This is a genomic window from Staphylococcus sp. LKG4-2 (genome assembly GCF_050955665.1).
Lineage (GTDB): Bacteria > Bacillota > Bacilli > Staphylococcales > Staphylococcaceae > Staphylococcus > Staphylococcus saprophyticus.
In genome coordinates this window covers 1,326,447-1,384,117 of the sequence record NZ_CP194532.1, presented here as the reverse complement: position 1 = coordinate 1,384,117, position 57,671 = coordinate 1,326,447, and the positions used below count along the sequence as shown (strand labels likewise).

Below are 57,671 nucleotides of genomic sequence, written 5' to 3'. Positions count from 1 at the left end.
CTATTATATGTCAAAGTAACCTTCTTCAACCATACTTAAATATGTATGATCACCAATAATGACATGATCTAATAATTGTATGCCTAATATATCTCCACATTCTCGTAATCTATCTGTAGTTTTAATATCCTCTAGTGATGGTGTAGTATCGCCTGAAGGATGGTTATGAAGGACAATAATTGCATTACTTGCACATTTAACTGCTTCACTGTAGATTTCTCGAGGATGCACAATAGCACTATTCAATGTCCCCATAAAAATTGTTTTTTGCTTGATAATGATATTCTTAGAATTTAAAAATAACGCTATAAATTTTTCTTGAGTTAAATGTTCCATTTTCCCCATCATAAAGTCTGCTGCATCTTTAGGGTTATTGATTTGAATTTTATCATCAACACTTCCAGAATGCATTCGTTCACCTAATTCAAAAGCAGCTTTTAAAGTGAGTGCTTTGTATAGTCCAACACCTTTGATTTTATTTAAATCATTAATTGATAGATGCTTTAATTCTTTTAAATTCACAATAGATTTAAGTAATTCATTCGCAATATCTAAACTAGAATATCCTTTTCTACCAGTATTAATTAAAATTGCTAGTAATTCAGCATGTGATAGATGAGAGGCACCATAATTTAACATACGCTCCCTGGGTTTTTGATGATTTGCGAGATCATTTATTTTCATAAGAACTTCACTCCGTAGCTTATACTTTGTTGGAATATGATTGTGAGATTAAATGCAAAAAAGATAAAAGGAATCAGTGGTACACACTGTTTGGTATTTCTAAAAAATATGAAATGAAATAACGCAAATACGCCACCGATAATAAAAGTAAATAAAAAAAGGTATCTAAATAAAGAAAACGGCAGTGCTAATGCTAATACAGAGAAGACAAGAATGTCTCCGTATCCAATTGATTTATTACAAAAGAAATATATTAAATGAAGTAAACTACTTACGAGTAAAAAAGAAATGAAGTGTATCGGTACTATAACACAAATACAAAATGTAAAAATAAACAGCATATGTAAGGGGATTGAAAAGGTAGCAATATCATAAAGTGCAAGCACAAGTAAGAATAAATAAATGAGTAAAAAAGTGGAATAATCTATGTTTAATAAAGTGTTATATTGTAGTACAAAAAATACTGGTAATAAAGCAAGACTTTCACCAACGAAATAACAACGATTGAGTTGTTTATTACAACATGTCGTTTTACCTCTTTGAAATAAAAAGCTAAATATCGGGATCATTTCATAAATTCGAAGTTGTCGATAACAATAATCGCAATGCGAACGTAATTTAAAGTAAGTCAAATCAAGCTTCTCTACAAAACTTAACTGATATAAATAACTAAATAAAATAGGGCAAATTAAAAACAATAGAAACACTTAAGCACCTCCTATCACCCATTATAACATGATTTATTTATTAAATAACAAAATTAACAAAAACAGATAATATTAATATAATCTTAAATTTAAATTTATTTTTTGTTCTGAAATGAAAGTTATAATTAGCAATAGTTTGTATATACTCACTAAAATAAAGAAACAGCAATCAAATATAAATTTGATTGCTGTTTCTTTATTAATTCTAACTGAGACATTTTTAATGCATCATTAATCTTTTTGTATTTCTTCAACTGTTTCTTCTACTTCAGAACGTGATATTTTTTCACGTCCATTTTGCATCGCTTTAAGCGATTTATGTGCAAGTGCCAATGGTAAGCGACAAAATAATAATATTGTCTTTTTATTAATGTCTTTCATATAAGCATCAGCTTTAGCTAAATTATCTTCAGCATATTCGAACAAGTCATCTCTGTCCCAATCATCTGGAACAAAACTTACGCCTCGTTCTTCATAATCTTCATGTTGATTTCTCAGAATATTTACAGCTTGTAAACCTCGACCATATCCTATAGCTAAATCTCGGTCTGTTTTAACGCCAGCGCAAAGATCCCAAAGTTGTGAAAGCATCACACCAACAAGTCCTGCAACATAATATGTATAGTCATCTAAATCCGCTTTAGTATGGATATCCCAATTGGCTTTCGCCCATTTTGCCATACCATACGCCATCTCACTTGAAGCCTCTAATACAACAGCTCTCGTATGTTCTGGACAAGCATCTATCCATTCGCCTAATCGTATTGTAACTTCAGGCATGTCATTTTTAACAGGCGCTAAAATTTGTAAATATTTATCCTCGTCGAATGTTTCCTTAAATAATTCACTTATTTGCATGAGCGTATTGTATTTCATATCGTTACTTAATGCTTCATGGTCTTCAATTTCATCTATTGCTCGTAATACGAGATACGCAGAAGCTACCGTATGCTTTAATTCTTTTTCTAAAAAAGTAATCGGTATATAAAAAGTTCGGCTTGTCTCTTTTAAAACTCGCATTGCATCTTTTGGGAATTTCTTGTCTGCCATTTTATTCTCATACCTCCCCTTCGTAAATACTATCATATAACACCAAATTTAAATAGGAAATATATGTTTCATTTTTAGACGAAATTCAATACGCTTAGCGCCCGTTTACTACGTTGAATTTCTATCATAAATACATATTTTCTTCATAATAATATATTACCTCACACGTATATCATTGAAACTAAAACAACAACAGGCTGAAACATCAATGATGTCTCAGCCTGTTAATCTTAAAGTTACGCTTCACTAAAGAACTTTAACATTAGTAAACCATATAGAATTTTAGTAGCACTTACGAATAAGTTTCAGTTTAGGTAGTATTAAACTCAAGCTCATATAACTAGACATATTGCTATACTTTAAAATATGCATCATTTATGTCCTAATTGCTCTCATTAAAATTCACTTTAGATTTTACTTCGCTAATAAAGTATAAACTGCCAGTAATGATTAAACCTTCACCCTCATAAGTTTCTATAAACTTAACATAATCATCAACAAGTGCTTTTTGATCGTATCTGACGTCTTCAAAAATCTCTTCTTTTGTTAAGGCTTTCGGGAAATCAAAATCAGTAATATAGAATGTCGATGCAATCGTTTTAAGTTGATCTACCATGGCATTGATGGGCTTTCCTTTAATTGCTGAAAACAAGATATCTATATTTTCTATGTTGTAATATTGCTTAATTGTGCTAATTAACGCTTCTACGCTTTCTACATTATGCGCTCCATCCATAATCATTAAAGGCTGATCTTTTACTTGTTCAATTCTACCAGTCCAACTTACGGATTCTATACCATCTATCATTTTATTGAAATCTAAATCAACGATACCATCTTCATTTAATTCAATTAATGCCGTAATCGCTAGAGCTGCATTTTCTTTTTGATGTTCACCGACCATATTCAGAAGTAGTGTTTCTAATTCATAATCTTTATAGCGATAAGTAAATTCTTCATCTTCTGAAATAATACTAATATCGCGATCTAATTCGATGCCTTCAGCCTCTTGTTGCTCAACATAATCTCTAATCACTTTAAGTGCTTCATCGTTTTTCACGGCATAAATAACAGGTGTATTAGGTTTAATGATAGCGCCTTTGTCTTTCGCGATATCTACATAAGTATCACCTAAAAGGTCTGTATGATCTAACCCAATACTTGTAAGGATTGATAATATTGGTTTAAATACATTAGTCGAATCATTTTTAATACCTAATCCTGCTTCGACTATAACAAAATCTACTGGATGAATTTCTCCAAAATATAAAAACATCATTGTTGTTATAATTTCAAATTCGGTAGCAGTGCCAAGTTCTGTTTCTATTTCTAATGCTTCACTGACGGGTTTGACGTGTTGAACGAGTGCAACAATCTCATCATCACTTATTGGATTCCCATTTAAACTAATGCGTTCATTGAAGGTCTCGATAAATGGTGAAGTGAATGTGCCCACTTCATATCCGTTATCAACAAGTGCTGATCTCAAATATGAAACGGTCGATCCTTTACCATTTGTACCACCTACATGAATACCATTTATATTAAATTGTGGATTATTCAAGCGCTCTAGCATCCATTCCATGCGTTTGACGCCTGGCTTTATACCAAACTTAGTTCGCTCGTGTATCCAATATAAGCTATCTAGGTAATTCATCTTAAGGACTCCTATGCTTTTAATTGATTAATTCGTAATTTAACACCATCATATTTCTCTTGATAGGTTTGCTTTTTCTCACGTTCTTCATTAATCACTTTTTCAGGTGCTTTATTGACGAAGTTTTCATTTGCTAATTTTTTATTTACTCGATCTAGCTCTTTTTCCCATTTTAAAAGTTCATTTTCTAAACGTGCAATCTCTTTATCCATATCAATCAAACCTTCTAATGGAAGTACAACTTCACCGGCTGTCGTTACAGATGTCATTGCTTTTTCAGGAATTTCAATTGTTGTATCAATCGTTAATACACTTGGATGACAAAATCTATCTATATAATTTGAATTATTCAACAATGTTTCTTTAATATTTTCATCTTTTGCTTTAATGAAAATTGGAATCGCCTTAGATAAAGGTGTATCCACTTCTAAGCGTGACTGTCTCACAGATTTTATAATTTCAACGAGTTGCTGCATTGTTTCTTTACTGTCATCAAAAACAAGCGCTTCGTTTACTTTTGGCCAAGCAGCTTTAACAATTGTTTCACCTTCGTGAGGTAAATTTTGCCAAATTTGTTCAGTCACAAATGGCATGAATGGGTGTAGCATTCTCATCGTATTATCTAGTACATAAGTAAGTACAGAGCGCGTGATTTGTTTCTGTGCTTCGTCTTCACCATTCATTGGTATCTTACTCATTTCAATATACCAATCACAGAATTCATCCCATATGAAATTATATAACGTTCTGCCTACTTCACCAAACTCATATTTATCACTTAATTCCGTTACATTCTCAATTGTTTCGTTTAAGCGAGTTAAAATCCACTTGTCAGCAAGTGATAAATCACCTGATAAGTCAACTTGTTCTACCGTAAAGTCTTCACCAATATTCATAATACTGAATCTCGCAGCATTCCAAATTTTGTTAATAAAATTCCATATAGACTCCACTTTTTCAGTAGAATAACGTAAATCATGACCTGGTGACGATCCTGTGGCTAAGAAATAGCGTAAACTATCAGCGCCATATTCATCAATAACATCCATTGGGTCAACACCATTACCGAGCGATTTACTCATCTTACGGCCATCTTCCGCACGAACCAATCCATGTAATAATACATCATTGAACGGACGTTTTCCAGTAAATTCTAATCCTTGGAAAATCATTCTAGCTACCCAGAAAAAGATAATATCATAACCAGTCACTAAAGCATTTGTTGGGAAATAACGTTGGAAGTCATCTGCTTCGACATCAGGCCAGCCTAGTGTAGAAAACGGCCATAAAGCACTGGAGAACCAAGTATCCAAGACATCTTCATCTTGTACCCAGTTTTCAATATCTTCTGGTTCATGCTCACCTACAAATATTTCACCAGTTTCCTTATGGTACCATGCTGGAATTTGATGCCCCCACCAAAGTTGTCTAGATATTGTCCAATCTCGAATTTCTTCCATCCATCGATTAAATGTTTTTTCAAAACGGGCTGGAACAAAATCGATTCTGTCGTCTGTTTTTTGGTTATTTAATGCTTGTTCAGCAAGTGGTTTCATCTTAACGAACCATTGTGTAGATAAATAAGGTTCTACGACTGCACCAGAACGTTCAGAATGACCAACTGAATGTTCATGCTCTTCAATTTTAATGACTAGGTTTTCCGCTTCTAAATCTTTTACTAATTGTTCACGACAATCAAAACGATCCATGCCTTGGTATTTATCAGCTTTGTCATTCATCTTACCTGATTCATCCATGACAATAATACGCTCTAAATCATGTCGATTACCTATTTCAAAATCATTTGGGTCATGCGCAGGTGTAACTTTCATCGCACCACTACCAAATTCAATATCTACATATTCATCAGCCAATATTGGTAATTCTCTACCTACAATAGGTAAAATAACTGTTTTACCTATTACGTCTTTATAACGTTCATCATTCGGGTTAACCACAATTGCAGTGTCACCTAACATCGTTTCTGGACGCGTCGTTGCAATTTCAATATAACCATTACCATCTGCATAAGGATATTTAAAATGGTAAAATTTGCCTTGCACATCTTCATGTATAACTTCAATATCAGATAAAGCCGTGCGCGCAATAGGATCCCAATTAATAATATATTCGCCACGATAAATCAAACCTTTATTGTACATATCAACGAATACTTTTTTAACTGCTTTACTTAAACCTTCATCCAATGTGAATCTTTCTCTACTATAATCTAGACCAAGACCAAGTTTAGCCCATTGTTGTCTGATAAAGTTTGCATATTCCTCTTTCCAGTCCCATGCTTGCTCCAAGAATTTTTCTCTTCCTAAATCATGTCGAGATAAACCTTGTTCATTTAATTTTGCTTCTACTTTAGCTTGTGTCGCAATGCCTGCATGATCCATGCCTGGCAGATATAAGGTATCGTAACCCTGCATGCGTTTCATACGTGTCAATATATCTTGTAATGTTGTATCCCAAGCATGACCAAGATGTAATTTACCAGTTACATTTGGAGGCGGAATAACGATTGTATATGTTTCTTTAGATTGATCATCTTTTGTTTTAAAATATCCACTGTTTACCCATTGGTCATAACGTCCAGACTCAACTTCCCTTGGATTATATTTTGGTTTCATTTCCATGTGTTAAAATCCTCCTTAAAAATAAAAATATCCGCCCTATCAAAATAGGACGGATATTCCGTGGTACCACCTAAATTCAAGAAATTACAAACTAATTTCAAGCACTTAATTACATGATTAACGCTCAAGCACGCTTTAACCTATTAAACAGATATCTTCATATGATTAGTGTTCAGTTAAAGTTCAATGTGGGCTACCTTCAATAAGTTAAATTGTACATTTTCAGCATTCTTGTACTCTCTGTTAAATTCAAGCCTATTTACTCTTCCCAGTAGACAATATTTATTTACTTAATTATAGTATAATGGATGTTAAAATAAGTCAATAAAATGGAGTGAAATTTATGAACGACTGTGCATTTGGTACCAAAAATCCGATCTATTTAAAATATCATGACGAAGTATGGGGGCAACCACTATATGATAGTCTCAAATTGTTTAAACTCTTAGCACTAGAATCTCAACATGCTGGTCTTTCATGGTTAACAATATTAAAGAAAAAAGAATCCTATGAACAAGCATTTTATGATTTCGATCCTCATCAAATTGTAAAAATGACAGATAAGGATATTGATCAATTAATGACTTTCCCTAATATCGTACATAACAGAAAAAAATTAGAAGCAATTGTAAGTCAAGCAAAAGGTTACTTTGAAATTGAAAAAGACTACGGTAGTTTCAGTGATTATTTATGGTCAACTGTTGATTATGAACCCATTAATTGTGGTTACAAACAACCTAGTGACCGAATTACTGTAGATGAACGTGCAACAAAACTTTCAAAATCTTTAAAAAGTTATGGGTTCAAATTTTTAGGTCCAGTAACAGTTTTTTCATTTTTAGAGGCTGCTGGATTGTATAATGCGCATTTGCAGTCTTGTCCAAACAATCCGATTTATAACCATAACTAAATAATTAGATGATTAAAATTTGTTAAACTAAATTACTTGTAAAAGTGACTCGTATATATTCATAACCTATATGCTTATTTTTAAATAAAAAAATACTTTTCAATGATTTCATTTGTTATAAGTAAAATGAAATCATTAAAAAGTACATCGCTGTTTCATAATGTAATTAATAGATTATTTATTTTGTTGGCTTTCTGAATGCTACCATAATGAATCTTTAGGGTTTTCAACAGCTATTTTAAATTCTTTTTCATTAGAAACAGTTGGATAAGAGCCTTTTAAAGATTGTTTTGAAGTGTCTTTAAATAAAAACACGACAACTATAAGGCAAATAATACTCACTATTAACCAATAAAAGCCTGGGGCAAGGTTGTTTCCAGTTTCATGTACCAACCATGTCGCTACTAAAGGTGTCGTACCACCAAACACAGACACTGAAATGTTAAATGTCCAAGACAGTGTTCTATAACGAACATTTGAAAAGAATAGTGTCGGTAGTGTGCCTGGCATTGTGCCTTCGTAGACTGATAATACGATACCGATCATTAGTAGACCTATAAATAAGAATATTAAGTTACCCATATTTAAAAATTGGAATGAAATTAATGATAATCCCCTTAAAATGTCTGATTATTATTTTATGCATTTTGTTTTCATTAAAAAATAACCTTCTATTCATAGAAGGTTATTTGTGAACAATATTTCATTTTAAAATACCTAATCAAACTCAATAGTAAATCAATAAATTCTAATAGCTCTAAGAATGTGATCTATCTATATATTTGAGTAAATGACCTAATAAAGGTGCAATTAAGAATAAAATAAAGAATATCCTAAAAATATGATAACTCGATATCAGCGCCACATCGGCACCTGTTTCAATTGCTACTAATACGATTTGGCTCATGCCACCAGGTGCAGCACCAAGGAACAATTCATTTACAGAATGATTAGACACCATCGAAATTAGCAACACCATGATAAAGGCAAGTAATATCAAAAGTACATTTTGAAATGCAATCGCAACTGCAATTCTCCCTTTCATTTGATCTAGCAACTTAGCTATTTGTAGACCAATGCGAATCATATAGATCACCTGGGCCGACGCAATAATATAATTATCTAGAGTAAATGTTACACCTGTAATTAAATTCCAACTAATAAGTACTATAATCGGTGCTAGTAACTGTTTCGTTGGAAAATTAATCTTACTCATTATGATATAAACAATAAAAACTGCTAATGCTAAAAGTAATATTTGGGGAATTGATACTGCATCTGTCAGTACCTTCGTTGTCGCCTTTTCAAGGCTACCATTACTACCATTATCTCTGAAAAAGTAAGAAATAAATGGTACTAGAATAACTACAAAAATAATCCTTGAAGTTTGTGTCAAACTGACTACCATAATATTTGCTCTTTTATTTTCTTCCGCCATGATTAACATTTGACTTAAAGCCCCTGGAATCACACTAAGAATAGCAGTTTCCGTATTAACTTTGGCAATTTTTTTGAAAAAGAATGCTATCACTAATGCTAGGGCTAACAACATGACAGTAATCAAAATAATCGTTAACCAATCATCTTTAATATCTAATATTACATTTTTAGTGAAAGTTGAACCAATTTGAACACCTAGCAAAACCAAACCTATCTGACTAAGCCAAAATGGCCATTCAATCTCTAGACGAAAGACCCTCACACAAATCACACTTGCAATAATAGGACCAAACATGAATGGCAACAATATATGCGCTGCGTTTAATATCAAACTTAATATCACGGCGAACAGTAATACGATCATATTATTTCTTAATTGCTTATTCATGTTCTCACAACTTTCATCATTATCGTCAATCACAGTCCATCCAAATAAAATGCCCGCTCAACACATTGGTTGCTCGGGCATCATTTAAACTTTATACAATTCGACTTAATGCTGTATCAAATGCTTGTATGGTTTTGTTAATATCTTCTTCAGTATGTGAAGTAGAAAGGAACGTTCCTTCAAATTGTGAAGGTGGTAAAAATACGCCCTCTTTTGCCATTTCTCTATACATTTGGCTAAACATTTCTAAATCGCTATTGTTAGCTTGTTCAAAATTCGTTACTGGCCCTGCATTTAAGAAATATCCTATCATAGAACCAGCACGATTTACAGTGATTGGCACATTATGTTTGGCAAAAACATCTTTTAAGCCTTGCTCTAGTAAATCACCTAATTTATTGAAATAGTCATACGTTTCAGGTGTTAATTGACTTAATGTTTCGTAGCCGCTCGTCATGGCTAATGGATTACCGGATAATGTACCAGCTTGATAAATATCACCTGTTGGGGCAATTTGATCCATAATTTCTTTTTTACCTCCGAATGCACCTACTGGCAATCCACCACCGATTACTTTACCTAAGCAAGTTAAATCAGGAGTGACATCGAAGTATCCTTGTGCACAGTTATATCCTACACGGAATCCAGTCATTACCTCATCGAAAATCAATAACGAACCATACGCTGTTGTGATATCTCTTAAGCCTTGTAAAAAACCTTCAACTGGAGGTACCACACCCATGTTACCAGCTACAGGCTCAACAATTACGCCTGCGATATCGTCACCGAATTCTTCAAACGCAACTTTGATTGCATCTAAATCATTATAAGGTACTGTAATTGTGTTTTTTGCAATACCTTCTGGCACACCCGGTGAATCAGGTAATCCAAGTGTTGCTACACCAGAACCAGCTTTTATTAAAAGTGAGTCACTATGACCATGGTAACAACCTACAAATTTCACAATTTTATTTCTACCTGTATAACCACGAGCCAAGCGTAATGTATCTAACGTCGCCTCAGTACCTGAAGATACCATACGCACTTTTTCTATAGATGGTACACGTTCGATAACAAGTTCAGCTAATTTATTCTCCTGTAATGTTGAAGCACCAAAACTTGTTCCTTTGTCCACCGCTTCATGTATCTTTTCAATGACTTGTTTATTTTTGTGTCCTAAAATTAAAGGACCCCAACTTAATACATAATCGATGTATTCATTACCATCAATATCATAAATTCTTGAACCTTCACCATGATCCATAAATATGGCTGGTGTATCAACAGATTTAAATGCTCTTACTGGACTGTTTACACCACCAGGCATTAATTCTTCGGCTTTAGCCATTGCTTTTTCTGAGTTACTGTAACGCATTCACATAACCTCCTAATCACTATTGTTCGTCTAAATAACGACAAATATCTTTTGAAAAATACGTAATAATCATATCCGCACCAGCACGTTTCATGGAAGTCATTTGTTCCATAACAACTGCTTTTTCGTCTATCCAACCATTCAATGATGCGGCTTTAGTCATACTGTACTCACCACTTACATTATATGCAACAACTGGAACGTTCGTAGTATTTCTAACATCTCTAATAATATCTAAGAAGCTAAGGGCTGGTTTAACAATCATCATATCTGCGCCCTCACGTAAATCACTATCTAGTTCTCTCAATGCTTCTCTACGATTAGCTGGATCCATTTGATAAGTCTTACGATCTCCAAACTGTGGTGTTGATTCTGCAGCATCACGGAAAGGACCAAAGAAACTTGATGCATATTTAATTCCGTAACTCATAATTGGGACATTATAATATCCAGCGTCATCTAGACCTGCTCTGATTTCAGCAACAAAGCCGTCCATCATATTACTAGGTGCAATGATATCCGCACCAGCTTCAACTTGTGATATAGCTGTTTTCACTAATAATGGTAGTGATTTATCGTTATCTACATCTTTCGTTTGTTCATTAATGACACCACAATGACCGTGGTCTGTATATTCACATAAGCATGTATCTGCAACAACTAATAAGTCATCATACATAGCCTTTGCTTTTCTTGTAGCTTCTTGAACAATCCCATTATGATCATATGCACCTGTTCCTATAGCATCTTTTTCATTTGGAACACCGAAAAACATAACACCTCTAATGCCTAAATCATATGCTTCTTTAATTTCTTCGTCTAATACATTTAAGCTTAATTGGTAAACGCCAGGCAATGATTTAATTTCTTCTTTAACATTATCACGTTCTACTACAAAGATTGGATAAATTAAATCTTCTTTGTTCACATGTGTTTCTCTAACTAAATTTCTCATTGATTTACTACTACGTAAACGTCTATGTCTATCAAATTGCATTTTCTTCCCAACTTTCTAAAATTTTATTAACTAAAGCATCTAATGTCTGTATATCAGCAACGATACCTTGTTTTTGATAATGATTCAATGTATCTAGCGTTTGTTGCCCTATCACAAAATAATTATTAAATGATACGTTTTGATTATCTTCAAAAAAATAACGCACTGCGGATGAACTTGCGAATGTAATTGCATCCACTTTGCCTTGCTCAATCAACATTTTAACATGCTTAATATGCTTTGTATGTGGCACAGGCTCATATAAATCAATCTTTTGAACATTATAATTTTGTTGTTTCAATCCTTCTTCAAGCGTGGACCTAGCAGCTGCACTAGAAGGTAATAAAATATTGCTTTGTTCATGTGTTTTAAATGCTTTCAGAAATCCTTCTTGCGAATAGTCTTTAGGACAAAATGATACTTTCAATCCAATTGAAGTACAATAATCTGCAGTTTTTTCACCAATCACAGCAATTTTTTTGTAATTCAGTTTAGATAAGTAGGGTTTGAAGTATTCCACAGCTTTTTTGGACGAAAAAATAAGCCAGTCATAATTAACATCGAGTAAATTCAGATTAAATGATAATGGTTCTACATTTATGAAAGGTTTATGTAGTATACATACATCTGATTTATAAAATTCACTCGTTTGAGTCATTACTATAACTGGTCTCATTTATTTTCACCTCGAAGTATTATTGTTCTTCGTTTAGTGCTTTAATTATTTCATACGCGCCTTGTTCATTTAATACTTTAGTCACTTCTTCACCTAATGCAACAGGATCTGTGCCGCGTACAGTGTGCTGATATCGTTCTTTACCATCTGGAGACATGATTAACCCTGTAAATTCGATTGTGCCATCAGCTTCTTTTGTTGCATAGCCACCGATTGGCAACTGACAACTACCATTCATTCGAGTTAAGAACGTACGTTCAGCAGTGACACAATCAGCAACATCTTGATTATGAACTTTGCTCAATAGTGATAAAAGGGTCTCATCATCTGAACGACATTCAATGCCTAATGCACCTTGACCTATTGCTGGAATTAATGTTTCTTTGTCTAAATAGCTCGTGACGATATCATCAGACCAACCCATACGTTTTAATCCGGCAGCAGCTAGAATGATTGCATCATAATCTTCTGTTTCAAGTTTATTTAAACGAGTATCAATATTTCCTCGTATCCATTTAATTTGTAACTTAGGATATTTTGCAAGAATTTGTGCACCTCTGCGTAACGAACTTGTTCCCACAATGCTATTATCAGGAAGTTCATTTAAAGGAACATGATTTTTTGCAATATATGCATCGTATGGATTTTCACGGTCAGGGATACACCCTAAAGTTAACCCATCAGGAATGACGCTAGGTACATCTTTCAAAGAATGTATCGCCATATCGATGCCATGATTAAATAATTCATTTTGAATTTCTTTCACAAAAAGGCCTTTTCCGCCTACTTTCGATAATTGTTTATCTACGATGAGGTCACCCTTTGTCACTATTTCTTTAATTTCTATTTCTAAACTTGGGTCAATAGCTTTTAATTTATCTATAAATTGTCGACTTTGTGTTAAAGCCAATTTACTTCTTCTTGAACCAACGACTAACTTACGCATTTTGCGTAACCTCCTAGCAATTTAGCGTTTTATCATTTATATTTAGTATCTCTTTAAATCCCAGTCCATTGATGAAAATCAGAAACATGGGAAGTGAATAATAAATTAATCATGTTTAAACAAAATAGAATGATATTAATATAAATCAACTTATGTTTTGATATCGACTGCCTTACTCTTAATAATAAGTATAAACCATACAATATCGTAATAATTACAGACATAATTACTTTCGGATCTACAAAAATATCCATCCCAATCGTATTGATGCCCCATTGAGCACCTAAAATAATGCTTAATATGATAAATAAAAAACCCACTAAACTATTATAAAATACAACTTTTTCAAGTGTAGCTACACTACTAATTCTAAAGTATTTTTGAGTAAATCGCTTTTGTTTCAAATTTTTAAATTGAATTAAGTATAAAATGCTATTCACAAATGCAAAGGCAAAAACAGCATAACTTATTATCGCAAACGTTACGTGTACAATAAGTAATTCATTGATTACATTCAATTTTTCACCAGCACCTTGATAGTGCATAGGTTGAAATGTACTAATTGCGATAAAAACGAAGCCAATTATATTAAATAAGAAAATGGATATATTGACTTGTTTAATCACACTAATCACGATTGATATCGAAATAATCAACCACGCAAGTGCAAATAATACATCAAAAACATTGCCCAATGGCACTTGATTTGTTGCGGTTACATAAAAAGATAAGGAGATTGTTTGTAACACCCAAACAATCCCCAATGTAACAAATCCAATGTTTCTAATCTTATAAAACCTTTTAATAAAATCAAAAAAATAACAAGCAATACTAAATAGATAAATTAATAATATTAGTTCATTTAACCTTATGAATAATAGTTCTTGCATATTATCACCATTTGCTAATGCTTATTCAAAACTTAAGATTTGACCTGTTTTCATATTGTTCTTTTGCTTTTTAGCTTCATATGCATTTTCAGCTTCAATATCAAATATGCTTTGAAATAGCTCTAATTTTTCGTTACTTTTCTTATCACTACTCAATTCTTTAGCTTGTTTTATAGGATCTTTCAACATTTGGTTTATAATGCTTTTTGTATGTTTTGAAATGATTTTGCGTTCTCTTTCAGATAATCCAGGTAATTTTCTGTCTATACTATCCATTGTATCCTCTTGAATTGACATGGCCTTTTCTCTAAGTGCGCGAATAACTGGCACAACACCTAACATATTAACCCATTCATTATGTGCTTCAATTTCATTTGGAATGTTTTGTATAATTTGTTCTGCTGCTAGTTGGCGTTCTCTCAGATTAGCATCTACTAAACCTTTCAAATCATCAACATCATAGCTAAACATATCATGGATTGTATCTATATTCGGTTCAATGTCCCTAGGAACCGCAATATCAATCATTACTAATGAATCGTGTTTACGTTCAGTGCTAATAGATTGCAACATTTCATTTGTCACAATATAATTTTCTGAACTTGTTGAACTTATTACTATATCTACGTCTGCTAAAAGTCTTGGTAATGATTCCATTGGTTCAAATTTAACATGATGTTTCATTGCTAAATCTTGAGCTTTACTCAATGTTCTATTTACAATTGTGATATCAGTTACACCTGAACCAATTAAATTTAAGAGTGATAATTCACTCATATCCCCTGCACCTATAATTAAAGCTTGCTTATTATTGACTTTGCCAAACACTTTTTTACTCAGTTCAACAGCCGCATACGAAACACTTACTGCATTATCAGCAATATCAGTCTCATTATGTGCTTTCTTCGCAAAAGTAATTGCTTGTTTAAATAGATGATTAAAGATAGTGCCTGTTGTATCTTCTTCTTGAGCTAAAAAGAATGCGTTTCTAATTTGCCCTAGAATTTGTGTCTCACCTAGTACAACAGAATCTAAACCTGAAGTGACTTGCAATAAATGTTTTACTGCTTCGTCCCCCACTTTTACTTCAGTCATATTTTTAATATCCTCAACATCTAATCCAAATGATCTCGCTAAGAATCTCTGTATATAATAGCGACCCGTATGAATTTGATCTGCAACAGCATATACTTCTGTTCGGTTACAAGTTGATAGTATAACGTTTTCTAAAATAGATTTCGTTTCATATAAATCAACATTGGCTGAACGTATGGCATCATCTTTGAAAGCAACTTTTTCTCTAAGTGCTACATCTGCAGTACGATGATTAATGCTTACCGCAATTAAATGCATTTATAACGCCCTCCATACATATTACAATAAGTTTATTATAACACAATTATGACATGCGTTAAGTAACTCGTCCTGTAAATTAGAAGAATTATAATCTGTAGTCATATTGTTGTCATAATTATACTTAATTTTCTATTATATGTAATGATAAAAAGCCTGTTCTTTATAATAATTACAAATACTTTTCTATAACATTCCAAATTTGTTGTTGTTTATTATTTTTCACAGATGAATAACTTATAATTTCATCTTCAGGTTCCATTTCTAATTTTTGTTGAATATTTGCTAAGTGTTTTTGTACTTTGCCTTTTGCAATTTTGTCTTCTTTAGTTGCTACTACAAATGTAGGAATTTCATAATATTTTAAGTAGTTATACATTAAAATGTCATCCTCTGTTGGGTTATGTCTTAAATCTACAAGTTGAATGACTAATTTTAATTCTTCTCGCTGTGAAATATATTTTTCAATCATTTTGCCAAAAGCTTCACGTTGTTTTTTGCTCACTTTAGCGTATCCGTATCCTGGTACATCGACAAATACAAGTTGATTATCTATGTTATAAAAATTAAGTGTTTGTGTTTTCCCAGGTTGTTGTGACGTACGTGCCATATTTTTTCTACCAATCATGCTATTAATAAATGTAGATTTTCCTACATTAGATCTTCCGCTTAAACCAACTTCACTTAGACCTGTTTCAGGATATTGTTCTGGTTTCACCGCACTTATCAATAATTCAATCTCGTTAGGATTAACTTTCATTTTCGTCCCTCTTTTCTGTTAAACTCTCTGATTCATTATATTACACAAATTATTAAATGAATATGTATTCTCACTATAAAGTGGTTATTTTGAAAAAAATAAAAATAGGAGTGGGTTAGCAATCTCAATTAACTTTGATTGCTTAGTCCCACTCCCAGTTTACTACTTAAAATATATTAAGCAGATGTTTGTTCTTTATTTACAAGATTTCCATCTTTATCGTAAAGTTCAGGTTCATTTTCATCATTAATCGTTTCTGCAGTAATTACTACTTTAACAACGCCATCAGAAGATGGTACATCGTACATAATATCAATTAATGCTTCTTCGATAATTGAGCGTAATCCACGCGCACCTGTTTTACGTTCTATTGCCTTATTACTAATTGCTGACAATGCTTCATCTGTAAATTCTAATGTGACATCATCTAGTTCAAGCATTTTAGTATATTGTTTAACTAAGGCATTTTTCGGTTGCGTTAAGATGTTTTTTAATGCGTCTACATCTAATGTCTCAAGGTTCGCTACAATTGGCACACGTCCAATAAATTCTGGAATTAAACCATATGATTGTAAATCTTCTGGTCTAATTTGTTCAAGAATCGCATCTTCATCATACTTAGATGCTTCGCTACTAGAGAAACCAATTACTTTTTCACCTAATCTACGTTTGATTACTTCGTCAATACCATCAAAGGCACCACCAAGTACAAATAAGATGTTAGTCGTATCAATTTGAATTAACTCTTGGTTTGGATGCTTACGTCCGCCTTGTGGTGGAACACTTGCTGTTGTGCCCTCTAAAATCTTAAGCAATGCTTGTTGGACACCTTCCCCAGATACATCACGTGTAATCGACGTGTTTTCTGATTTTCTGGCAATTTTATCAATTTCATCGACATAAATAATACCTTTTTCAGCTTTATCTATATCAAAATCAGCAGCTTGGATTAAACGTAGTAATATATTTTCAACATCATCACCGACATAACCAGCTTCTGTTAAACTTGTAGCATCAGCAATTGCAAATGGTACATTTAATGTTTTAGCTAATGTTTGTGCGAGAAGTGTTTTACCACTACCAGTTGGACCGATTAAAGCAACATTACTTTTTTGTAATTCCACTTCGTCTTCGTTAGGTCCTAATTGTTGAACACGTTTATAATGATTATAAACAGCAACAGCTAATGATTTTTTAGCTTTTTCTTGTCCAATAACATAATCATTTAATTTGTCCATAATTTCTTTAGGTGTTGGTAATTCAGTTAGCCCTTCAGGCTCTGATTGAGCTAATTCTTCTTCAACTATTTCTGAACATAGCTCGATACACTCATTACAAATATACACGCCACTTCCTGCTACTAGTTTTTTAACTTGGTCTTGATCTTTACCACAGAAAGAGCATTTTAAATTTTCTTCATCTTCATTGAATTTGAACATTCTATTTACACCCCTATTCCCTAAAGACTATACTAGATAGTATTTTAATATGCAACTTACACCTTTCACAAGTTATTTGCATAAAATAGTGTAGCAGACACATTATTTGAATGCATCTGCTACTAGTTTACTATATTAAACGACTAACATATAATTCACAAAACAATTTGCTCTATTTATATTTAGTTACGCTTCTGAGTCATCTTTAGATGGTTCTACTAATTTAGCTTCATCAACTAATAAGTCGATAACTTTTTGAATACGTACATCATTTTTAACGATATCCGTATTACCTAGTGTTTGTTTAATATCTTCTACTGAAATATTAAATTGTTCACTCATTTTTTCTAATTCTTTATCGATATCATCATCTGAAACTTCAATATCTTCTGCATCAGCGATAGCAGTTAATGTTAAGTTTGTTTTAACACGTTCTTCTGCATCGTCTTTCATTTGTTCTCTTAATTGTGATTCATCTTGACCAGAAATTTGGAAATAAGTTTCTAAATTAAGACCTTGTTGTTGCATACGTTGTCCAAATTCTTGAACCATGCGATCTAACTCAGTATTAATCATTGCATCTGGAACATCAATTGAAGCATTGTTTGCTGCTTTGTTAATTGCTTCTTCTTTTTGATTGTTTTCAGCATCTGTTTCTTTTTGTTCAGTTAGACGTTTACGTAAGTTTTCTTTATATTCATCAACAGTGTTTGCTTCTGAATCTAATTCGTTAGCAATTTCATCTGTTAATTCTGGAACATCTTTATATTTAATTTCATTAACTTTTGTTTTGAATGTAGCTTCTTTACCAGCTAATTCTTCAGCATGGTATTCTTCTGGGAATGTAACGTTAACATCTTTTTCTTCACCAGTTTTAACACCTACTAATTGTTCTTCGAATCCTGGAATAAATGAACCTGAACCAATTTCAAGATCGTAGCCTTCAGCTTGTCCACCTTCAAATTGTTCTCCATCAACATAGCCATCAAAGTCAATGTTAACTGTGTCGCCATTTTCAATAGCGCCATCTTCTTTAACAACCATTTCTGCTAAATGACCTAATTGATGATCAATTGATTCTTGTAATTCTTCATCAGTTAATTCAACATCTTGTTTTTCAACTTCTAAACCTTTGTAGTCACCTAATTGAACTTCTGGTTCTACAACAACATTAGCTTCAAATGTCATTTCTTTACCTTTTTCAATTGATGTTACATTGATTTCTGGTTGGTCAACTGGTTTAATTCCAGTTTCGTCAATAGCTTCACCATAAGCTTCTGGTAATAAGATATCAACTGCATCTTGATATAAAGCTTCTACACCAAAGCGTTGTTCAAAAATTGGACGTGGAACTTTCCCTTTACGAAAGCCAGGTACATTGATTTGTTTAACTACTTTTTTGAAAGCTTGATCAATTGCTTTGTCTACTTTTTCTGCTGGAACTGTAACGCTTAATACACCTTCGTTACCTTCCTTTTTTTCCCAAGTTGCTGTCATGTATAAAAACCTCCATGATTATCCTATTTTATTTTTTCAACTTCACTATTATAGCATAGGACTATTCACTACACAAACCCTGTGCTTATAACATTTTATTTTCCTGTGAAATTGAAATTATTTGCTTTATTATAACACTATTTTTTACAATTACCCGAAATACAAATGATTAATTATTCAATTTATCTATTTCAGTAATAAATTGAATGGCCGCATTAGACTCATCTAATGATTCTAAACCTATCATCGCTTTAAAGTAATTTGTATATGCCTCAACCCAAACATCTATATGAGCGATTCGCTCGATATCCAATGGATAAAATAAAATGGCATGATTATTCATTAAATGAAGCGCTTCTTCTATCAATTGCGCAGCATCTTCTTCAATGTGCTGAATCACATTTGGAATGATGTTAAGTTTAAATTCAGTATGTTCTAATCCTGGTAATTTGCTAGGTATAACAGACATGTCAAAATTGTATTTTATTATATCTATCTCTTGATCATATTCTGCAAAACGTAAATATTCAAGCATGATACTTAACACATTAGGTGTGAGAGTAACATGCTCAATAATATTCACAACCGTATTTTTATAGCTGAACTGACTATAATCAATTAATGTAAGTATCGTATTAATTTGATCACGAAGTGAAATTGAGTCGAAATCTTGAAGCATTTTGGTAGCATGTTCATTATGGCTATCTATTTGACTCATTGCATATTCTTTAATCGGGAACAATTCCATTCTAGTTCTATGGTCATTAACTTCATCTATAATTTGATTGATGACTTCTACTACTTGAAAATACTGTCCCAAGCCGTTTAAACTTTTCACATAATAAACCATTAAATCATCATACTTTGTCGTTCCTTGCTTAAGTAAAATAATGGCCTCTTCACGTAATTCTAGAAAATGCTGCATATTATATAACATTGAACATTTTAATAAAGCCATTTGTTCATCTAATTCGAAGTGTTCTTCAAAGTCTTCAAACAATTGATACATTTGCTCTAAATCATTGCTATTAAACGATTGCTTAATTTCTCTAATCAGTTTTTCTTTTGATCGAGGAAAAGGAATGACATCGGACATCTTTATACACCCCTACTGTTTAGCTTGTAATATTAAAGCGCTCCATGATTCAAATTCATCATAGTTATCAATTTTACTTTGATCTACCCATTTTATTCTCAATGTGTCGGTTTCTTTTGATTCTACATCATTACTATTTACATTGATTTTAAAGACGACACCTAGATGTACTTCGCCTACTTCATTCGTGTCATCATTGATGAAACCGATGTAAGCTAAATTCTGAGATTTGCTATCAGATAAACCAACTTCTTCTTCTAATTCTCTTTGAGCGTTAACTCTCAACACTTCATTTATAGATTCAGCACCCTTAACATCATTCATATGACCACCAACACCGATTGACGACTGACCATGTAAACGTGCCTCTCCACCACCAGACAAACGTTCATAAACTAAAATTTCATCATGTTCATTTTCTAATATGCAATATGAAATTAATTGTTTGTATGATGGGTCTTCTTCCATATCACCGCGTCGTTTTATCTCATATTTTGAAAGTGTGTCAAAAATATCTTGACCTTTTGTAGTATTTTTATCTAAGAAACCATTAAATTTATTTTTTTCATTATCAAATAAAATTGTTCTTGGAACTACTGTTATCATTTCATCAAATTTAGACATTAGTTTCTCCTTCATATATGACTTCTTCATTATTTTATCAAACCGTAGTTATTTATCAAAATGATTATTCAAAATCATATTGTAGATTGTTAATATAACTTTAGAAATTACAAAAATTAATTTGCTATGTATTTTAATCTCATTCATTAAATTTAAGACAACAAGAGAAAAGTTGAATTTTCATTGTTTAACTTTTCTAGAATTAAATTGAAACGAATCGATAAACATAAATGATCTCCAATATAGAGATTGCATTTCAACCATCTTTTGTCCTATATGACAAAGAGTCTGAGACAATAATTCATGTCCCAGACTCTACTTGATTATTATTTTAAAGCATCTTTTGCTTTAGCTACTAATTCACCAAAAGCTTTTTCATCTGAAATTGCAATTTCAGAAAGCATTTTACGGTTGATATCAATTTCAGCTTTTTTCAAACCATTCATTAATCTTGAATAGCTCATGTCATGTTGACGAGCTGCTGCATTGATACGTGTAATCCATAATTTACGGAAATCACGTTTTCTTTGACGACGGTCACGGAATGCATATTGACCTGATTTCATAACTTGTTGTTTTGCTACTTTATATAATGTACGTTTTGAACCGAAGTAACCTTTAGCTAATTTAATCGTCTTTTTACGACGCGCTCTTGTTACTGTTCCACCTTTAACTCGTGGCATAATAAATTCCTCCTCTAAATATGTTCGATCTTATCTTTTTTATATCGTTAATTATTTTTTATAAGCTAATAATTGTTTTACACGTTTCATATCTGATTTGCTTACTAATGAAGCTTTACGTAATTTACGTTTTTGTTTAGTACTCTTGTTTGCAAATAAGTGAGATGTGAAAGCTCTAGAACGTTTTAATTTACCTGAACCAGTTCTTTTAACACGTTTAGCTGCTCCACGGTGTGTTTTCATTTTAGGCATGATTCATTTCCTCCTGTAATATCGATTATTATTTTTCGTTAATTGGACTTAACATGATGAACATTTGACGTCCATCCATTTTAGGTCTTTGTTCAACTGTAGCGATGTCTTTGCATTGTTCTGCAAATTTTTCTAATACACGTTGACCAATTTCTTTATGCGTAATTGCACGACCTCTGAAACGAATTGAAACTTTACATTTATCGCCTTTTTCTAAGAACTTACGTCCATTTTTCAATTTTGTTTGGAAATCGTGTTCCTCAATTGTTGGACTTAAACGAATTTCTTTAAGGTTGATTGTTTTTTGTTTCTTTTTCATTTCTTTTTCTTTTTTCTGTTGTTCAAATTTGTATTTACCGTAATCCATAATTCTAGCAACAGGTGGTTTAGCGTTTGGAGCCATAATGACTACATCTAAACCAACGCGTTCCGCCATTTCTAGAGCTTCATTTTTAGTTTTAACACCAATTTGTTCTCCGTCTTGACCGATTAAGCGTAATTCTTTTGCACGAATCTTTTCGTTAACTTGAGTTTGATCTTTTGCTATGGTTGACACCTCCAAGATTTTTACGAAATTATCCCAAGCAAAAAGAGCGAGTATATAATATACCCGCTCTTCTCTACACATGAAATTAACATGTATATATAAGACCTGCCAACTGCCTATAGCGTCGCAACAGGTGAGAAGCGGGAGCTTCTACTTGGTTCGTTTCGTATTCAACGTTACCTATCTTATCAATAATACATATACAAGTCAATAGCTTTTTATTATTTATTAATTTCTTCCATATCAACATCTTGTCGTAAGTTCACTTTTTCCAATGGAACCATTTTCGTTTTATATCTCACTTTATGATAAATGAAGAACGCCAAGAATACTGGAATTCCCATATAAGTGATAACAAACCTGTTAAGGTCAAAGTCACCTGTTTTAATAAAATCTACATCTTGTCCAATAATAACTAATACACACAAGATACCAGCAAATATAGGTCCAAATGGGAATAATTTCGCTTTATATTTCAATTTAGACTTATCATAATCTTGTTTATCAAATGCTTTTCTAAATCTATAATGACTCACAGCTATACCTACCCATGCGATGAAACCAGTCATACCACTCGCAGCTACGATATATTCATATGCATCACCACTCAAGTGTTGCAATATAAATATGCCTATAACTATGATTGCTGTAACGATTAAAGATACATAAGGAACACCGCTTTTATTTGTTTTACCAAATATAGGGTATGCCAGTTTATCTTTACTCATTGAATAAAGCATTCTAGTTGAAGCATACATACCTGAGTTACCTGCAGAAAGCACTGAAGTTAAAATGACTGCATTCATGAATGACGCAGCAAATGCTAAGCCTGCATTTTGGAATACTAATGTAAATGGTGAAGTAGAAATATCATCTCCGCCGCCCATTAACGCTGAACTATCGTAAGGTATTAGCATACCGATTACAAATATAGCAAGTATATAAAAGATTAATATTCTCCAAAATACTTGTTTAATTGCTTTTGGAACTGCGCGTTCTGGATTTTCAGATTCACCAGCAGTAATACCAATCAATTCTGTACCTTGGAATGAGAAACCTGCCACTAAGAACACACCTAAAATAGTAAGTAAACTACCTCCAAGACCGTCACCTAAAATAGGTCCACCGCCTTTAGTAAATGTATCAAAGCCTACAAATTCGCCTCCCATAATACCTAGAATCGTTAATAGACCAATTGCAATGAAAATAATTACAGTAACTACTTTAATTAACGCGAACCAATATTCACTTTCGCCATAAACTCGTACAGATAATGCATTAAGTCCAAAAATAATAATTAAAAAGAGACAACTCCAACTCCAAGCCGGAATACCAGATAACGGCGTCCAATATTGAATAACTTGCGCAGCTATTGTAACATCGGCAGCAACAGTAATTACCCAGTTAAACCAGTAGTTCCATCCCAATGCAAATCCTAATGAAGGATCTACAAAGCGTGTAGCATATGTACTAAACGATCCAGATACAGGTAAATACGTCGCCATCTCTCCTAATGAAGTCATAAGAAAGAAGACCATTGCTCCAATGATTGCATATGCTAAAAGCGCACCAAGTGCACCAGCATCGTGGATCGCACCACCGGAAGTCATGAATAGTCCTGTTCCAATACAACCCCCAATAGCAATCATGGAAATATGACGGTCTTTCAACCCTCTTTTAATCCCAGTGTTTTGATTTTCTTGATTTGCCATAGAAGCTCCCTTTCTTTAAATTTAGAGGCTAACTTTCTATATGATTAATCCAATACGTTTATAGTAAAACATTGTCATCTGTATTCAGTATATCCATTACACATGACTTCATATTTTCGCTCTATCCCGTTAATGTATTTTCAATAATCATTAAACCAAAACAAAATGGTTGCATACCCATTAGATATGCAACCATTTTAATAATAGCATTTATATAGGTAGCACATCACATATGTGACAGTCCAGTTTCTTTCGATAACTGTCCCAACCTGTATTGTAAATGGTCAATACAGGTTTCGGCATTTTCACCTTTCATGCATTCAACATATGCCCCATCTGGCTTCTGAATCATTACTCTTTAAAAACGCAACCTCTAACTCAAATTTAATTTTTTTATTACTCACTAAACTGTAATATACATGATTTTAACAATAGTTTCAAGACTATCTTTGTTTTTTCAATCTGATTTCATCAACTAAGTTCCAAATGAATTCATCTTTTTCAAGCGTTTCTTGATCTTGGGAACCATATTTTCTAACATTTACTTCTTTGTTTTCAACTTCTTTGTCACCAACGACTAGTTGATATGGGATTTTTTGCATTTGTGCTTCTCTAATTTTATAACCCATCTTTTCATTACGATCATCAATCTCTACACGTACACCTTGAGATTTTAGTTCATCTTGAATAAGTCTTGCATAATCATAATGTAAGTCAACATTAACTGGAATAATTTCTACTTGTTTTGGTGCTAACCAAGTTGGAAAGGCACCTTTAGTTTCTTCCGTTAAGAACGCTACGAAACGTTCCATAGTTGATACAACACCACGGTGAATAACTACGGGTCTATGCTGTTCGCCGTCATTACCTATATAAGTCAATTCAAATTTTTGTGGTAATAAGAAATCAAGTTGCGCTGTAGATAAAGTTTCTTCTTTTCCCATCGCTGTTTGAACTTGTACATCTAGTTTAGGACCGTAGAATGCCGCTTCACCGATGGCTTCTTCATAGTCTAATCCTAGTTCATCAACCGCTTCTTTTAACATACTTTCAGCTTTAATCCACATCTCATCGTCATCAAAGTATTTCTCTTTATCTTCTGGATCTCTATAACTTAAACGGAAGCTATAATTCTCAAAATTAAAGTCATTATAAACATCTATAATTAAATTAACTACGCGTTTAAACTCTTCTTTGATTTGATCTGGACGAACAAAAATATGCGCATCATTTAAAGTCATACCACGAACACGTTGCAATCCTGAAACCGCACCACTTGCTTCATAACGGTGCATTGTACCAAGTTCAGCAATTCTAATTGGTAGTTCACGATATGAATGCGGTTTATTAGCATAAATCATCATATGATGTGGACAGTTCATCGGTCTTAATACCATTTCTTCATATTCATCTAATTTCATTGTCGGGAACATATCTTCTTGATAATGATCCCAGTGTCCAGATGTTTTATATAAATCAACGTTTGCCATTACTGGTGTATAAACGTGATCGTAACCCATACTCACTTCTTTATCTACGATATAACGTTCAATTTCACGACGGATTGTTGCACCATTAGGCAACCATAGTGGTAAACCTGCGCCTACTAACGGATTATTAGAAAAGAGTTCTAACTCTTTACCAATTTTACGATGGTCACGTTCTTTTCTTTCTTCAAGCATTTGCAAATGGGCTTTTAAATCTTTTTTATCAAAGAAAGCTGTACCATAGATACGTTGCAACATTTTATTATTGCTATCGCCACGCCAATAAGCACCCGCAGTTGATAACAATTTGAATTCTTTAATTTTTGAAGTTGATGGTACATGGACCCCACGACATAAATCAGTAAATTCTCCTTGTGTATACAATGTCACATTTTCATCTTCTGGAATCGCATCAATTAATTCTTGTTTATACGGATCATCTGAGAAAAAAGCTTTTGCTTCATTACGTGACACAACTTTGCGCTCAATTGGATAATTTTCGTTCGCAATTTGTTTCATTGTTTTTTCAATTTTTTCAAAATCATCCGATGAGATACTTTCTTCCATATCAAAGTCATAGTAGAAACCACCTTCAATAACAGGTCCAACACCAAAATGAACCTCACCATACAAACGTTTTAATGCTTGCGCCATTAAATGTGCTGTAGAATGACGTAAAACTTCCAACGCTTCATCTGAACCAGGTGTCACGATTTCAATATCTCCATCACTTTCAATAGGTCTAGTTAAATCAATTAATTGTCCATTCAACTTGCCTGCCACAGCTTTTTTTCTTAATCCTGGGCTGATGGATTGTGCGATATCTTCAGTTGTTGTTCCTTTGTCAAATTCCTTTGTATTACCGTCTGGAAATTTAATTTTAATTTGATCCATGTCACATTCCTCCTATTTTTTTCAAGCTCTTAAATCTTTACGAATCACCTTATGTTACTACTCAATAACACAAAAAGACCTCATCCCAAAAAAGGGACGAGGTCTTCGTGGTACCACCCTAAATTAAAGTTATTCAACAAAAATATTGCATAATAACTTTACTCTACATAAGATAACGGTCTTGAGCCGGATGTTTATTACAACATCATTGACGAAGTAGTAATCAATAAATATACCTACCAATTCTCAACAAACATTGGTTCTCTGTGAGGTATCCATTTATTCATCTTGTCTCCGTATTATTTCGTAAGATTTAGATTTAATTATATTATACAACATTTATTTCAAATTTCAATCATTCCGGTAATTTTTTCCTTCTAGATAATACGGTATAGAAAGTGTTTTAATTCGCTCCATAATTCTGGCAGCTTTTGTCTTTTCAGTGCCGTCTCTCGTAACTGAAAGATGATATTCTAATTCTTCGAAACTTAAATTTGAACTGAAGAAAGTTGGCAGTTCTTGAACCATTCTATAATGTAAGAGCGGGCCAATGACTTCGTCTCTTGCCCATGGTGTAATTTCTTCAGCACCAATATCATCCAACATGAGTATATTCGCTTCTCTGACTCTTTGAAGTTTAGACTCAAAACTACCGTCTTTAAATCCGCCTTTTAACGAACGAATAAACTCTGGTAAATAAACGATGGTCGATGATATTTTTTCAGTTTTCAATTGATTCGCTATAGCACCTAATATAAAAGATTTCCCCGTTCCAAATGGCCCGTGTAGATATAAACCTTTCACTTGCGATTCGTGATTTGTAATTTTGTCGCAGATTTGGTTTGCAGCCATAGCAACATCTAATCTATCTCTTCTGTCCATATAAATATCTTCCAACTTAGCATCTAGTGTGTCGCGTTGCATGTGATGGGATGTAATCAAATGTGCATTAAACTTTTCTTCATCATGTTTGATTTTGCAAGGACAAGGTAAATAGCGAATCTTTATATGATTATTTTCAATGTACAATTCAGGTATGTGTCCTTTAACAAAATTGGGACAATCTTTATAAGCATGACCATCATAATGCTTTTCTTGGTCTTTATATTCTTGCAAAATATTTAAATCTTCATCAATCATTGCATTGGTCAATTCGGACTTATGTGTCTCTAAAAATTGTTTGACGTCTGGATCTTTGACGACATCTTTTTTGATTTTTTCGATGCGTTTTGATAAATCATTTGATTCACCCATAATATGGTTGAAAGATTTCATTTATTGTCCTCCTTCCATCTATTTTTTAATTGATTAAGAAATTGTTCTCTATCTTTTTTTAATTTCTCATCATCTTCATCTTTGGATGGTTCATTCGATTGCTTATTATCGCGTTCTTCTAACCATTTTGGTGTCATTTCTCTGGAAGCTAATTGTTTCTGTTTATAATTACGTTTATTAGATTGGTTTTCTTTCTTAGGCTGATTTACTTTCACGGCGTATTGATATGCTTGTTCTGCTGTTTTAATGCCTTTTTTCTTCCAATTAGATGCAATCTCAAATATATAGGATTTAGGCAGCTTCATATCTTCTTTTAACATTACAAACTGCAATAGAATATTAATAACGCCAAATGATAAATGTTCACGTTCAATCAGTTCTTCAATCATATATTTTTGTTGGGTAGTTGGTTCAGACTCTGACCATGATGCAAGCATATCAATAGGACTTGTTTCCTCCAATTGTTTAAGCCAACTATCATTTTCACTTTCAGTTTCCACTGGTTGATTCTCTAGTTTAGTTTCACTATCCGCTTCTGTTTTAACATTTAGTGTAGGCAATTGTTGTTCATGCTCCATTAAATAATACGTTCTTGCATGTTTACGCAATTCTTCAAATGACAATTCTTGTGCACTTGTGATGGATTTTAATATGATGCGTTTCATTGCTTCAGGTGTCAATCCATATAATGTAGCAATTTGTGTGATTAATATTTTAGCATCTTTATCAATTATTTTTGCACTTATAAAATGGCTTTGTAATAAATCGTAAAGTGTCTCAAAATCAAACTGAACTTGACTTAAGTTTAAACCAGTATATGCTGTTTCTTTTTTTTCTATACCATCATTTTCCACCGTTTTATTTGGCACTTTAAATACATCAGTGAACGTACGAGTCACATCTTGATATTGACTATAATCAATACGCTGATCACTCTCGAAATGCCGTTTGAGTTGTTGATAACGTTGTTTACTTACCTCACTATATAAATAAACAGATAACATAGGGTCGTTAAAAAATTGTTTCGCAGAAGGTGGTTGAATCAAATCATAAATAAACGATGAATGTTGTGCACTGTGATTAACATATGATTTAACAAGGCCTGTACCTTCTAACAAATCCATTTCTTTTCTGAATTCCAACAAATTTATTTTTAATTCACTCATTATAATATAGTGAGTTAAAACAGTATCAGAACCAACTTCCGCAAATTGATTCAAGTAATGATATAAACCAATCGCATTCATACCAATCATGGGCGTAAACAATCTATTTAATATTTCTAAATGGTTATTATTTAAATTAAAATCACGAACAACATTGAAATTATCATGTGGTCTCAAACCATAATCGTAGGATTGTAACCCCATTAAGAATCACTCCGTTTATTTTCAGCTAAAATACCTTGCATAGATTGTAGTAACTGGTCTACATCCTTAAATTCCTTGTATACAGATGCAAATCTTACATACGATACTTGATCTACATGCATCAATAAATTCATAACATGTTCACCAATTTCTCTTGATGAAATTTCAGCACGACCCTCATCACGTAATTTCCATTCGACATTATTTGTAATGTCTTCTAATTGCTCATATCGTACTGGTCTTTTCTCACATGAACGAACTAAACCATTTAATATTTTTTCTCGTAAAAATTGCTCACGTGTACCGTCTTTTTTAACTACGATGAGTGGTCTTTTTTCTATATGTTCAAAAGTAGTGAACCTTGTTTCACACTCTTCACATTCTCTTCTACGTCGAATCGCATTAACTTCATCTGCATGTCTAGAGTCCACAACACGAGAATGAGTCGAATTACATTTCGGGCATTTCATCGAATTATCACCCTCTCTTTTTGATTACCTTACATTATACTATAAATATGCAAGTCACAAAAGATTCGCTATTACACTATATCTATATCGTATAGCATAATTCAAAAGAAACGCCGTATAATTAAGATTTATTAACTTTAAAGCTAATATTAACGAAGAAATAATAATAAAATTAAAAACGCCTCGTAATATAGTTTATAAATTAACAACTATGTTACGAAACGTTTTAGATAATTATTTTTAAAATTTGTAATCGCTATTTTTGAAAATTAATTTGCTACAGCTGCAACATCGTTTTTAAGTAATTGTCCAATTTGTGTGGCAACATCAACTACTCTATTAGAATAGCCCCATTCATTGTCATACCATGCAATCACTTTAACTTTATTATCTCCCATTACCATTGTACTTTGTGTATCGATAATGGCCGAATGTGGATTCGTGTTAAAGTCCATTGAAACGAGTGGTGCATCTTCGGTAGAAATGACACCTTGTAAATCATTCGCTTCAAAAGCTTCGTTCACTTGTGCTGCTGTTACATTTTCATTTAAATCAACCACTAAATCAACGAGTGATACATTTTTTGTAGGTACGCGTAAAGCCATTCCATGTAATTTCCCTTCTAATTCTGGCAATACTTCTTTCAATGCTTTAGCAGCACCAGTTGAAGTTGGAATAATACTTTCATTACATGAACGTGCACGTCTTAAATCTTTATGTGGATTATCAATATTATTTTGGTCATTGGTAATGGCATGTACAGTTGTCATCAAGCCATTTTGGATACCAAATTGATCATTTAATACCTTTGCAACCGGACCGATACAGTTTGTAGTACATGAAGCGTTGCTAAAAATATCATATTTCTCAATATCTAATTGGTCATTATTAACGCCTTTGACAATCATTTGTACATCTCCACCCTTAGATGGACCTGTTAACAATACTTTTTTAGCACCAGCTTTAATATGTGCTATCGCTTTATCTCCGTGGTTAAATTTACCTGTTGCTTCTATTGCAACATCTATATCTAATTGCTTCCATGGTAAATTTTCAGGATTTCTATCAGAAACTAATTGAATTTCGTGATCATCAACTTTAATTCCCGATTCTATTGGCTCTACTTTAAAATCATAAACGCCATGTGTTGTATCATAATTTATTAGATGTGCAATTGTTTCCGGTGGGTAACTCGCATTTATCGCCACTACATTTAAATCTTTATTTTTTAGTGCGATTCTCAACACCATTCTACCTATTCTACCCATTCCGTTAATTGCTATATTTGTCGTCATTCGAAGCACCCCTCGTCTTAGTGTTATACTTTATGGAAATAGTATAACATAAATATTTATTTAGGAAAGCGTTTTCTATAATAAATTTAAAAACTTTAGCATTAAGGCTTTTATGTTTTCTAATATTAATCAGTAAGATTTTCGTATATATCCTATTCTCACTTATGCATTTCCTTAAATATTAATAATAAAAACACTTAAGTTATTAGAACGTCTCTTATATAAAAACCACCCAATTATCAAAGATAATTGGGTGGTTGTAATCACTTTTATTAAAGTACATCTTCAGAATGACTCTCTATATAGCCTTCTTCTAATAATAAATTTTCTAAATTTTGTTTTAGTTCTAATTTTGTATCACGATTATCTATTTCATGGTCTGCCATTCTACGTTTTTTATCTATAGAAATTTGACTATAAACACGTGCTTTCGCTTCTTCCATTGAAATATTATTTCGTTCCATCAATCTATCGATTTGTATACTTTCTGAAGTATATACTAACCAGACTTCATCGACAGTATCTTGTAAATTATTCTCAAATAATAATGGAATATCCATAATGACATGATAACCTTCGCTTAAGTATTGTGCTTTTTCTTTTTCCATAATTTCTCGCACAATAGGATGTACGATTTCATTTAATTCTAATCTCTTTTCAGGTTGATTAAATACTACTTCGCCTACATAAGCTCTATTCATTTCACCATTTTCATCAATAGCTTGCTCACCAAAGGCTTCTTTCACACGTTCTAGGCCTTTTGTACCTTTTTCTACTGCTTGACGTGATGCAATATCTGCATCTACGATTTTAAAACCATGTGCACTTAATAGTTCTGATACCGTAGATTTACCTGATGCGATACCACCAGTTAGTCCTATAACTTTCGGCATATTCTCACTCTTCCTTTATTGTTGACAAGTTGGACAAAAATGACTATTTCTCGTTGCAATTACTTGTGTTGCAATGTCATCGCCACAAACTTTACAAACTTTTTGTTTATATACGTTTAGGTGTTGCTGCATTGTACCTGTACTACCATCAGCATGACGGTAATCTGAAATGCTTGTTCCACCATATTTTATACCCGCTTCCAGTACTTCTCGAACATAATAGAATAACATTTCTCGTTCCTGATGATTTAAATCTTTTGGTAATCTAGCTGGATGAATACCTGATCTAAATAATGCCTCGCAAGCATATATATTTCCACATCCTGATATGACACGGTGGTCTAGAATCATTTGTTTGATTGGTTTATTTTGATATAACTTTTTATCAAACCAAGCCAAATAATGTGCCATAGCTTCTTTTTCAAAAGGTTCTGGGGCAATTTCTAAAAATGATGGGTAAGCTTCAAATGAAGCAACGTTTCTAATTTCACCAAAGCGTCTAATATCTGAATACACAAGTAATTTGTCATTATCTAATTTAAATATGACATGCCAGTGTTTGCGATAATTTGGCACACTAATATCTTCAAGCTTATCTACGACAAAAAATCCACCAGCCATACCTAAATGACTTATTAGAATTCGCTTATCTCCATCTTTTTCTAAATAGAAGACAATATACTTACTTCTTCGCTCAATATCAACAATCGTATAAAGCCTAGTGAATCGTTTAAAAGTATCAAGCTCCATACCTTTAACAATGGTTTCTCTATGATTCGCTTTTCCTTCTTGTACTTTATCAGAAAAGAGAATAGATTCTATTTTTTGCCCTTTTACAAATGGCTTAATGCCTCTTGTTACATGTTCTACTTCAGGTAATTCAGGCACTTGTTCACCTACTTTCTATTTTGCGTCATACCATGTCTTACCATAACTTGTTTCAACTTTGAGTGGTACGTCTAATGCCAATGCATTATCCATTATTTCTTCTATAAATTCACTAAAAGCCTCTACTTCATCTTTAGGTAATTCAAAAATTAATTCATCGTGTACTTGTAATAATAATTGCGCATGAAAATCAGTATGTTTAACTTCATTTACAAAATTAACCATTGCCAATTTGATAATATCTGCGGCACTGCCTTGTATCGGTGTATTCATAGCCGTTCTTTCCGCAAAACCACGTAAATTAAAGTTTCTACTAGTGATGTCCGGAATATAACGACGGCGATGTAATAGTGTCTCAACATAACCTTGCGCTTTACAATCTTTAACAATATCTTCCATATATTGTTTCACACCAGGGAAACTATCGAGATAATCATCAATAAACTGCTTTGCTTGTTTACGTGTAATACCTAAACTTTGACTTAACCCATAGTCGCTTATGCCATATACGATACCGAAATTTACTGCTTTCGCTTGTCTACGCATTAGACTATCAACTTCATCTGGCTGTACATTAAATACTTTCATAGCAGTTGCTGTATGAATATCTTCATCATTGATGAATGCTTGTTTCATGCTCTCATCTTGAGTAATATGTGCAAGTACACGTAATTCAATTTGCGAATAGTCAGCTGAGAAGATGACATTGTTATCGTCACTAGATTTAAATGCCTTTCTAATTCTTCGACCTTCTTCTAAGCGAATTGGAATATTTTGCAAGTTAGGATCTACAGATGACAATCTACCCGTTTGTGCAAGTGTTTGATTAAAACGCGTATGAATGCGATTATCTTCACTAATCACTTTTTGCAGTCCTTCTACATAAGTAGATTGTAGTTTTGATAATGTTCTGTACTCTAAAATATAGTCGATAATAGGATGTTGTCCTTGTAGTTGCTCCAGTACATCTACGGCCGTAGAATAACCTGTTTTAGTTTTTTTAATAACAGGTAATTCTAATGTTTCAAATAGTACCACGCCTAATTGTTTTGGTGAGTTAATATTAAATGATTCGCCAGCCGCGTTATAAATATTATTAATTAGTACATCAAGTTTCGCTTGAATTTCTTTTTCCATTTCTTGCAAATCGGTTGCTACTGTGTAAATGCCAGTTTCTTCCATTTCACTTAAAATACGTGCTAACGGTAATTCTAAATCATCTAATAAGTTAGTTTGATTATATTCTTCTAACTGCGCTTCCATTTTTGGTTTAGTTTTGTTAATTGCTTCGATAATCGTTCCAACGTGATGATCTAAAATATCATCCTCAGGTACATGTCTTTTTTTACCTTTACCAAAAACTTCTATATTTTCTTTCACATAATGTTGATCAAAATACGAAACCACAGAATTCACATCATCAATTGTGCGAGATGGATCGATAATATAACTCGCGAGCATAACATCAAAAACGATATGTTTAATAGCTATGTCTAAGCGATGTGCAACAATATATGATTTTTTAGCATCATAGACGATTTTTTCTGTCTTATCATTTTCTAACCAAGCTATCAATTCCGGATAGTCATGAACCTTATCCGCATCAATGACAACATGATTTGATCCATCATATAAAGCAAATTTCAAAATATCATCTTTCAAATAATTCGATCCATCTAATTCAAAATGAATAGTGGCTTCTGATAATTCATTAAAATCTACATTACTAAAATCCGATGTAATTTCAAGTTCTAATTCTTCAGCAGAAGTATGCGTGCCCTCTACATCGACTTGATCTAAAAGCTGCTTAAATTCAAGTTTTTTAAAGATATCAATTTTTGCTGTTGAATCAGGACTTTCAGGTAACTTCGTATCTGCTAAAGTGACTTCTATAGGGCTATCGCAGTTGATTGTAGCAAGTTCTTTACTCATTAAAGCATCAGATTTACTATTTTCTAGTTTTTCTTTTAATTTTTTACCAGACACTTCTTCAATATGATTATAAACATTTTCAACAGTAGAAAATTGCTTCAATAACTTGATTGCTGTTTTTTCACCAACCCCAGCCACGCCAGGAATATTATCTGATGCATCGCCCATCAATCCTTTCATATCAATGATTTGATTTGGGACTAAGCCATCATATTTTTCAGCAATAAATTCAGGCGTATAATGATCAACATCTGTTACGCCTTTTTTTGTGTAATAGATTGTTACATCATCTGTAGCTAACTGCGTCAAATCTCGATCACCTGTAACAATTATTGTTTCAAATTTTTCTGCATTTGCCTGTTTACTTAATGTTCCTATAATATCGTCAGCTTCATAATTGTCTAATTCGTATCGTTTAATTTGATACGCATCTAACAATTGTCTGACATATGGAAATTGTTCACTTAGTTCCGGTGGTGTTTTTTGACGTCCACCTTTATATTCACTATATTGTTCATGTCTAAATGTTGTTTTTCCTGCATCAAATGCAACAAGAAAATGTGTAGGCTGTTCTTCTTTAATTATTTTCTCAAGTAACATCGCAAAGCCATAAACAGCATTGGTATGTATACCTGCCTTATTTTGTAAAAGTGGTAAAGCATAAAAAGCTCTAAAGCTCAGACTGTTACCATCAATTAAGATTAATTTATTCAATGTTTTAACCTCCAACACATATTTATATTTATTTTAGCATAAAAAACTCCCGTAACTGTATTGATACGTCATATTTGCGATATTCAAATAAATATTAACGAAATAAAAAAGCCGGTCAAATACCATTTAGGTTATCTGACCGTTATATACATATAAGCTACTTTGATTTTAAAATTATAACATGTGTCACAACGTTATTCGAAAAATGTGACTCTAAAAGTAGAGCCTTCATTAGGGCGACTAAAGACATTAATACGTCCATTATGTGCTTCCATAATGTGTTTGGTTATTGAAAGTCCTAAACCAGTACCGCCTGAATCTCTACTTCTCGCTTTATCTACGCGATAAAACCTTTCAAAAATATGCTGCTGATCCTCAGCACTAATACCAATACCAAAATCTTGGACTTCCATGATACGTTTGTTTGCATCTTTATATACACGTACAATCACTTCACTTGATGCTTTAGAGTAACTCACGGCGTTAGACAACAAATTCAAAGCCACTTGTGATACTTTATCTTTATTTGCATCAATGACTATGTCAGGTTTAATTTCATTAACAATTGTGATTTGCTTTTCTTCTGCAATATTTTGCATATTCTTGATTGTGCTTTCTGCGATTTCCGAAAGACTCACGTATTCTGTTACAATTTCTGTTTGTTGCTCAACATGTGAGAGATCTAATAAATCAAACACTAATGTTTCTATGCGATCTGATTCTTTAGAAATAATTTTTAAAAATTCATTTAACGTCTGTTCATCGTTTTTTGCACCATCTAATAATGTTTCTGCAAAACCTTTGATAGACGTAATTGGTGTTTTTAATTCATGTGACACATTAGCAACAAATTCTCTTCTCAAATTTTCTAGTTTTTTAAGATTCGTAATATCGTGTAACACAATCACCATACCATATAAATTTTTCTTTGTTTTAGAAAGAATCGGTACACAAGATGTGTCAAAATATTTTTGATGAACTTGATCAATTGTTAATTCAATTTGATCATATATTGGCTTTTCTACTTTAAATGCTTCGGTAATAAGTTTTTGTAGTGTCAAATCTACAAAGTCAACATAACTTTTATGCTCTACAGCTTTTTCAGGTGTAAAAACATTATAAAATGATTTATTAGCTACAACGATTTCACCATATTTATCAATCATCAATATGGAACTTGGTATATTTTCTACCGTAGTTTTTAATCGATTAGATTGAAGTTTTTGTTTGTGATTCAATCTTTGCAACCTGCGAGCAAGTTCATTCGTCGTTACAAATAACTCTCTGGTTTCTTTGACATTACTTTCAGGTACTCTCACATGGTAATATCCTTCTGCTAACAGGTTCGTTGCATAAGTCACTTCATTAATTGGTCTAATATAAGTCCGGTTAATACTTCTAACAACTAAAAATATGATGATAATCACAAATAAACCAATCAGTGCAATATATTTCCACATTTGAATCTGTAATTCTAATATCTCATTATTTATTCCACTAAGGTATACATCTTTATCATCAATAGTGGTTTTAAATGTATATCTGCGATCATCATTTTCTTTATCATAGATTAATCGAGAAGGATTTGCTTCATTTTTTATATCCTCATTTATTTGTGTTCCTTGATTTGTGGAAAACAAGACATCGTTACTTTCCTCTATTTTAACTGTAAGCTTTTCACTTTTAGCAATATCAGTCATCTCATTTTCTTTGTCATTCTTATATAGTTTGACTAGATGATCAGCTTGATGTTCCAAATCACCTTCTTGAGCTGAAGAAACTGTATTATATATTGCATGTGTAATAATTGCACCTAAAGCTAAAAAACTTATAATAACGATGATACATAATAAAAATAAAAGTCGTTGATGAAACTTTAACATTAGACTTTAGGTCTCTCCAATTTATAGCCTAACCCACGAACTGTCTTAATTAGTTTGGGTTGTTTTGGATTTTCTTCTAATTTATCTCTTAAATGACTTATATGTACATCCACAATTCTAGAATCACCAGCGAATTCATAATTCCAAACAGAGTTCAACATATGCTCACGTGTGATAACTCTGCCTTGACGCTCAATTAAATACAATAATAATTCAAATTCTTTTGGTGTTAATTCAAGCAATTCATCTTCTCTATATACTTCAAAATATTCAGGTCGAATTCTTATCGAACCAATGAGTATGTCATCTTCATCATTTTCAACTGGTACCGCCTCATTTACGATTGCAGACCTTCTTAATATTGCCTTTACTCTGGCAACAACTTCTCTTGGTGAAAATGGTTTAGTCATATAATCATCTGCGCCTAACTCTAGACCTAGAACACGATCAAACTCATCATCTTTGGCAGTTAGCATAAGTATAGGTACAAGATTTTTATCAGAACGTATTGATTTACAAACTTCAATTCCATCTTTTTTAGGAAGCATTACATCCAAGACAATCAATTCTGGGTTTGTAGCATTTACTTTTTCTAATGCCTCTTCACCATCATAGGCTACTTCTACTATGTATCCAGCTTGTTCTAAATTATATTTTAATAAGGTTACAATTGATTGCTCATCATCTACTACTAGTACTTTTTGTGACATAGTATACCTCCATATTTTTGTTTACAAATTAATTATAACTTAATTTTTAATAAAAATAACATAGTTTAAAATTTTTTAACATAAACTTTACAAAGCAAGTAATAACAATCTATGTAAATATTTTTTGAAACTTTTGTAATTTTGCTTTAAACAATGTATTGCGCTATTTATAACTGAAGTCATTATTGAAAACAATATATTGCGTTAATAGAATCTTAACACTATATACATAATATGAACACCTAAATAAGCGTTTTCATTTACTCTGTGTATTTTATTCCAACCCTATCTCACATAGACTCCCTTAGTTATCAAACAGTTTTAGTAGCCAATTGATATAAAAAGACGAAATTCCATAAGTGAGAATTTCGTCTTTTTTAATATATGCTAAATGTATGCTGACAGATTTAATTTTAACTGAATTATAGATTTTTAATTAATTCATCAGCAAAGTCAGATGTAGAAACTTCCTTCGCACCATCCATTAAACGAGCAAAGTCATAAGTAACTACTTTAGACGCGATTGTTTTTTCGATAGATGCAGTAATTTTATCTGCAGCTTCTTGCCATCCTAAATGTTCTAACATTAATACGGCACTTAAAATTTCTGATGATGGATTCACTTTATTTAAGTCAGCATATTTAGGCGCAGTACCATGTGTTGCTTCAAAAATAGCATGTCCAGTTTCATAATTTATATTTGCTCCTGGAGCTATACCGATACCACCAACTTGTGCTGCTAATGCATCTGATACATAGTCACCATTTAAATTCATAGTAGCAACAACATCGTGATCTGACGGACGTGTTAAGATTTGTTGTAGGAAGATATCAGCAATTGAATCCTTCACTATAATTTTACCATCTTTTTCAGCTTGTTCTTGAGCCGCATTCGCTTTGTCTTTACCTTCTTTTTCAACGATTTCATCATATTGTTGCCATGTAAATACTTTGTCACCAAATTCGTTATGCGCTACATCATAACCCCATTGTTTAAATGCGCCCTCAGTAAATTTCATGATATTACCTTTGTGGACTAATGTTAATGATTTACGGTTATTGTCTACCGCGTATTGAATCGCTGCACGAACTAAACGCTCTGTACCTTCTTTTGATACTGGTTTAACACCAATACCTGATGTTTCAGGGAATCTAATATTTTTAGCGCCCATTTCATCTTGTAAAAAGTCGATTAGTTTTTTAACTTCTGGTGTGCCTTCTTTAAATTCAATACCAGCATAAATGTCTTCAGTGTTTTCACGGAAGATAACCATGTCTGTATCTTCTGGACGTTTAACTGGTGATGGAACACCTTGGAACCAACGTACTGGACGTAAGCATGTGAATAAATCTAATTCTTGTCGTAACGCAACGTTAAGTGAACGAATACCGCCACCAATTGGTGTAGTTAAAGGCCCTTTGATAGCAATTAAATATTCTTCAATTGTATCAAGCGTTGCTTGTGGTAACCATTCACCTGTTTCATCATAGGCTTTTTGGCCTGCCAATACTTCTTTCCATTCAATTTTCTTTTCACCATTATAAGCTTGCTCTACTGCAGCATCGATTACTCTGCTTGCTGCTTTCCAAATATCTGGTCCAATACCATCACCAATAATAAATGGAATGATTGGATTATTTGGTACTGTTAAACCTTCATTTGTTTTTGCTACTTTTTCGCCTGCCATGTATAAAAACCTCCGTGTATTTGAATTATATTTTAATTGCGCTAACTAAAATAATACTTATTTATATAAAGCAACTCACTTATTTATGAGTAGTGATGCCTCTATCTGACTTATCTTTCTTCAATCGGTTCGTATGTTCTGTTTGTTTCACCAATATATTGTGCTCTTGGACGCATAATTCTATTATCTCTATATTGCTCTAAGATATGTGCAATCCAACCTGAAGTTCTGCTTACTGCAAAAATTGGTGTAAATAAATCATGTTTAATGTTCATACTGTGATAAACAGTCGCACTAAAGAAGTCGACATTTGCAATTAAACCTTTTTCGGCTTTCATTTTATCTGCGATTTTAACTGAGATATCAAACAATTGACTTTGCCCAGTTTCAGCAGTGATTTTTCTACTCATTTCTTTTAAGTATTTTGCTCTTGGATCGCCATCTTTATATACACGGTGTCCAAAGCCCATAATTTTTTCTTTATTTTTTATTTTGTTATCAATGTAATCATCAACTTCATCAATGGATTTCACTTCAGATAACATGCTCATTACACGTTCATTTGCCCCACCATGTAATGGACCTTTTAATGAGCCAACTGCTGCAACAATACCTGAATACATATCAGATAAAGATGAAACAGCACATCTTGCTGTAAACGTAGATGCGTTTAGTTCGTGATCCGCGTGTAATACAAGTGCTTTATTAAAAGCTTCAATTTCGATATCACTAGGTAATTCTCCTCTTAACATATATAAAAAGTTACCTGCATAGTTTAAATCTTTATTTGGTTTTACAGCTTCTTTGCCTTCTCTAACACGCGCATATGATGTAACAAGCGAAGCTATTTTAGCTTGAATACGAATAGCTCTTTCCATTGTTCTGCTTTCATCTTCGTCTTCAGCATGTTCATCAAAATGAGCGATATATGAAACAGACGTTCTTAATGCTGTCATTGGATGTACGTTACCTGTAGCGTATTCTTTAAAATGACTATACACTCTAGGATTTAATGTCATATATTCAAAGAGCTTTTCTTTAAGTTCTTTCAATTCTTCTTCATTAGGTAATCGATAATGCCAAAGTAAATAGATAACTTCTTCAAATTCAGCATTTTGTGCTAAGTCATCAATATCATACCCAGCATAAGTTAATTGGCTGTCGATGATGGAACTCACTTTCGTTTCAGCTGCAATTACCCCTTCTAAACCTTTTTGTAACTCTGCCATATATAATTCCCCTTTTCTATTTCGTTATGAAATGGCTTTCATAAACCATTATATCCAATTTTAGAACTTTTGTGAATATTTAGGTTTTAATTTCCTTACCAATTCAATAAGAAATATGTTTTTGTCTATATGCCCATAAACACGCATCTATCTATATACGTTGTTATAGATATATTTTAATATGTAAGCACGTACACTTCAATTTTTATACCTTTTCAATTGGTTATCATGATTAATAACAAATTATTAATGTACTATTATACTGTGTTCTGTATGATATCGTTTCAGAAAATAGTTGTTTTATTTTATATTGCATAGCATAATAATAAATAACTAAATAAAGGAGTCTTATATATGGCAAAACAACAGTTACAAAGAGAACTAAGTAATCGTCACATTCAGCTCATTGCAATCGGGGGTGCAATCGGAACTGGATTATTCTTAGGTGCTGGTCAAACAATTGCATTAACTGGCCCGTCTATTTTACTTACGTATATCATAATTGGTTTTATGTTATTTATGTTTATGCGTGGCTTGGGAGAAATATTAATTACTAATACTAATTTTAAATCCTTTGCAGATGTTACCAACCATTACATAGGTCCATTTGCTGGCTTTGTTACTGGCTGGACATACTGGTTATGTTGGATCATTACTGGTATGGCCGAAGTAACCGCAGTTGCAAAGTATGTTAGCTTTTGGTTTCCAAACATACCAAACTGGATGAGTGCCCTATTTTGCGTACTTGTCTTAATGTCACTTAATCTATTAAGTGCTAAATTATTTGGAGAATTAGAATTTTGGTTTTCTATAATAAAAATTGTTACAATCATTGCTTTAATCGTAGTGGGCGCTATTATGATTATCATGGCTTACAATACTCAATTTGGACAAGCATCTTTAACTAACTTGTACAATAATGGTATTTTCCCTAAAGGTATCAGTGGTTTTGTTATGTCATTCCAAATGGCACTATTCTCATTTGTAGGAATTGAACTTATTGGTGTAACCGCGGGCGAAACTAAAGATCCCACTAAAACATTACCAAAAGCAGTTAACAGTGTACCGACACGTATATTAATATTTTATGTTGGTGCTTTAGCAGTCATCATGTCAATTATTCCATGGAATCAAATCAATTCAGACGAAAGTCCTTTTGTAAGGCTCTTCGCACTAATTGGCATACCATTCGCAGCCGGTATTATAAACTTTGTAGTATTAACAGCAGCCGCATCATCTTGTAATAGTGGTATTTTTTCAAACAGCCGAATGCTCTTTGGATTATCGTCACAAAAACAAGCGCCACCGTTTTTCAATAAAACAAATAAAAACGGTGTGCCACATATAGCGATATTCGTTTCATGTGGATTACTAATGATTGCTGCTTTATTGAACTATATTATACCGAACGCAACACTTGTATTCACATATATTACCACTGTTTCTACGGTACTATTCATTGTAGTTTGGGCGTTAATTACAGTGGCTTATATAAACTATCACCGTAAAAATCCAGAATTACACAAAAATGCGTCATTTAAATTACCAGGTGGTAAATACATGGGATATGCTATATTAGTATTCTTTATATTAGTGTTTAGCTTACTATTCGTAAATACGGATACAAGAATTGCAGTATTTCTTACACCGATTTGGTTTATTATTTTAGGTTTAATGTATATGCGCTATAAACAAGTATCAAAATCACAACAATAAAAACCGATTATGACTGAGCAAATTTAAACTTTATTAAAAATATTTTAAGAGAGTTGGACAGAAATCCAATTTTCTAATATAGCATTCGTAACCTGTCTTAGGTTAGAATGACTAAATGAATAAGAGTCTGGGACAAAAATAAATGTCTCAGACTCTTTATTTTTATTGCACATATTGATCTGTCGTTGATGTTTAAATGAGTAATAGATTCAAACTATATTCATAGTAGTTTGTTATCAAAAAGAAAGCCTCGACATGACGTCGAGGCTTTCTACATATTATATTATGAATTAAATTATATTTTTAAAGTACGTTTGCATAACCTTCAAAGATTTTTCCTTGGTTTGCATCTACTGTAATGAGTACATCACTTTGAATTTCAGATGTAGCGTTCTCAACGCCTACTACGGTAGGAATACCTTTTTCTAATCCTATAATTGCACTTGGAGATGTAATGCCATTTTCTTCAGTAATGAGTCCGATTGCATTTTCAATATATGGTACAAGCGTCTCATCTACAGAACTTGTTACAATTATAGATTCTGATAAGTCTTTGCCTTCTAGTTCACTAGCATCTTTAACTACTAGTGTTTTACCTACTACAGAACTTCTACCGATACCTTGTCCTTTAGCTAGTTCATCACCAACTAAATGTAATTTCATCATATTCGTTGTACCTTTTTCACCAGTTGGTACACCAGCAGTAATAATAATTAGGTCACCATTTTGAACTCTTTCAGTTTCAACGGCTGTTGCTACTGCATTATTTAATAATGCATCAGTTGTTTTACGTCCTTCTTTAACGACTGGGAAAATACCCCATACTAAAGCACATTGACGCGCAGTTTCTACATTAGGTGTAACTGCAATAATGTCAGATTGTGGACGATATTTAGAAATTGTACGGGCAGTTGAACCACTTTCAGTAGCAGCTACGATTGCTTTGACATTTAAGTTTAAAGCAGTATGAGCAACTGAAACACCAATAGCATTGACTAATGAAGTTTCAACTAATTTTGTACGGTCAGATAATAATTTTTTATAATCTTGTGCTGCTTCTGCTGATACAGCTATATTACGCATTGTTTTAACTGCTTCTTCAGGGTATTGACCTGCAGCTGTTTCACCAGAAAGCATAACCGCATCTGTACCATCATAAATTGCGTTCGCTACGTCACTTGCTTCTGCACGTGTCGCACGTGGATTACGTTGCATAGAGTCTAACATTTGTGTAGCAGTTATAACTGGTTTACCTAATTTATTACATTGTCTAATTAAATCTTTTTGCACCATTGGTACTGATTCAGGTGGAATTTCAACACCCATATCACCACGAGCAACCATTAAACCATCAGAAACTTCTAATATTTCTTTAATATTATCAATACCCTCTTGATTTTCAATCTTAGGTATAATGCTGATATTTTTATTTTGCTTCGCTTCTAATAATTTACGAATATCTAATACATCACTTGGACGACGTACAAAGCTCGCTGCAATGAAATCAACGCCTTCACTAATTCCAAAGTTAATGTCGTCAGCATCTTTATCTGTAATACCAGGTAAGCTTACTTTGACACCAGGTAAGTTTACGCCTTTTTTGTTTTTTAATTCTCCAGTATTAAGTACATCACATAATACTTCACCGTTTGCTTTATCGATTGATTTAACTTGTAATTCAATTAAACCATCATCTAATAAAATATATGAACCTTCTTCAACATCATTGATTAAGTTTTCATACGTTACTGAGAATTTTTCAGGAGTACCTTCAACTTCAGTCATGCTTACGGTAACTTCAGAACCTTTTTCAAGTTCAATAAGCCCATCTTTCATGTTGTGTGTACGTATTTCTGGTCCTTTTGTATCAAGTAAGATTGCAACTGTTTTGCCTAATCTTTTAGAAACTTTACGAATTGTGTCAATTCTAGCTTTATGTTCAGCATGGTCACCATGCGAGAAGTTTAAGCGCGCGACATTCATTCCAGCCTTAATTAGTTTTTCAAGCATTTCTTCAGATTCGGACGCAGGTCCAATAGTACAAACAATTTTAGTTTTTCTCATTATTATTTCCTCCCAGTATTTTAAATAGATAATTCATTCGTTAGCGCATAAGTTTCAAAATCAAACTCATGTTCATGTGATCTAAATATCTCGTCAAAAGGTGTATCAGTTAATTCATTATTACGAATTCCAACACCAATAGCAGATTTTCCATCTAACAGTAAATCAACTGCATGTCCGCCTAATCGTGATGCAAGCACTCTATCTGCACCACTTGGGCTACCACCACGTTGAATGTGGCCTAGCACTGACACACGTGCATCAACATTGATATATTTAGTCAATTCTTCTGCACATACTTCACCTGACATGCAACCTTCTGCGACCATCACGATTGAGTGTTTTTTGCCACGTTTGATTCCATTATCAATCTTTTCTGCTATATCTTTGATGTCTGTCTCAACCTCTGGAACAATAATAGTTTCAGCACCAACGGACAAACCAGCCCAAAGCGCTAAATCACCACAATCGCGTCCCATAACTTCAATGATGAAAGTTCTTGCATGACTAGATGCTGTATCACGAATTTTATCTACACATTCAATTATAGTATTTAATGCCGTATCAAATCCAATTGTAAAGTCCGAACCATTGATATCATTATCAATCGTACCTGGTATTCCAATCGTCTGTATTTCAGGACATTCTTCACTTATACGCTGTGCACCTCTGTAGCTACCATCTCCACCAATAACTACAAGCCCCTCAATGCCTCTCTTACGTAGATTTTCTATACCTTTTTTACGGACTTCTACTTCTTTAAATTCTGGACATCTTGCAGAATATAAAAATGTTCCACCTCGTTGAATTGTGTCACCTACTGAACCGAGTTCAAGTTTCTCGATATCATCGTTTAATAATCCTTGATAGCCTTGATAAACACCATAGACTTCAATATTATTGTAAATCGCTTTTCTAACCACAGCTCTTACCGCTGCATTCATGCCTGGAGAATCTCCACCACTTGTCAACACTGCAATTTTTTTCATGACGACATACCTTTCTAACATGTATTTCGTACTCTAAAAATACCATAAAATCTAAGCTGTTTCCATTAAAATAGGGCTTCGTGACAAATGTAAACGTTTTAAATATAAGTATTCGATAATTGTACATATAGTAAGCGTTTCCTTATAAGTTCCTAAAATTACTTGAATACTTATGTACTATTTACCTTAATTCGAATTATCGTAAACAAATCATAAATCTATAGCAATTGCCTCATTTTGTAAAAATAACAAAAAAGCTAAGACAATAGAAATTATTATCTTAGCTTTCAACATATTTAACACGAATATCAAAAACATCAGACACTTTATTCTGTATACGAACCTATTGTTCTAAATTTTTGATATCTATCTTCAACTAATTCTTCTTGCGTTAATTGGTTCAATTCTGATAAATGCGATTCAAATGTGCGTTTGATACTTTGTGCTTGTGTTTCGACATCATGATGTGCGCCACCTAAAGGTTCTTTGATAACTTCATCCGCTATATTTAATTCATATAAATCTTCGGCAGTAATCTTCATTGTTTCTGCCGCGATTTTAGCTAGATTACTATCTTTCCAAAGTAAAGCGGATGCACCTTCTGGAGAAATAACAGAATATGTACTGTTTTCTAACATTAGGATGCGATTGGTAATGCCTAAACCAAGTGCACCACCACTTCCTCCTTCGCCAATAACAATAGAGATGACTGGTACAGTTAGCGAAGCCATTTCAACTAAGTTTCTGGCTATTGATTCACTTTGACCTCGTTCTTCTGCCGCTTTACCCGGATATGCACCTTTTGTATCAATAAATGAAAAAATCGGTCTATTGAATTTTTCAGCTTGTTTCATTAATCTAAGTGCTTTTCTATAACCTTCTGGATGCGCCATTCCAAAATTGCGATATATATTATCTTTTGTATCTTTACCACGTTGTTGACCCACTACTGTAACGGCTTGTCCATTAAGATAGCCGATACCGCCAATCATAGCTGGATCATCTCTATAATTTCTATCCCCATGTAATTCGATGAATGAATCAAATATATGCGGGATATAGTCTAAAGATGTTGGTCTTTCTTGTAAACGCGCTAATTGCACACGATCCCATGGTTTCAGATTTGTATATACTTTTTCGGTTTCTCTTGCTAATGAAGCTTCCAACATGTCAATTTCTTCTTGTAAATCTACATCATTTTTTTCTTGAGATTCTTTCAAAGATTCAATTTTATTTTTTATTTCAAAAAGCGGCTTTTCAAAATCAAGCATTTGTTTTCACCTCTTGGTGCATTTTTAGAATATTAGATAATGTCGCTTTCATTTCTTTTCTATGTACGACTTTATCTAATTGTCCGTGTTCTAATAAAAACTCTGCAGTTTGGAAATCATCTGGTAATTTTTCATTTATAGTTTGTTCAATGACACGTCTACCTGCAAAACCAATTAATGCTTTTGGTTCACTTATGTTGATATCACCAACCGAAGCAAAACTAGCAGAAACGCCTCCAGTTGTAGGATTTGTTATATACGAGATATATAATAATCCAGCATCTGCATGTCTTTTTAAAGACACACTTGTTTTACCCATTTGCATTAAAGAGATAATACCTTCCTGCATTCTTGCACCACCACTTGCTGAAAACAATATGAATGGCAATCTATTTTCAGTACAGTGTTCAATGATTCTACAAATTTTTTCACCTAATACAGAGCCCATGCTTCCCATTCTAAATCGCGCATCCATAACTGCCACACCAAATGTCATACCATCTAATTGTGCTGTGCCAGTCACTACAGCTTCATTCAAACCAGTTTTTTGTTGGTCTTTTTGAATTTTTTCTTCATAGCTTGGGAAGTCCAATGGATTAGCAGAGGTCATTCCTTTATCAAATTCCGTAAATGTCCCTTCATCTGATATAGCTTCTATACGATTGTGTGCAGTTAACGCAATATGATGATCACAATTAAAGCAAACATTCAAATTTTCTGCTAGTTCTTTTGTATACATAATTTTTTTACACTTAGGACATTTAGTCATAATACCTGCTGGTACATCACTTTGTTTTGAATCAGATACTGTTACATACTTTTTCTTTTTACTGCTTCTATTGAAAAAATCTTTAAACATTGGTAAACCTCCACTTAACCATCGCTTAGTTACTCACTACCAATTCGGTTTTGTAATCAGCGTTAATGAATATTATTTATCTAAGTCTGTTAATTTCATTGTTTTATTATATATCTCTTCTGGATCTACATCTACTCTTGCCACACCAGATTCCATCGCTGCTTTAGCTACTTCTCGAGCAACAGATGGTGCAACACGTTTATCAAACGGATCTGGAATACAATAGTCCGGATTTAACTCTTCAGGTTTGATTAAATCAGCAATAGCCTCAACAGCTACTTGCTTCATTTCTTCATTGATATGTGTTGCTTCAACGTCTAATGCCCCTCTAAATATGCCTGGGAATGCTAAGACATTATTAATTTGGTTTGGAAAATCTGAACGTCCTGTACCGATGACTTTAGCACCTGCAGCTTTCGCTACATCCGGTTTTATTTCAGGATTTGGATTAGCCATTGCAAAAATAATTGGATCGTCAGCCATTGATTCAACCATTTCTTTAGACAATAAATCTGCCACAGAAACCCCAATAAATACATCGGCATCTTCAATCACATCATTCAAACTGCCATCTATTTTGTCTCTATTCGTCCATTTAGCTACATAAGCTTTCGTGTCATTCATACCAAACGAACGTCCCTCATAAATTGCGCCTTTTGAATCACACATAATCATATTTCTTACACCATAAGAATAAAGTAATTTAATAATCGCAATACCAGCGGCACCAGCGCCATTCAATACGACTTTAATGTCCGATAAGTCTTTATCTACGATTCTCAATGCATTGATCATACCTGCAACTGTTACAATGGCAGTACCATGTTGATCATCATGAAACACAGGAATTTTAGTTTCCTTTTTTAATCTTTCTTCAATTTCAAAGCAACGAGGTGCTGAAATATCTTCAAGATTAATACCACCATAATTGGGTTCAAGTAATTTTACAGTATTAATGATTTCTTCGGTATCCGTCGTATTCAGTGCAATTGGCACACCATCTATACCGGAAAAACTTTTAAACAACACTGCTTTACCTTCCATAACCGGTATACTTGCCTCAGCCCCTATGTTTCCAAGTCCTAATACCGCAGTACCATCAGTAACAACAGCGACGGTATTGCTTTTCATTGTATATTCAAATACTTTACGAGGGTCCTCATGTATTTCTTTACAAGGTTCAGCTACACCTGGCGAGTATGCCAAGCTCAATTCTTCTTTATTAGTCACCTTTACTTTAGGTGAAACCTCTAATTTCCCTTGATTTTTTCTATGCATTTCTAATGCTTCGTCTCTTAATGTCATGTAATCTACCCCTTACATCCAATTAGTTTAAAATAACATTCATATACATTTTTATTACAATCTAACCCAAATTACAAATGATATCGTTAACAAATTGTTATTTTCATTCGCACGTTAATGTTTGTAATAAAAACATATAGATATATAAACTATTATATATTTTTTCACTCTTAATTTTTATAAAAATTAAAACTGATGGCAAGTTTATGCTTTACCATCAGTTAACTATACCATAGTTTATAGTGCGGTTAAAGTTAAATAATTCTAATATCTCGGGGTGATAAACGTTGGATTAATTTACTTAATATTTCATTATCTCGTGTTATGAAACCAATTGTTTCTATATTGTTTTGGCTTTCATCAAAATAGTTAACCGGAATTTGATTTTGCCCTTTATCGTTGGTTAATAATTGATCCAATTTAGATTCACTATCCCATTTTCGAACAACAACTTGTTGCGCTTCGTCAAATTTAGTTTGCTCAAAATGATCCATGGTATCCACTTGATTTAATATCAGTTGTTGTTTATTATTTCTATTCTCAAACTTACCTCTTACGACTAACATTTTAGAAGTATTTAAATCGATTTCATATTTTTTAAAGGTATCCGGGAATACGACACCATCCAAATTATTGATACCATCATTTAAAGTTACAAATGCCATATTTTGCCCATTTTTCGTTCTAATACGCTTAAATTGATCTACTTGAACAAAAATGGGTTTATTATCTTGTGCGTTAGCAAGCTTATAAATACCCAAATATTGCTTTTGTTCAAATGCTTTTTCTACTGGATGTGTAGATACATAAAACCCTAAATATTCTTTCTCATATTCACTTAACACATGATCTGGTAGCTCTTCTTTTTCTTCATAAGAAGCTTTAGGTGTGAGTACATCAAAAATAAAACCATCTTGTTCAATATCAGAGATATCATCCAGCACTTGATCTATAGCATTTAACAGCGTCGCTCTATTCTTGCCAAAAGTATCAAATGCCCCCACTAAGATAAGAGATTCAAGTAATTTTCTAGTTTTAATTCGTTTAGGTATCCGTCGCGTGAAATCAAAAAAGTCTTTATAGAAACCATTTGCTTTTCTTTCTTCTACAATTAATTTAACACTTTGATAACCTACACCTTTAATTGCACCAATAGATAGGTAGATACCTTTTTTTGTGGCCTTGTAGAACCAATGACTGTAATTAATATTAGGTGGTAATATATTAATTTTTTGATGTTTAGCCTCATCAATCATTTGCGCTGTTTTCTTTTCGCTTCCAATAGCATTACTTAAAATATTGGCATAAAAATAATTAGCATAATGTACCTTTAAATAACTCATAATGTATGCAATTTTTGAATAACTCACGGCATGCGCACGAGCAAAACCATAATCCGCAAATTTTAAAATCAAATCAAAAATCTGTTTACTTAAATTCTCGTCATACCCATTTTTCAAAGCGCCATTCACGAAATGTTGCCTTTCACTTTCTAATACCGCTCTGTTCTTTTTACTCATTGCACGTCTTAAGATATCCGCTTCACCATAACTAAAATTGGCAAATTTACTCGCAATTTGCATTATTTGTTCCTGATAAATAATAACGCCATAGGTCGTTTTTAATATAGGTTCTAAATCTGGATGTAAATATTGCACCTTCTCTGGATGATGTCGTCTTGATATATAGGTCGGAATTTCTTCCATTGGCCCTGGTCTATAAAGTGATGTGACAGCGACTATATCTTCAAAGTGTTCAGGTTGTAATTTTTTTAATACATTTCTAATACCATCAGATTCTAATTGGAAGATACCTGTTGTATCCCCTTGTGACAACAAGTGAAATACGTTTTCGTCATCGAATGGAATTTGTTCTATATCCACATCTATATTCAAATCATGTTTCACTTGTTTTACTATTTGATGAATGATTGAGAGATTACGCAAACCTAAAAAGTCTATTTTTAATAAACCTATTCTTTCTGACTCAGTCATTGTCCATTGAGTCAATAGACCTGTATCACCGAGCGTTAATGGTGCATATTCATATAATGGATGATCATTAATAATAATACCTGCTGCATGAGTCGAAGTATGTCTAGGTAACCCTTCTAATTTCTTACAAATATCAAACCATCGTTCATGCCTATGATTACGATGAACAAACTGTTTAAATGGCTCCTGTGAATATGCGTCGTCTAATGTTATGCCAAGTTTATGTGGAATTAATTTAGAAATTTCATTTAGTGTGATTTCTTCGAACCCCATAATTCTCCCCACATCCCTAGCCACTGCCCTTGCAAGCAAATGACCAAAAGTCACAATACCAGCGACATGGGTTTCACCGTATTTCTCTTGAACATATTGGATGACTTTATCTCTATGTGTATCTTCAAAATCAATATCTATATCTGGCATTGTTACACGTTCAGGGTTTAAAAAACGTTCAAATAACAGATTATATTCAATAGGATCGATTGTTGTTATATTTAATAAATAACTTACAAGTGAACCTGCAGCTGATCCACGTCCTGGACCGACTAATACATCATTGTTCTTAGCGTACTGAATTAAATCACTTACGATTAAAAAGTAGTCTTCAAAACCCATTTTAGTGATAATTTGATATTCATGCTCTAAACGTGTTTGATAAAGTTCCTTTTTGTTTAGTGGTAAATTTAATTGCTGAAGATTATCTGCTAGTAATTGCCATAAAAAAGCATCCGATTGCTGTTGATTTGGTGTTTTATATTTTGGTAACAAAGATTGATGATAAATCATTTCCGCCTGACAAAGTGTTTCGAGTTGATTTGTTTGTTCCCAAACCGCATCATCGATTGACAAACCTTGTAATTCAACATTTGAATATAGATGTTCATTGTAATCCGTTTGTTCACTCACTAAATCTAATTTACTATTCTCCTTTATTGCGGCCATGGCAGAAAGCGTATCTGAATCTTGGGAATTTAAATAACGCGTGCTTTGTGCCCAAACTATTGGTAAGTCAAAAGTGACTTTACTCTTATGATTTACAAAGACGTGCGCATGTTCCGAAAAGTTTGAAATAATTGCTTCATGAGATTCAGTTACATTTTTAAAAATAATAACGAAATGACTTTCATATTTTTTTAACCATTCTATCGGTGTTTCTACTTTCTCTTTCATTTTAATTGCCGATGATAGTTTAAATAAATCTTTTAATCCTAAGTTATTTTGCGCCAATACGATTGTTTCAAGCTCTGACAAACCATCTGTAAGATTAATTGTCATACCAAAGATTGGATGAATATTTGCAGCAATACATGCGTCATAGAATTGCGGAAGTCCATACAAAACATTCGTATCAGTAATTGCGAGCGCTGTATAGCCTTCTTGTGCAGCCTTCGCAACAACATCCTTAATTCTAATACTTGAATTTAATAAATCATATGTCGTATGAATGTTTAAATGCGCAACCATTTGCAAATACCTCCCATCTTATTACAGTTTATTATTTAATGCTTCAGCGAGCGTTTCAAATTGAGCCCAATCTCTTACCGATACACCTGAAGCATTTGGATGACCGCCGCCACCAAAATCACTTGCAATGTCGTTGATAACAATACCTTTAGAACGAATGCGACATCTAATTTCTGTGCCCTCATCAACAGCAAACACCCAAATCTTCAACCCTTGTATATCAGCAATTGCATTTACAAATAATGAAGCTTGGTTCGCAGCAATGTCAAATTGTTCTAAAATTTCTTTAGTAATGGTAACTTTACAGAAACCTTTTTCATTTAAATCAAAATGTTGAAGCACATAACCTTGGAATGGTAACAATTTTGGATCCTTTTCACCCATTTTATTAAGTTCTTCATTATGATTAAAAGGAAATGTCAATAATTGACCCGCAACACCCATTGTATGTGATGTAGTGTTATTAAATAGGAATCTTCCTGTATCTCCCACAATGCCAAGATAAAGTACCCTCGCCACAGATGCATCAATGATGGGAATATCATTAAAATGACTGATGAAATCAAAAATAATTTCACTTGTTGAAGAAGCTTGATCGTTTACAAAATTAATATCGCCATATTGATCAACTGCTGGATGATGATCAATTTTAACCAATAATCGTCCTTGATTAAATCTTTCATCACTAATACGTGGTGAATTAGCTGTGTCACAAACGATAACTAACGCTTCATTGTAAGTATCATCCGAGATTTCATCAAAAGTACCAATAAAATCTAATGACGGTTCTGTTTCGCCAACTGCAAATATCTTTTTATCCGGGAATTTGAGTTTCAAATAGTTCTTTAACCCTAATTGTGAGCCATATGCATCAGGGTCTGGTCTTACATGTCGATGTATAATAATTGTTTCTGAGTCATTAATTTCTTTCATGATTTCATTAAATTCTGTTGTCATCTTTATCTTCCTTTTTCATTATATATTTATTAGTCTATCATTTGACAAATAATCATTGCTTTTGCTACGCGATGGCCGTCACTTGTCATTGTTACTTCTAGTTTTGAAAAATTGCGTCCTACATCTAACATATCATATTGTACATGTATTTCGGATTCTATTTGCACTGTTTTAATATACATAATATTTAAGATTTCTATCATAACTTCTAATTTCTTTAATTTTCTCATTTCATAACGTACTGTTTCTTCAATAATTGCTACAAATACTGATTTACTTAATGTTCCATATTGATTAGTTAATAATGGCGTGATTTGTACATGTATCCCATCATTTGAAATTGTAATATGTTTTGCAATTTGATCATTTATGGTTTCACCAACTTGTGGTTGTCTACTTAACAATTGCATCGCTGTTAACACATCTTTTCTAGTGATTACCCCTATGAGCTTTTTACTCGGAGTAGTCACCGGTAACAATTCAATGCCTTCCCAAATCATCATATGCGCACAGTTTGCCACAGTCGTTGACAATTGAACATTGATAGGTGATTTTGTCATAAATTGTGCAAGTGTGTCTTGGTTTTCCATTTTAATAATCTCTTTACTTGTTACAATACCTACTAATCTCCAATTTTCATCTATGACAGGAAATCTTGAATGGCCTGTCTCACGGGCTTTCGTTTTATAATCACTAAGACTCATATTATCAAATACAACCATGTCTTCAGTCACGGTTTTAACGATATCTTCTACAACCAAAATTTCTTTACGAATCATTTGGTTATACATCGCCCTGTTTATAATATTGGCAACTAAATATGTATCATAATTGGAAGATAGAATTGGTAATTCATGCTCATCAGCATATTGAATGATTTCTTCTGATGTATTAAATCCTCCAGTAATTAATACCGCACTTCCTCTTTTAAGCGCTGCTAGTTGGACATCCTTACGATTTCCCACTATTAATAATGTATGTGGACTAACATATTTTACGACATCTTCAATTTCCATTGCACCAATCGCAAATTTTGTAAGTGTTTTTATCAGACCATTTCTACCACCTAAGACTTGACCATCTATAATTTTCACAATTTCTGCAAAAGTTAGTTGTTCAATCTGTTCACGTGATTTCTTTTCTATTCGTACTGTGCCTACTCTATCTATTGTAGCTACCAATCCAATTTGCCCGGCATCCTTAATAGCCCTGTATGCCGTTCCTTCAGATACACTTAAATCTTTTGCAATCTTTCTAACAGATATCTTTTGTCCAACTGCTAGAGATTCTATATATGCTAAAATTTGTTCATGCTTTGTCATTTCAATAACCTCGTTTTTTTTGACAGTTTCTATGACATTATAACTTTTTATAACTAAAATTGCGATGTAACAAAACAAATTATCTTACGATTCCTAAAATCACAGTTTTTGTTCCATTAAATAATATAAAATTTTCTTTTTAGTAAATTAATATGTTAAATAGACAAATTTAATTGGCTTTATGAATAAAATTTTATTAAAATGAAGATAAGGAGGGATGAACAATGTTCAAAAATATTTTACTTGGTGTTGATACAACACTTAAAAATGAGAAAGCACTTGAAGAGGTTTCTAAACTTTCAGGTGAAGGTACTACAGTTACAATATTAAATGCAATTAGCGAGCAAGATGCACAAGCATCCATCAAATCTGGTGTTCATTTAGATAAGCTCGTACAAAAACGTAGTGAAGGTTTAGAAAGTACACGCAATAGCTTAGACGAGTATGGTATTAAATACGATGAGATTATTGTGCGCGGGAATGCGAAAGAACAATTGGTTAAAGAGGCTAATAGTGGAAAATATGAAATTGTTGTCCTCAGTAACCGAAAGGCTGAAGATAAGAAAAAATTTGTCTTAGGTAGTGTCAGTCATAAAGTTGCTAAAAGAGCTCACATCCCAGTATTAATCGTAAAATAATAAAACGCCTGAAGGACTTTAAAGTGCTTCAGGCGTTTTATTATATATTTAAATACACAGTTTATAAAGGGATTAGAATGAAACGTCTTCACCCGGTTCTAATATTTGTACTTCCCCTACAGATACTGCTTCTTTAAACTTATTTGGATCTTGTTCAATAAGTTCAAAAGTATCGTAGTGTATTGGAACTGAAATTTTCGGTTTAATAAACGAATTAATTGCATAGCTTGCATCGTCGATTCCCATAGTGAAATTGTCACCAATCGGAATAAAGCATACATCCACTGGATGACGATCTGCAATTAATTTCATATCGCTGAATAATCCTGTGTCACCAGTGTGATAAATCGTCTTACCTTCAATTTCTAAAATAAGACCCATTGGCATACCTAGGTATACTGGGACACCATTTTCATCAGTTAAACTTGAACTATGGAATGCTTGTACAAATTTCACATTACCAAAATCAAATTCTGCTTTCCCTCCAATATTCATTGGTCTAACATTTTCCACATTATGATAAGTAGTGAGATAATCACCTAATTCTGCTGAACCAATCACAGTAGCATGATTTCTATTAGCTAATTCTATTGTATCTCCAAAATGATCTCCGTGACCATGTGTTAATATAATATAATCAACTTTAAGTGTAGATGCATCTAAATCAGATTGTCCATTGCCTGTAATAAACGGATCTACAATAACCTTTTTACCATTTGCTTCAAAATAAATTGTTGATTGACCATGAAATGAAAGTTTCATTAATTAATTCCTCCCGTAAATATGTTTAGTCTTTATATACCACAAATCCCTCACGCTATAACACGGTAATTTAATTTACTGAGTGTTTTTCTTCTTAAATTTAAAAATTTTCCTATGATATTGTTTTATTATCATATTTAACTTTTGAATTCCTTCATCAAGTAACATAAAATTAAATATGATTAACTATTTAGGAGGATGAATTAAAATGAAATTAGAACAGATTACCGAAGAATTAAAATCCCAACAGGCAGATGCTGCTTGGATAACAACACCTTTAAATATTTTTTATTTCACTGGTTATTTAAGTGATCCTCATGAACGTTTACTTGCATTACTAATTAAATCAAATGGTGAACAAGTATTGTTTTGCCCGCAATTAGAAGTTGAAGAAGTTCGCGCCTCTCCATTTAATGGTGAAGTTATCGGTTATTTAGACACAGAAAATGCTTTAGATAAATACGATATTAAATTCAATAAATTACTTGTTGAATCAGCACATTTAACATTACAACGTCAACGTGAACTTATTGATGCTTTTGGTGTACAAAGCTTTGGGGATATTGATCAAACAATCAAAACATTACGTAATATTAAAAGTGACTCAGAAATCGAAAAAATTAAAAAAGCTTGTGAACTTGCCGATAAATGTATCGAAATTGGTGTGAGTTTCTTAAAAGAAGGTGTCACTGAACGTCAAGTTGTCAATCATATTGAATATGAAATTAAAGCATATGGTGTAAATGAAATGAGTTTCGACACTATGGTATTATTTGGAGACCATGCTGCTTCCCCTCATGGCACACCAGGAGACCGCCAATTGAAAAAAGACGAGTTTGTCTTATTTGATTTAGGGGTTATTTATGAAAATTACTGCAGTGATATGACTAGAACGGTTAAATTTGGTACACCTGATGCTAAAGCACAAGAAATTTACGATGTTGTATTAAAAGCAGAAAAAGAAGCTATAGCAGCTATTAAACCTGGTGTAACGATTAAAGATGTAGATGATATTGCACGTAACATCATTACTGAAGCGGGTTATGGCGAATACTTTCCTCATCGCCTAGGACATGGCTTAGGCTTAGAAGAACATGAATATCAAGACGTTTCAAGTACAAATACAAATGAATTTAAAGCAGGCATGGTTATAACTGTTGAACCCGGTATTTATGTACCAGGTGTAGCTGGTGTAAGAATTGAGGATGACATCTTAGTTACTGAAAATGGTAATGAAATTTTAACTGGTTACGAAAAATGATAAAAGAGGCCGTAGT

The 57,671-nt window shown here is 32.9% G+C and carries 47 protein-coding genes, 1 pseudogene, 1 riboswitch and 3 other annotated features (1 of these 52 only partly in view); of the genes and pseudogenes, 5 read left to right on the top strand and 43 right to left on the bottom strand.

All coding sequences use genetic code 11. The annotated features are described in order from the left end of the window. Nucleotides 1-3 precede the first annotated feature (3 nt). From radC to ACM6UH_RS06810, 5 genes are all read right to left on the bottom strand, one after another. The gene (gene radC, locus ACM6UH_RS06830; RefSeq protein WP_011302938.1) at nucleotides 4-684 is read right to left on the bottom strand and encodes a RadC family protein; all 681 of its coding nucleotides are present in this window, start codon (nucleotides 682-684) and stop codon (nucleotides 4-6) included. Next, nucleotides 681-1,391, bottom strand: coding sequence for a prepilin peptidase (locus ACM6UH_RS06825; RefSeq protein WP_011302937.1), 711 nt, complete (start codon nucleotides 1,389-1,391; stop codon nucleotides 681-683). The genes radC and ACM6UH_RS06825 overlap by 4 nt, the downstream gene beginning before the upstream one ends. Nucleotides 1,392-1,622: 231 nt before the next feature. Beyond that, nucleotides 1,623-2,441 carry a squalene/phytoene synthase family protein gene (locus ACM6UH_RS06820; RefSeq protein WP_041784797.1) on the bottom strand — a complete coding sequence of 273 codons (819 nt, stop codon included), beginning with the start codon at nucleotides 2,439-2,441 and terminating at the stop codon, nucleotides 1,623-1,625. Between the two features lie 382 nt (nucleotides 2,442-2,823). Next, nucleotides 2,824-4,098, bottom strand: a complete 1,275-nt coding sequence (locus ACM6UH_RS06815; RefSeq protein WP_048787236.1) for a bifunctional folylpolyglutamate synthase/dihydrofolate synthase — start codon at nucleotides 4,096-4,098, stop codon at nucleotides 2,824-2,826. An 11-nt stretch (nucleotides 4,099-4,109) separates the two neighbouring features. After that, nucleotides 4,110-6,740 carry a valine--tRNA ligase gene (locus ACM6UH_RS06810; protein WP_048787237.1) on the bottom strand — a complete coding sequence of 877 codons (2,631 nt, stop codon included), beginning with the start codon at nucleotides 6,738-6,740 and terminating at the stop codon, nucleotides 4,110-4,112. Nucleotides 6,741-6,782: 42 nt separating this feature from the next. Beyond that, nucleotides 6,783-7,025, bottom strand: a binding site (T-box leader). A gap of 58 nt (nucleotides 7,026-7,083) precedes the next feature. Between ACM6UH_RS06810 and ACM6UH_RS06805 the strand changes: the two genes are divergently transcribed. Next, on the top strand, nucleotides 7,084-7,650 hold the full coding sequence (locus ACM6UH_RS06805) for a DNA-3-methyladenine glycosylase I (protein WP_047503997.1): 567 nt from the start codon (nucleotides 7,084-7,086) through the stop codon (nucleotides 7,648-7,650). Between the two features lie 201 nt (nucleotides 7,651-7,851). Here ACM6UH_RS06805 and ACM6UH_RS06800 read toward each other — a convergent pair. The 29 genes and pseudogenes from ACM6UH_RS06800 to ACM6UH_RS06660 form a co-directional block, all read right to left on the bottom strand. Continuing rightward, nucleotides 7,852-8,259: pseudogene (locus ACM6UH_RS06800) on the bottom strand (MFS transporter); the annotation flags it as partial. 148 nt (nucleotides 8,260-8,407) lie between these two features. Next, complete coding sequence (locus ACM6UH_RS06795; protein WP_047504298.1) at nucleotides 8,408-9,478, bottom strand: AbrB family transcriptional regulator; 1,071 nt, start codon at nucleotides 9,476-9,478, stop codon at nucleotides 8,408-8,410. Between the two features lie 91 nt (nucleotides 9,479-9,569). Next, nucleotides 9,570-10,853, bottom strand: a complete 1,284-nt coding sequence (hemL, locus tag ACM6UH_RS06790) for a glutamate-1-semialdehyde 2,1-aminomutase (protein ID WP_002483076.1) — start codon at nucleotides 10,851-10,853, stop codon at nucleotides 9,570-9,572. Nucleotides 10,854-10,872: 19 nt separating this feature from the next. After that, the gene (gene hemB, locus ACM6UH_RS06785) at nucleotides 10,873-11,850 is read right to left on the bottom strand and encodes a porphobilinogen synthase (RefSeq protein ID WP_002483075.1); all 978 of its coding nucleotides are present in this window, start codon (nucleotides 11,848-11,850) and stop codon (nucleotides 10,873-10,875) included. Continuing rightward, on the bottom strand, nucleotides 11,840-12,526 hold the full coding sequence (locus ACM6UH_RS06780) for a uroporphyrinogen-III synthase (protein WP_011302931.1): 687 nt from the start codon (nucleotides 12,524-12,526) through the stop codon (nucleotides 11,840-11,842). The genes hemB and ACM6UH_RS06780 overlap by 11 nt, the downstream gene beginning before the upstream one ends. Before the next feature lie 19 nt (nucleotides 12,527-12,545). Further along, entirely contained in the window at nucleotides 12,546-13,472 is a 927-nt protein-coding gene (gene hemC / locus ACM6UH_RS06775; protein WP_433911944.1) for a hydroxymethylbilane synthase, read from the bottom strand. A gap of 53 nt (nucleotides 13,473-13,525) precedes the next feature. Next, a complete protein-coding gene (gene ccsA, locus ACM6UH_RS06770) occupies nucleotides 13,526-14,362 on the bottom strand; it encodes a cytochrome c biogenesis protein CcsA (RefSeq protein ID WP_041079988.1) in 837 nt (278 codons plus the stop codon). Between the two features lie 21 nt (nucleotides 14,363-14,383). Continuing rightward, complete coding sequence (gene hemA, locus ACM6UH_RS06765; RefSeq protein WP_047504003.1) at nucleotides 14,384-15,715, bottom strand: glutamyl-tRNA reductase; 1,332 nt, start codon at nucleotides 15,713-15,715, stop codon at nucleotides 14,384-14,386. A 172-nt stretch (nucleotides 15,716-15,887) separates the two neighbouring features. Beyond that, nucleotides 15,888-16,475 (bottom strand): ribosome biogenesis GTP-binding protein YihA/YsxC, encoded by a 588-nt coding sequence (yihA, locus tag ACM6UH_RS06760; protein WP_011302927.1) that lies wholly within the window; start codon nucleotides 16,473-16,475, stop codon nucleotides 15,888-15,890. Nucleotides 16,476-16,651: 176 nt separating this feature from the next. Then, on the bottom strand, nucleotides 16,652-17,914 hold the full coding sequence (clpX, locus tag ACM6UH_RS06755) for an ATP-dependent Clp protease ATP-binding subunit ClpX (RefSeq protein WP_047504006.1): 1,263 nt from the start codon (nucleotides 17,912-17,914) through the stop codon (nucleotides 16,652-16,654). Nucleotides 17,915-18,100: 186 nt separating this feature from the next. Further along, a complete protein-coding gene (gene tig / locus ACM6UH_RS06750; RefSeq protein WP_002483068.1) occupies nucleotides 18,101-19,411 on the bottom strand; it encodes a trigger factor in 1,311 nt (436 codons plus the stop codon). 169 nt (nucleotides 19,412-19,580) lie between these two features. Continuing rightward, nucleotides 19,581-20,507, bottom strand: a complete 927-nt coding sequence (locus tag ACM6UH_RS06745) for a hypothetical protein (protein WP_047504008.1) — start codon at nucleotides 20,505-20,507, stop codon at nucleotides 19,581-19,583. Between the two features lie 12 nt (nucleotides 20,508-20,519). Then, nucleotides 20,520-21,131, bottom strand: coding sequence for an NUDIX domain-containing protein (locus tag ACM6UH_RS06740; protein WP_002483066.1), 612 nt, complete (start codon nucleotides 21,129-21,131; stop codon nucleotides 20,520-20,522). A gap of 326 nt (nucleotides 21,132-21,457) precedes the next feature. Next, complete coding sequence (gene rplT, locus ACM6UH_RS06735) at nucleotides 21,458-21,814, bottom strand: 50S ribosomal protein L20 (RefSeq protein ID WP_002483065.1); 357 nt, start codon at nucleotides 21,812-21,814, stop codon at nucleotides 21,458-21,460. Nucleotides 21,815-21,865: 51 nt separating this feature from the next. Continuing rightward, a complete protein-coding gene (gene rpmI, locus ACM6UH_RS06730; RefSeq protein ID WP_002483064.1) occupies nucleotides 21,866-22,066 on the bottom strand; it encodes a 50S ribosomal protein L35 in 201 nt (66 codons plus the stop codon). A gap of 28 nt (nucleotides 22,067-22,094) precedes the next feature. Then, on the bottom strand, nucleotides 22,095-22,622 hold the full coding sequence (gene infC / locus ACM6UH_RS06725; protein ID WP_002483063.1) for a translation initiation factor IF-3: 528 nt from the start codon (nucleotides 22,620-22,622) through the stop codon (nucleotides 22,095-22,097). Nucleotides 22,623-22,645: 23 nt separating this feature from the next. Then, nucleotides 22,646-22,775 (bottom strand) — a sequence feature (ribosomal protein L20 leader region). Nucleotides 22,776-22,834: 59 nt separating this feature from the next. Continuing rightward, the gene (locus ACM6UH_RS06720; protein WP_002483062.1) at nucleotides 22,835-24,325 is read right to left on the bottom strand and encodes an amino acid permease; all 1,491 of its coding nucleotides are present in this window, start codon (nucleotides 24,323-24,325) and stop codon (nucleotides 22,835-22,837) included. 211 nt (nucleotides 24,326-24,536) lie between these two features. Continuing rightward, a riboswitch (Lysine riboswitch) is annotated at nucleotides 24,537-24,709 on the bottom strand. A gap of 59 nt (nucleotides 24,710-24,768) precedes the next feature. Then, on the bottom strand, nucleotides 24,769-26,706 hold the full coding sequence (gene thrS, locus ACM6UH_RS06715; protein WP_011302924.1) for a threonine--tRNA ligase: 1,938 nt from the start codon (nucleotides 26,704-26,706) through the stop codon (nucleotides 24,769-24,771). An 89-nt stretch (nucleotides 26,707-26,795) separates the two neighbouring features. Further along, nucleotides 26,796-27,010: a binding site (T-box leader), on the bottom strand. Between the two features lie 47 nt (nucleotides 27,011-27,057). Further along, nucleotides 27,058-27,981: a primosomal protein DnaI gene (gene dnaI, locus ACM6UH_RS06710; protein ID WP_047504015.1), complete on the bottom strand. Its 924-nt coding sequence runs from the start codon at nucleotides 27,979-27,981 to the stop codon at nucleotides 27,058-27,060. Then, nucleotides 27,978-29,351, bottom strand: coding sequence for a replication initiation and membrane attachment family protein (locus ACM6UH_RS06705; RefSeq protein WP_011302922.1), 1,374 nt, complete (start codon nucleotides 29,349-29,351; stop codon nucleotides 27,978-27,980). The genes dnaI and ACM6UH_RS06705 overlap by 4 nt, the downstream gene beginning before the upstream one ends. Beyond that, nucleotides 29,351-29,821: a transcriptional regulator NrdR gene (gene nrdR, locus ACM6UH_RS06700; protein WP_011302921.1), complete on the bottom strand. Its 471-nt coding sequence runs from the start codon at nucleotides 29,819-29,821 to the stop codon at nucleotides 29,351-29,353. The genes ACM6UH_RS06705 and nrdR overlap by 1 nt, the downstream gene beginning before the upstream one ends. A 269-nt stretch (nucleotides 29,822-30,090) precedes the next feature. Next, a complete protein-coding gene (gene gap / locus ACM6UH_RS06695) occupies nucleotides 30,091-31,116 on the bottom strand; it encodes a type I glyceraldehyde-3-phosphate dehydrogenase (protein ID WP_047504022.1) in 1,026 nt (341 codons plus the stop codon). Between the two features lie 272 nt (nucleotides 31,117-31,388). Then, a complete protein-coding gene (gene coaE, locus ACM6UH_RS06690; RefSeq protein WP_002483056.1) occupies nucleotides 31,389-32,009 on the bottom strand; it encodes a dephospho-CoA kinase in 621 nt (206 codons plus the stop codon). A 15-nt stretch (nucleotides 32,010-32,024) separates the two neighbouring features. Then, nucleotides 32,025-32,897, bottom strand: a complete 873-nt coding sequence (gene mutM, locus ACM6UH_RS06685) for a bifunctional DNA-formamidopyrimidine glycosylase/DNA-(apurinic or apyrimidinic site) lyase (protein WP_047504025.1) — start codon at nucleotides 32,895-32,897, stop codon at nucleotides 32,025-32,027. Between the two features lie 15 nt (nucleotides 32,898-32,912). Then, on the bottom strand, nucleotides 32,913-35,543 hold the full coding sequence (gene polA, locus ACM6UH_RS06680) for a DNA polymerase I (protein WP_069793603.1): 2,631 nt from the start codon (nucleotides 35,541-35,543) through the stop codon (nucleotides 32,913-32,915). 194 nt (nucleotides 35,544-35,737) lie between these two features. Then, nucleotides 35,738-37,426, bottom strand: coding sequence for a two-component system histidine kinase PnpS (gene pnpS / locus ACM6UH_RS06675; RefSeq protein ID WP_047504033.1), 1,689 nt, complete (start codon nucleotides 37,424-37,426; stop codon nucleotides 35,738-35,740). After that, nucleotides 37,426-38,136 carry a response regulator transcription factor gene (locus ACM6UH_RS06670; protein ID WP_011302915.1) on the bottom strand — a complete coding sequence of 237 codons (711 nt, stop codon included), beginning with the start codon at nucleotides 38,134-38,136 and terminating at the stop codon, nucleotides 37,426-37,428. The genes pnpS and ACM6UH_RS06670 overlap by 1 nt, the downstream gene beginning before the upstream one ends. Nucleotides 38,137-38,558: 422 nt before the next feature. Further along, nucleotides 38,559-39,824, bottom strand: a complete 1,266-nt coding sequence (gene icd, locus ACM6UH_RS06665; protein WP_011302914.1) for an NADP-dependent isocitrate dehydrogenase — start codon at nucleotides 39,822-39,824, stop codon at nucleotides 38,559-38,561. A gap of 110 nt (nucleotides 39,825-39,934) precedes the next feature. Beyond that, on the bottom strand, nucleotides 39,935-41,053 hold the full coding sequence (locus ACM6UH_RS06660; protein WP_011302913.1) for a citrate synthase: 1,119 nt from the start codon (nucleotides 41,051-41,053) through the stop codon (nucleotides 39,935-39,937). 354 nt (nucleotides 41,054-41,407) lie between these two features. On the opposite strand from ACM6UH_RS06660, the gene ACM6UH_RS06655 reads away from it, so the two are divergent. Further along, complete coding sequence (locus ACM6UH_RS06655; protein ID WP_011302912.1) at nucleotides 41,408-42,769, top strand: amino acid permease; 1,362 nt, start codon at nucleotides 41,408-41,410, stop codon at nucleotides 42,767-42,769. A 303-nt stretch (nucleotides 42,770-43,072) separates the two neighbouring features. Here ACM6UH_RS06655 and pyk read toward each other — a convergent pair whose 3' ends face one another. The 8 genes from pyk to ACM6UH_RS06615 form a co-directional block, all read right to left on the bottom strand. Further along, a complete protein-coding gene (gene pyk / locus ACM6UH_RS06650; protein WP_047504036.1) occupies nucleotides 43,073-44,833 on the bottom strand; it encodes a pyruvate kinase in 1,761 nt (586 codons plus the stop codon). A 20-nt stretch (nucleotides 44,834-44,853) separates the two neighbouring features. Then, on the bottom strand, nucleotides 44,854-45,822 hold the full coding sequence (pfkA, locus tag ACM6UH_RS06645; RefSeq protein WP_041784897.1) for a 6-phosphofructokinase: 969 nt from the start codon (nucleotides 45,820-45,822) through the stop codon (nucleotides 44,854-44,856). 326 nt (nucleotides 45,823-46,148) lie between these two features. Then, complete coding sequence (locus ACM6UH_RS06640; protein WP_011302909.1) at nucleotides 46,149-47,093, bottom strand: acetyl-CoA carboxylase carboxyltransferase subunit alpha; 945 nt, start codon at nucleotides 47,091-47,093, stop codon at nucleotides 46,149-46,151. Continuing rightward, entirely contained in the window at nucleotides 47,086-47,952 is an 867-nt protein-coding gene (gene accD / locus ACM6UH_RS06635; RefSeq protein ID WP_011302908.1) for an acetyl-CoA carboxylase, carboxyltransferase subunit beta, read from the bottom strand. Before accD ends, ACM6UH_RS06640 begins: the two co-directional genes overlap by 8 nt. A 72-nt stretch (nucleotides 47,953-48,024) precedes the next feature. Then, nucleotides 48,025-49,257, bottom strand: a complete 1,233-nt coding sequence (locus ACM6UH_RS06630) for an NAD(P)-dependent malic enzyme (protein WP_047504039.1) — start codon at nucleotides 49,255-49,257, stop codon at nucleotides 48,025-48,027. A 254-nt stretch (nucleotides 49,258-49,511) separates the two neighbouring features. After that, entirely contained in the window at nucleotides 49,512-52,715 is a 3,204-nt protein-coding gene (locus ACM6UH_RS06625) for a DNA polymerase III subunit alpha (protein ID WP_011302906.1), read from the bottom strand. Nucleotides 52,716-52,736: 21 nt separating this feature from the next. Continuing rightward, a complete protein-coding gene (locus ACM6UH_RS06620) occupies nucleotides 52,737-53,672 on the bottom strand; it encodes a DHH family phosphoesterase (RefSeq protein WP_011302905.1) in 936 nt (311 codons plus the stop codon). Between the two features lie 29 nt (nucleotides 53,673-53,701). Beyond that, a complete protein-coding gene (locus tag ACM6UH_RS06615; protein ID WP_011302904.1) occupies nucleotides 53,702-54,994 on the bottom strand; it encodes a DRTGG domain-containing protein in 1,293 nt (430 codons plus the stop codon). Between the two features lie 224 nt (nucleotides 54,995-55,218). On the opposite strand from ACM6UH_RS06615, the gene ACM6UH_RS06610 reads away from it, so the two are divergent. Next, nucleotides 55,219-55,632, top strand: a complete 414-nt coding sequence (locus ACM6UH_RS06610; protein ID WP_002483040.1) for a universal stress protein — start codon at nucleotides 55,219-55,221, stop codon at nucleotides 55,630-55,632. Nucleotides 55,633-55,704: 72 nt separating this feature from the next. Here ACM6UH_RS06610 and ACM6UH_RS06605 read toward each other — a convergent pair whose 3' ends face one another. Further along, nucleotides 55,705-56,394 carry a metal-dependent hydrolase gene (locus ACM6UH_RS06605; protein WP_047504044.1) on the bottom strand — a complete coding sequence of 230 codons (690 nt, stop codon included), beginning with the start codon at nucleotides 56,392-56,394 and terminating at the stop codon, nucleotides 55,705-55,707. Between the two features lie 208 nt (nucleotides 56,395-56,602). Here ACM6UH_RS06605 and ACM6UH_RS06600 point away from each other — a divergent pair, with 208 nt between their 5' ends. Further along, on the top strand, nucleotides 56,603-57,655 hold the full coding sequence (locus ACM6UH_RS06600; RefSeq protein WP_069793602.1) for a M24 family metallopeptidase: 1,053 nt from the start codon (nucleotides 56,603-56,605) through the stop codon (nucleotides 57,653-57,655). Then, nucleotides 57,652-57,671, top strand: the start of a protein-coding gene (locus ACM6UH_RS06595; RefSeq protein ID WP_047504049.1) for a copper homeostasis protein CutC. 610 nt of this gene lie beyond the right edge of the window; 20 of the gene's 630 nt are visible here — the first part of the coding sequence; its start codon is at nucleotides 57,652-57,654; its stop codon lies beyond the right edge, outside the window. Before ACM6UH_RS06600 ends, ACM6UH_RS06595 begins: the two co-directional genes overlap by 4 nt.

Coding starts and splice junctions, on each gene's coding strand:
- gap (WP_047504022.1), bottom strand. CDS start 31,116: ATGACGACAAATATAGCAATTAACGGAATGGGTAGAATAGGTAGAATG.
- ACM6UH_RS06605 (WP_047504044.1), bottom strand. CDS start 56,394: ATGAAACTTTCATTTCATGGTCAATCAACAATTTATTTTGAAGCAAAT.
- ACM6UH_RS06620 (WP_011302905.1), bottom strand. CDS start 53,672: ATGACAACAGAATTTAATGAAATCATGAAAGAAATTAATGACTCAGAA.
- ACM6UH_RS06660 (WP_011302913.1), bottom strand. CDS start 41,053: ATGGCAGAGTTACAAAAAGGTTTAGAAGGGGTAATTGCAGCTGAAACG.
- hemB (WP_002483075.1), bottom strand. CDS start 11,850: ATGCAATTTGATAGACATAGACGTTTACGTAGTAGTAAATCAATGAGA.
- radC (WP_011302938.1), bottom strand. CDS start 684: ATGAAAATAAATGATCTCGCAAATCATCAAAAACCCAGGGAGCGTATG.
- dnaI (WP_047504015.1), bottom strand. CDS start 27,981: ATGAAATCTTTCAACCATATTATGGGTGAATCAAATGATTTATCAAAA.
- ACM6UH_RS06795 (WP_047504298.1), bottom strand. CDS start 9,478: ATGAATAAGCAATTAAGAAATAATATGATCGTATTACTGTTCGCCGTG.
- ACM6UH_RS06610 (WP_002483040.1), top strand. CDS start 55,219: ATGTTCAAAAATATTTTACTTGGTGTTGATACAACACTTAAAAATGAG.
- pnpS (WP_047504033.1), bottom strand. CDS start 37,426: ATGTTAAAGTTTCATCAACGACTTTTATTTTTATTATGTATCATCGTT.
- hemC (WP_433911944.1), bottom strand. CDS start 13,472: ATGCGTAAGTTAGTCGTTGGTTCAAGAAGAAGTAAATTGGCTTTAACA.
- hemA (WP_047504003.1), bottom strand. CDS start 15,715: ATGCATTTAATTGCGGTAAGCATTAATCATCGTACTGCAGATGTAGCA.
- ACM6UH_RS06655 (WP_011302912.1), top strand. CDS start 41,408: ATGGCAAAACAACAGTTACAAAGAGAACTAAGTAATCGTCACATTCAG.
- ACM6UH_RS06720 (WP_002483062.1), bottom strand. CDS start 24,325: ATGGCAAATCAAGAAAATCAAAACACTGGGATTAAAAGAGGGTTGAAA.
- ACM6UH_RS06820 (WP_041784797.1), bottom strand. CDS start 2,441: ATGGCAGACAAGAAATTCCCAAAAGATGCAATGCGAGTTTTAAAAGAG.
- nrdR (WP_011302921.1), bottom strand. CDS start 29,821: ATGAAATGCCCGAAATGTAATTCGACTCATTCTCGTGTTGTGGACTCT.
- ACM6UH_RS06630 (WP_047504039.1), bottom strand. CDS start 49,257: ATGACATTAAGAGACGAAGCATTAGAAATGCATAGAAAAAATCAAGGG.
- tig (WP_002483068.1), bottom strand. CDS start 19,411: ATGACAGCAACTTGGGAAAAAAAGGAAGGTAACGAAGGTGTATTAAGC.
- coaE (WP_002483056.1), bottom strand. CDS start 32,009: ATGCCGAAAGTTATAGGACTAACTGGTGGTATCGCATCAGGTAAATCT.
- rpmI (WP_002483064.1), bottom strand. CDS start 22,066: ATGCCTAAAATGAAAACACACCGTGGAGCAGCTAAACGTGTTAAAAGA.
- ACM6UH_RS06810 (WP_048787237.1), bottom strand. CDS start 6,740: ATGGAAATGAAACCAAAATATAATCCAAGGGAAGTTGAGTCTGGACGT.
- hemL (WP_002483076.1), bottom strand. CDS start 10,853: ATGCGTTACAGTAACTCAGAAAAAGCAATGGCTAAAGCCGAAGAATTA.
- rplT (WP_002483065.1), bottom strand. CDS start 21,814: ATGCCACGAGTTAAAGGTGGAACAGTAACAAGAGCGCGTCGTAAAAAG.
- ACM6UH_RS06705 (WP_011302922.1), bottom strand. CDS start 29,351: ATGGGGTTACAATCCTACGATTATGGTTTGAGACCACATGATAATTTC.
- ACM6UH_RS06780 (WP_011302931.1), bottom strand. CDS start 12,526: ATGAGACCAGTTATAGTAATGACTCAAACGAGTGAATTTTATAAATCA.
- ACM6UH_RS06640 (WP_011302909.1), bottom strand. CDS start 47,093: ATGCTTGATTTTGAAAAGCCGCTTTTTGAAATAAAAAATAAAATTGAA.
- pfkA (WP_041784897.1), bottom strand. CDS start 45,822: ATGAAAAAAATTGCAGTGTTGACAAGTGGTGGAGATTCTCCAGGCATG.
- ACM6UH_RS06805 (WP_047503997.1), top strand. CDS start 7,084: ATGAACGACTGTGCATTTGGTACCAAAAATCCGATCTATTTAAAATAT.
- ACM6UH_RS06740 (WP_002483066.1), bottom strand. CDS start 21,131: ATGTCTAAATTTGATGAAATGATAACAGTAGTTCCAAGAACAATTTTA.
- icd (WP_011302914.1), bottom strand. CDS start 39,824: ATGGCAGGCGAAAAAGTAGCAAAAACAAATGAAGGTTTAACAGTACCA.
- pyk (WP_047504036.1), bottom strand. CDS start 44,833: ATGAGAAAAACTAAAATTGTTTGTACTATTGGACCTGCGTCCGAATCT.
- thrS (WP_011302924.1), bottom strand. CDS start 26,706: ATGGATCAAATTAAAATTAAATTTCCAGACGGTAATACAAAGGAATTT.
- ACM6UH_RS06615 (WP_011302904.1), bottom strand. CDS start 54,994: ATGACAAAGCATGAACAAATTTTAGCATATATAGAATCTCTAGCAGTT.
- clpX (WP_047504006.1), bottom strand. CDS start 17,914: ATGTTCAAATTCAATGAAGATGAAGAAAATTTAAAATGCTCTTTCTGT.
- ACM6UH_RS06600 (WP_069793602.1), top strand. CDS start 56,603: ATGAAATTAGAACAGATTACCGAAGAATTAAAATCCCAACAGGCAGAT.
- yihA (WP_011302927.1), bottom strand. CDS start 16,475: ATGAAAGTTAATCCTAACGAGATTGAATTATTGATAAGTGCGGTGAAA.
- ACM6UH_RS06815 (WP_048787236.1), bottom strand. CDS start 4,098: ATGAATTACCTAGATAGCTTATATTGGATACACGAGCGAACTAAGTTT.
- ccsA (WP_041079988.1), bottom strand. CDS start 14,362: ATGCAAGAACTATTATTCATAAGGTTAAATGAACTAATATTATTAATT.
- ACM6UH_RS06625 (WP_011302906.1), bottom strand. CDS start 52,715: ATGGTTGCGCATTTAAACATTCATACGACATATGATTTATTAAATTCA.
- ACM6UH_RS06745 (WP_047504008.1), bottom strand. CDS start 20,507: ATGTCCGATGTCATTCCTTTTCCTCGATCAAAAGAAAAACTGATTAGA.
- ACM6UH_RS06670 (WP_011302915.1), bottom strand. CDS start 38,136: ATGTCACAAAAAGTACTAGTAGTAGATGATGAGCAATCAATTGTAACC.
- accD (WP_011302908.1), bottom strand. CDS start 47,952: ATGTTTAAAGATTTTTTCAATAGAAGCAGTAAAAAGAAAAAGTATGTA.